Genomic DNA, 54,497 nt, shown 5'->3' with positions numbered 1-54,497 from the left:
TCACCGCCACCTCGCCGTGCCCGACGATATAGGTCTGGGTGCCGTGATAGGAGAAAGCGGACGGATTCGGCGCCAGCACGCGCCGCACCAGCGGATGCAGGTCCTGCGCCACACCGGGATTCTGATCGTCCATGCCGGCCATGTGGCATCGCGCGGCGCGGATTTGAAGTCCCATCGCAAGAAGTGTCGGGATATCTTACGAATCGCCCCTTGGTTGAGGGATCGTCAACCATCGTGTGGCAGGAGAAAATCGGGAAATTCCCTTCTGGCACGCATCCTGCTGGATTATCCGCGTTCCAATTGTTCCCGCATGATGAAGCGGCGGGGGCTGCGCTGGTGTTCCGGTCTCGCGCTGCCCCCGCCCTTCACCGCCGGATCGGCGCCGGGCATGGTGCCGCCCAGCGCAAGGGCCGTGGCCGCATCCCCCGGCAGGAACGCATCCACCACGATTTCCGCCAGCGTCACGTCGATCGGCGCGCTGAAGGTGGTCGTCGTGCCGATCAGCGAAAGGCGCCCGCCATCGCCATCGATCACCAAGGGCACCGCCACGGCCGCCGCGATCGGCCGCCTGCCCGGCGCGGGCGCCGGATAGGCATGGCATTCGGCCAGCAGGTCGATCAGCACGGGATCGTCGGTGGCGTCGATCTGCAATTCCACCCGGCGGCAGACATGCGCCTTCCATTCCGCCAGGTTCACGATCCGCGGCGCCATGCCGGCGGGGTGCAGATAGAGCCGCAGGAGGTTCACCGGCGGCGCCAGCAGTTCCGGCGAAACGCCCGCCATCAGCATTTCGAAACCGGGATTGGCGCGCAGCAGCGTCCAGTGCCGGTCGGCCGCGAAGGCGGGAAAGGGATCGACGCAGAGCAGCAGCCGCTCGATGCCCTTATGGGCCGGGGCCAGGGCCGGATCGTCCAGCGCATGTTCGGGAAAGATCGGGGCGAAGCCGGCGGCGGCCAGCAGCGCGTTGCATTCGCGGGGCAGCAGCCGCAGCCGCTGGGCCAGCCGCAGCACCAGCCGGCGGCTGGGCCGGGCGCGGCCGGTTTCCACGAAGCTCAGGTGGCGCGGCGATACGCCGACATCCTGGGCCAGGTCCCCCTGGCTCATCCGCCGATGGCCGCGCCAGTCGCGCAGCAGGTCTCCGAATGCGGGCTGTGTCGCCATGGCCTCACGCTAGTCACGCTTGGCCCCCCCGGCGATGGTTCAAAAGGTCAGTTGGCCATGCCTGTTGGGCAAGGGCGACGCCCCCACGCCGCCCGCCATGCCCTCTTGTTCAGGCCGCGCGGGCGATGCCCTTCTGGTCCAGCAGGTCGGCCAGCTCGCCGGCCTCGTACATTTCCATCATGATGTCCGAACCGCCGATGAACTCGCCCTTCACGTAAAGCTGGGGGATGGTCGGCCAGTCGGAAAATTCCTTGATGCCCTGGCGGATGCCCTGGTCCTGCAGCACGTCGACCGTGGCATATTCCACGCCCAGATGGTCGAGGATCGCCACCGCCCGGCTGGAAAAGCCGCATTGCGGGAAAAGCGGCGTGCCCTTCATGAAAAGCAGAACGTCGGCGGAATTTACAGCATCCGCGATGCGGGCCTGCACGTCATCACTCATCTCACACTCCTCGGTCGGGCGTGGCGGTGGTGAGCTGCAGCGCGTGGAGCACGCCGCCCATCCGTCCGCCCAGCGCGTCATAGACGCGCCGATGCTGCTGCGGGCGGGGCAGGCCGCGGAAGCTCTCGCTCACCACCCGCGCCGCATAATGATCGCCATCGCCGGCGAGATCGGTGATCTCGACATGCGCATCCGGGATCGCCGCCCGGATCATCGCCTCGATCTCTTCCGCCGCCATCGGCATGGCCGTTACTGCGCTTCCATGAGCTGGCGGCGCGCTTCGATCGTCTTGGCCTCCAGCGCGGTGCGGATGCGCGCCTCGTCGGTGTCCACGCCGGCCGAAACCAGATCGCCCAGCAGCTTGCGGACGACGTCCTCGTCACCGGCTTCCTCGAAATCGGCCTGCACCACCGCCTTGGCATAGGCGTCGGTCTCTTCGGGCGTCAGGCCCATCTGCTCGGCCGCCCAGGTGGCGACCAGCCGGTTGCGCCGCGCGGTCACGCGGAAGGCCATTTCCTCGTCGCGGGCGAACTTGGCTTCGAAAGCCCGTTCACGGTCGTCGAAAGTCGTCATGCCCCATCCCTTGGCTGGCGTTGTCGCTAGTGCAGATAGGCAGGCCCCGCCCCCGGCGCAACGGCGGCGGCGGGACCTGCGGTCATTCAGTTGTCGAGCGCGGCCTTCAGCCGTTCGTTGACGACGCCCGGATTGCCCTTGCCGGCCATCGCCTTCATCGTCTGGCCGACGAAGAATCCGAACAATTTATCCTTGCCGCCGCGATACTCCGCCACCTTGTCGGCATTGGCGGCCAGCACGTCCGCGATCACCGCGTCGATCGCGCCGGTGTCGGTCGTCTGCTTCAGGCCCCGCTCCTCGACGATCTTCGCCGGATCGTCGCCGGTTTCCAGCATGATCTCGAACACCTGCTTGGCGAGGCTGCCCGAAAGCGTGCCATCGGCCACCAGCCCCAGCAGCTGCCCGCCCTGCGCGGGCGAGACGGGGCTGTCGGTGATGTCCTTGCCCAGCCGGTTAAGCGCGCCGAACAGGTCGGAAATCAGCCAGTTGGACGCGGCCTTGGCCACATCCGCCTCGGGCTTGCCCTGCACCCTGGCCGTCTCCGCCAGCAGCGCCTCGAACCAGCGCGCCGTCTCCACGTCCGCCGTCAGCACGCCGGCGGCATAGGGGGTCAGCCCCAGCGGCCCTTCATAGCGCGCGCGCTTGGCGTCGGGCAGCTCGGGCAGGCTCGCGCGGCATTCGGCCAGGAAGGCGTCGTCCAGTTCCAGCGGCAGCAGATCGGGATCGGGGAAGTAACGGTAATCATGCGCATCCTCCTTGGACCGCATCGACCGCGTCACCCCCTTGTCGGGATCGAACAGGCGGGTTTCCTGCACCACCGTGCCGCCGCTCTCGATCAGGTCGACCTGGCGGTTCGCCTCATGCTCGATCGCCGCCATCACGAAGCGCACGGAATTGACGTTCTTGGTCTCGGTGCGCGTGCCGAACGGATCGCCCGGCTTGCGGACGGAAACGTTCACGTCCGCGCGCATCGATCCTTCTTCCATATTGCCGTCGCACGAGCCGACATAGCGCAGGATCGCGCGCAGCTTGCGCAGATAGGCGCCCGCTTCCGCCGGAGACCGCATGTCCGGCCGGCTGACGATCTCCATCAGCGCCACGCCGGACCGGTTGAGATCGATGTAGGAGCGCGTCGGATGCTGGTCGTGCATCAGCTTGCCGGCATCCTGCTCCACATGGATGCGCTCGATGCCGATGGTCTTGGCCTGGCCTTCCTCGGGCTCGATGCTGATCGTGCCCTCGCCCACCAGCGGGTGATAAAGCTGGCTGATCTGGTAGCCCTGCGGCAGATCCGCGTAGAAATAATTCTTCCGGTCGAAGCGGGACCATTTGTTGATCTGCGCGTCGATCGCCATGCCGGTGCGCACCGCCTGGCGGATGCACTCCCTGTTCGGCACCGGCAGCATGCCCGGCATCGCCGCGTCGACCAGCGACACGTTCGCATTGGGCTCCGCACCGAACCGGGTGGACGCGCCGGAAAAGAGCTTGGCGTTGGACGTGATCTGGGCGTGGACCTCGAGGCCGATCACGACCTCCCACTCGCCCGTCGCGCCCTGGATGCGGTAGGTGCTCTCAGTCATCTATGCTTCCGTCTGTTCGCGCGCTCGCGGGCGCGCCGTTCCAGAATTTTCTGTCTGTGGCGGGTCTGAGGTTTGGACGGCAGTCGCCGTCCGAACTTCAGACGCCTGAAACTTTCGACGAGGCCTTCCCCAATGCATTGGAGAAAGATCTCGCCGAGCCAGTTCACCACCACTTCTCCGCGCGTGCGTTGAAGCCGGCGCGCTGCTCGATCGCCAGGCCCGCATTCAGCACGCCCTGCTCGTCGAGCGGCTTGCCGATGATCTGCAGGCCCAGCGGCAGCCCTTGCGCGTCCAACCCCGCCGGCACCGACATCGCCGGCAGGCCGGCGAGCGAGGCCGGCACCGTGAACACATCGTTCAGATACATGGCCAGCGGATCGGCCGATTTCTCGCCCAGCGCGAAGGCGGCGGACGGCGCGGTCGGCGTCAGCAGCACGTCGCACTGCTGGAAGGCCTGCTCGAAATCGCGGGCGATCAGCGCGCGCACCTTCTGCGCCTTGGTGTAATAAGCGTCGTAGAAGCCGGCCGACAGCACATAGGTGCCGATCAGGATGCGCCGCTTCACCTCGGGGCCAAAGCCGGCCGCGCGGGTCGCCGCATACATTTCCTGAAGATTGGCGTGGTCGGGCAGCTCGCGCTCGCCGTAACGCACGCCGTCATAACGGGCGAGGTTGGACGAGGCCTCGGCCGGCGCAATGATGTAATAGGTCGGCAGCGCATAGCGCGTATGCGGCAGCGAAACCTCGACGATCTCGGCGCCCGCATCCCTGGCCCAGGCGATGCCCTGCTGCCAGAGCGCCTCGATCTCGGGCGGCATGCCTTCTACCCGATATTCCTTCGGGATGCCCACCTTCTTGCCGCGCAGGTCGGCGGAAAGCCCCGCCTCCCACTGCGGCACCGGCAGGTCGAGCGAGGTCGAATCCTTGGGATCGAAGCCGGACATCGCCTCCAGCAGGATCGCGCAGTCGCGCACGTCGCGCGCCATCGGCCCCGCCTGGTCGAGCGAGGAAGCGAACGCCACCACGCCCCAGCGCGAGCAGCGGCCATAAGTGGGCTTGATGCCGGAAATGCCGGTGAAGGCGGCCGGCTGGCGGATCGATCCGCCGGTATCCGTGCCCGTCGCCCCCGGCGCCATCCGCGCGGCGACCGCGGCGGAAGACCCGCCCGAGGAGCCGCCCGGCGCCAGCGCCGCATTGCCGCCGTCCTTGCGGCGCCACGGGCTGATGACGTTGCCGTAATAGCTGGTCTCGTTGGACGATCCCATGGCGAACTGGTCGAGGTTCAGCTTGCCCAGCATGCCGGCGCCCGCGCCGAACAGCTTGGCCGTGATCGTCGACTCATAGGTCGGCACGAAGCCTTCCAGGATATGGCTGGCCGCCGTCGTCTGGTATCCGGCGGTGCAGAACAGGTCCTTGATGCCCAGCGGCACGCCCGAAAGCGGGCGGAACTCGGCCGAAGCGCGGCCGCGATCGGCCTCGTCGGCGGCCGCCAGCGCATGCTCCGGCGTTTCGACCAGGAAGGCGTTCAGCGGCTTGCCGGCGGCCACGGCGGCGTTGAACGCCTCGGCCACCTCGCGCGCGGAAAAATCGCCCTTGCGGAATCCGTCGCGGATGCCGGCGACGGTCAGGTCCGTGAGATTGCTCACTATTCGATCACCTTCGGCACCGCGAAGAAGCCATGTTCGGCCTGCGGCGCATTCTTGAGAATCTGGTCGCGGATATTGCCGTCGGTGACGACATCGTCGCGCAGGCGTAGATGGTTGGGGATGACGGCGGCCAGCGGGGCGACACCATCGGTATCGACCTCGCCAAGCTGCTCGATCCAGCCCAGGATGTTGTTGAGCTCGGGCACCATCGCGTCGACCTCGGTATCGGACACGGCGATCCGGGCGAGGCTCGCGATCTTGCGGACGGTTGTGGCATCGACAGACATGTCCGCGCGGCTAGCAGCCACGGGGGTCCGCTTCAAGCGAAGAGCGACGCCGGCGGGAGATCACGGCCTTTACCCCGTCGATCCGCGCCGCCGGGAGGTGACGGTTCTATGTCCCGGCCGCCACCGCTCCGCTCATTCGAACACCGTCCCCACGGGCCGCCCGCCCACGAACACCTGCCGCCGCGTCACTTGCCGCACCTCGATCTCGCCGCGCTCCGCCGCCGCCCGTTCGGCCGTCGCCTGCGCCTTCTTCGCCTCGGCCGGCGGAGGCGGCACCGGCCACCGTTCGGCGGCCGCCTCCCATTTCCCATCGGCACCGCGAACGAAATAGGCCGCGTCGATCGCGCACGCCTCGCATCCGGCCCTCCACGAAAGCACCACGGCCTCGCCGCTCCCGCCGACATGGCGGACGATGCAGCGTCCCCGATCGTCGTTCCGGCCGCAACCGCCGCCCTCGCGCAGGATCGCATCCACCAGCGCGTCGGGCAGCGGCGCCTTCTCCGGCAGCACCGTCACCCGCCCGGCAAAGGCGGCCTTGGCATCCACGTCGCGCGTCCGCTGCGCCAGCGCCCAGCGATCCTTCTCATCGAGCGTGCGGGCCGCCGCCGTGCGGATCGCGGGCGTGCCCGATTTCGCCAGCCGCTCCACCGCCGCCTTGCCCGCCGGGCCGAAATCATAGCGCAGCGCCGCCCAGTCGAACCGTTCGGGGCTCACCTTGCCGGCCTCCAGCCGCGCCACCTGGCTCCGCGCCGAAAGGGCACCGAAGCTGACGATCGGCGTGGAAAGCAGCAGCATCACCGCGCACAGGCCGATGGCGAGCGCGATATTGGCCGGCCGCGCGGGCGTGGCCCATGCCAGCCGCCGCCGCGCCAGCGCCGCCCAATAAGCCAGCCCCACCGCGCAGGCGAAGGCGATGAAGGTCAGCGCCCATAGCCGCGCCGGGGTCAGCCCATATTGGCCGACGCGAAGCCCGGTCGAAACCGCCGCGATCGCCGCCAGCGGCAGGATCGCGAAGGCCAGCGCCAGCGCCCCCCAGCGCAGCGGCCGGTTGCGGGCCTCGTCCTCCGGGCTGTCGCCGATCACCGCATTGGCCAGGATCAGCGCGCCCGCGCAGGCGGAAAGCAGGATCGGCGTCGTATCCCGCGTCGCCGCCCATAGCGGCTCCAGCCCGGTGAACAGGGTGGCGATCAGGAAGATCAGCAGCCCCGCGCCCAGCACCGGCGCCAGCACCGAAAGCACCAGCATCGCCACCCGCTGCAGCATGGCGACCACGCGGTCATGATCGCGCAGCAGGCCGATCGCCGCGCCCATCGCCGCCCCGCTCATCATCCAGCCGAACCAGTCCTTGCGCAGCAGCTCCTGCAGCAGATCGATGCCGATCAGGTTGAACAGCGACGCCAGCAGCCAGGCGAGCAGCCACACCACGCCCACGAAGACCAGCGCCAGCAGCACCAGCACCACATTGGTCCAGCCATGATCGTGCACCGCCGGATAAGGCAGCGCCCGCAGGCCGCGTCCCTTCCCGGCCTCCAGCGCGCCGTCGCGGATCGTCTGGAACAGCGGCCCGGCGATCCCCACCGCCAGCACCGCGCAGAACAGCCGCCAGCCGTCATCGGCCTCCCAGCGGCCCGGCCCGCCATTCCAGTAGATCACGGCCGCGATCACCAGCCCGGCGACAAGCGCGAAGGCCGCGCTCCAGCCGATCCGCACCCGTTCCAGCACCACGGCGAAGGAAAGCCCGGCCACGCCCAGGAAGGTGGCGGCGGCAAGGCGCAGGGGATCGTCGGTCATCCCGTATCCGCCGGCCTTGTCGGTCAGCAGGTGGATGCCAAGCCCGATCGCGGCCCCCAGCAACGCCAGCCCCCAGGCCCGCGCCGGCCAATCCGCCTTCGTTTCCGCCACGTCCACCGATCCCCCCTCCCGATCGCCGAATATCGGGCCAACCTATCGCGATCCGGGGGAAAAGCCGGCATGGAAAATCCGGGGCGGCGATCGGCCGCGGACGCGAAGCCGGCCCCGGCCAGTCAGGCAGCCTCGGCCATCTCCACCGCCGGGGCATCGTTGATGGCGGCAGGCGCGGCGGTCTCCACGGCCATCGCCTTATCCACGCCCGCATCCGCCGCCACCCGCCGCGCCGGGAAGATCAGGCGCGACAGCAGCACCAGCACGCCCAGCGCCAGATAGGCGCCGATCGCGATCTTCGGGTTCCACAGCACCAGCGATCCCAGCGCGATGCGCAAGACGATCGGGTTAAAGCCCAGATCCTCGCCCAGCGCCTCGCAGATGCCCAGCATGGTATCGGGGCGGCGAAAGAGGGAGGGCTGGTCGGCTTGCATCGGTCGTTCCTTCGATAGGGGCGGGATGGCCCGCATTCATGCCGGAGACTTTGCAGGCGGCGTGCCAACCGTGCCGAGGCCGCGATTTTCGGGCGTTCTCGCACGGAGATATTCCAGCGCAGCCGCCTGGAAACCGGCGTTTCCGCCAGATATTAGCAAATTCCACCAAAGGCCGTGGCGGCGTCTATCAACAGCCGCCCCTTGCCCGCCCGCCGCGAACGGCTGCACAGAAGCCGGCGAGGAGGAAGGCGGCAATGACGGTGACGATCGGCCCGGAAAGCACGGCGGTGCGCACGGCCCTGTGGCGGGCGATGCACGTGCGGATCGATCCGCCGCCTTATGTGCTCGAAGACGAGATCGGCCTCACGCTGGTGGCGCCCGATCCCGGCTGGCGCGATCGGCCGGACATGGACCCTGCCTTCACCGCCCCTTTCCGCGCCTCGATGGTCGCCCGCGCCCGCTTTGTCGAGGATCTGGTCCTCGAACGGTCGGCACATGGCGTCGGGCAATATGTGATCCTGGGCGCGGGGCTGGACAGCTTCGCCCAGCGCCGGCCCGATATCGGGGCGCACATGCAGTTGTTCGAGGTCGATCGGCCGGGCCCGCAGGCCTGGAAGCGCCAGCGGCTCGAGGCGCTCGGCCTTGGCGTGCCGCCATGGCTGCACCTCGTCCCCGTGGATTTCGAAGCGGGGCAGAACTGGTGGCAGGCCCTTGCCGACAACGGATTCGACGCCACCCGCCCGGCAATCGTCGCCTCCACCGGGGTCAGCATGTATCTCACCCGCGATGCGATCGCCGCGACGCTCCGCCAGGTCGCCGCCCTCGCGCCGGGAACGACCCTGGCGATGACGTTCGTGCAGCCGCTGGACCTGATGCCGGCCGATCTGCGGCCCGGTCTCGAACAGGCGATGAAGGGCGCGGCGGCCAGCGGCACGCCCTTCATCAGCCTGTTCGCCCCGGCGGAGATGACGGCGCTCGCCCGCGAAGCCGGCTTCCGCAATGTCCGGCACGTCGCGCCCGCCGATCTGGACCGGCTTTATTTCGCCGATCGCGCCGATGGCCTGCGGCTGACGAGCGGGGAGGAGTTTCTCGTCGCCTCCACCTGATCTCCCATGCCGCACCCCGTCCGCCCGGCCGGCCCTTCCCCGTTGCGCAGGCCGCCGATTGCCGGCTACGCACGCAGCAGGTGCAATCTTTCATGTTGCACTGCACAACAGGAGCCCCGACATTGCCGGCGAGACGCTTTCTCTATGTAATCGCGGGGTTGATCGTGCTGACTTTGGCGGCCGCTTTCGGCTGGAACATCTTCCAGGATCGGCTGATGCGCACGGCCTTCGTGCCGTCGGTGCCCTTCACCGCGCCGTCCGATGCCGGCGCGCCCGATTATGCCGCCGCGTCCGCCTGGCTGGCGCGCCCCGATCTGCCGGACGATCCGTCGCGCTTCACCGTGGCCGGCATCGCCCGCGCGGCGCGGCCGGAAGTCGCGGTCTTCTACGTCCCGCCGACCAGCTACATGAAACGGGATCGCTGGAACGCCCCGCTCGACGATGCCGATGCCAATCAGCGGCTCGGCCTCTTCGCCTCCTCGCAGGCCAGCGCCTTCAACGGCATGGGCGCGGTCTGGGCGCCGCGCTACCGGCAGGCGACGCTGGGTGCCTTCCTTGCCGGCAATGCCGATGCCGCCGCCGCGATCGATTTCGCCTATCGCGATGTCGCGCGCGCCTTCGATGCCTTCCTCGCCCAGATCCCGGCCTCGCGGCCGATCCTGCTGGCCGGGCACAGCCAGGGCTCGCTCCACCTGATGCGGCTGATGGCGGAAAAGGTGGCCGGCAAGCCGGTCGCGAAGCGCATCGTCGCCGCCTATGTCATCGGCTGGCCGGTCTCGGAGACGGCCGACATCCCCGCCATGGGCCTGCCCGGCTGCACCGGCCCCGGCCAGGCCGGCTGCGTGCTTTCGTGGCAGAGCTATGCCGAGCCCGCCGACACGCACAGCGTCCAGGCCGTCTATGATGCGACGCCAGGCCTCACCGGCGCCCCGCGCAAGGGCACGCCGATGCTGTGCGTCAACCCGCTGACCGGCGCGCCCGGCACGGCGGCGCTGCCCGGCGCCAATCGCGGCGCGCTCGTTCCCGATGCCGAGCTGAAGGGCGCGGAGCTGAAGCCCGCCCTCGTCCCCGCCCGCTGCGACGCCTCCGGCTTCCTGCTGATCGGCGCGGCGCCGGAAGGCTATTCGGGCTATGTGCTGCCCGGCGGCAATTTCCACGTCTTCGATTATGCGCTGTTCTGGGCGAACATCCGCGCCGATGCCGAGGCCCGCGCCCGCACCTTCCTGGGCCGGTGACGCCCCATCCGATGATCAGCCAGAGCATCCTCGATTTCCGCGAAGCGCTGCCCGAAGGCGGCCGGCTGGCGGGGCTGGACGTCGGCACCAAGACGATCGGCGTCGCGCTCTGCGATGCGATGTGGACCATCGCCAGCCCCGCCGAGCTGATCGAACGGCGCAAGTTCACGGTCGATCTCGCCCGCCTGCGCGATTTCTGCAAGGCGCAGGGGGTGCGCGGGCTGGTGGTCGGCCTGCCGCTCAACATGGACGGCAGCGATAGCCCGCGCACCCAGTCCGTCCGCGCCTTCGTCCGCAATCTGGAGCCGCTGGGCCTGCCTGTCCTGCTGTGGGACGAACGCTGGTCCACCGCCGCCGTCACCCGCACCCTGCTGGAGGCAGACGCCAGCCGCGCCCGCCGGGCGGAGCTGGTCGACAAGATGGCGGCGGCCTACATTCTCCAGGGCGCGATTGACGCGCTGACGCGGGGCTGAAGCCTCGGGAAACCCGGCTTTGCCGGATCACGGGGCCGCCCACTCCCCACCCCGGACATCCTACGGCAGCATCCTATGGGTGGCCGGGTGGGGGAGCGGGCCGGCGCCGCGCCGAAAATGCGCCCAAGCGCATTTTCCAACTGGCACCGCCCCCGCGATCAACTCAGCTGAACCGCTGCGCCAGTTCCTCGGGCGTCTGGTCCTTGGGGTCCGGGCCGAAGCGGTTGGGGCCTTTGGTGCCGTCCAGGCAGTAGAAGACGATCAGCACGATGCTGCCGATCAGCGGCACGATGCCGATCAGCACCCACCAGCCGGACTTGTCGATATCGTGCAGCCGCCGCACCGCCACCGCGAGCGATGGGAGGAACAGCGCCAGCATCGAGATGATCGTCAGCACCCCGCCATTGGAATAGAAGCCCACCGATGCCGCGCCCGGCGCCGTATCGGCATAACGGGTCATCGATCCGCCCAGCCCCAGCGCGGTATCCAGCGCCATCGCCACGAAATAGACGATCACCAGCAGCAGCACGAACATCCAATATTCCTTCCGGCGCGCCCGGCCGGAAAACTGGGCATAACGCTTCAACGGCAGCAGCATCCATTCCATGGGAATCCTCCTGTTCGCCCGCATCCTCTGATCGTTTCCCCGCAGGCAGGCGCAGGCTAACCCAGGCTGGGATTTCCGCAAACCTTCCTCGCTCATCGGCAACGGCCGGCGGCGCGGCGGCATGGATGCGCGCGCAAGCGAAGCCCGACGGGCGAGATGGACCGTGGATCAGTTCAGGGGCACGACGGACGGCACCCGCAACGATGGAAAGCGGTCATTCGCCCCCCACCCATCAGGTGGGAAGCCATTGTATCGAGCGTTATCGGCTCAATCGCGCCAATTGTGCCCTTGGTCAGCAATGCCGGCCTGCGGCTCCCGCCTGTCCGGGCGTGCGAGCTGACATCGTGAGCGCCGTTCAATTCGTTGGCGGCCTGCGCCGATAGCCCAGCGCCTCGGCCACATGCACCCGCCCCACCCCGTCGCTGCCGGCAAGATCCGCCACGGTCCGGGCTACCCTGAGCACCCGGTGGTATCCGCGCGCGGACATCCGCATCGCCTCGGCGGCCTGCGTCAGCAGCTTGCGGCCAGCCTCGTCGGGGGTCGCCACGCGATCGAGCAGCGCGCCGTCCGCCTCGGCATTGGTGCGGACGCCATGGCCTTCGTAGCGCACCGTCTGGATCGCGCGGGCGGCGGCCACGCGCGCCGCCACCTCGGCCGATCCTTCGGCGGGCGGCGGCAGCACCAGATCGGCGGCGCTCACCGCCGCCACCTCCACATGCAGGTCGATGCGGTCGATCAGCGGCCCGGACAGCTTGGCCTGATAGTCGGCGGCGCAGCGCGGCGCGCGGGCGCAGGCGAGCGCGGCGTCGCCCAGATGCCCGCAGCGGCACGGGTTCATCGCCGCCACCAGCTGCACGCGCGCCGGAAAGGTCACATGCGCATTGGCCCGCACCACCGATACGGTGCCGGTCTCCAGGGGCTGGCGCAGCGAATCGAGCACCCCGCGCTGGAATTCCGGCAGCTCGTCGAGGAACAGCACGCCCAGATGCGCCAGGCTCACCTCGCCCGGCCGCACCCGCAGGCCGCCCCCGACCAGCGCGGCCATCGATGCGGAGTGATGCGGGTTGCGATAGGGCCGCCGCCGGACCAGCCGGCCCTCGCGCAGCTCGCCGGCCACGCTCGCCACCATCGATACCTCCAGCGCCTCGGCGGGGGTCAGCTCGGGCAATATCCCCGGCAGGCAGGCGGCCATCAGCGACTTGCCCGATCCGGGCGGGCCGCTCATCAGCAGATTATGGCCGCCGGCCGCCGCGATCTCCAGCGCGCGCTTGGCGGTTTCCTGCCCCTTCACCTGCGCAAGGTCCGGCCCGCCGGCCGGCTCCTCCATCATGCCCGGCTCCGGCGCGGCCAATGGCAGGCTGCCCTTGAAATGGTTGAGCAGCGCGATCAGGTCCGGCGCGCCCAGCACCTCGATCGTCCCCGCCCAGGCCGCCTCCGGCCCCTGCGCCGCCGGGCATATCAGCCCCAGCCCGTGCGAAGAGGCATGGATCGCCGCCAGCAGCACGCCGGGCGAAGGCGCCACCCGCCCGTCCAGCCCCAGTTCGCCCACCACCAGATAGGAAACCAGCGTCTCGGCATCGATCACCCCCATCGCGCCCAGCAGGCCCAGCGCGATCGGCAGGTCGTAATGCGATCCCTCCTTGGGCAGATCGGCCGGCGAAAGGTTCACGGTTATCCGGCGCGGCGGCAGGGCCAGCCCGATCGCGGCGAGTGCTGCGCGCACCCGTTCGCGGCTTTCGGCCACCGCCTTGTCGGGCAGCCCCACCACGACGAAGGCCGGAACGCCCGGCGCAACCTGCACCTGCACCTCCACGGCGCGCGCCTCCAGACCCAGAAACGCCACCGTCGCGACGTGCGCCACCATGCGGAAGAGCCCCCCTGCCCCGATGTTCCCCGCCTGTTCTAAGCACGCCCCGCCATGCGAGTCGAGCCGCCCGCCGCTCCCTCCCGATTCGCCGGCGGTTTGTCGGCATCTGCCGGCTTTCCGTCGATCATCGGCGTTCGCCGCCTTGTGGCCGCCATCGGCGCACCCCATCTTTTCCCCATGGATATCGTCCGCTGGTGGAAGGCGCTCGGCCGTAACGAGCATGTCCGAATCGGCCTCTTCGCGCTGGGCTGCGTGCTCGTGGCGCTGGCGCCCGTCGTCGGCCTGCTGCCGGGGCCGGGGGGCATATTGGTCTTCGCGCTGGGCCTCGGGCTGATGCTGCGCAACTCGCTCTGGGCCAAGAAGCGCTATGTCGCCTTCAAGCGGCGCTGGCCGAAACATGGCGCCTGGGCGGACTGGGGGCTGCGCCGCAAGAGCGCGCGCCGGCGCGACAAGATCGCCAAGGCGAGGGCCAAGCTCAGGGCGGCGAACGGCCCGTCCGCCGCCGATATGGATTGACTTTCCCGGCCGCCCCTTATATCCGCGCCACCGACAGCGGCCGTCCCATGGGCGGCCCTTTTGGTTTCTGATCGATAGGGAATGACCGATGAAGCGCACCTTCCAGCCGAGCCGCCTTGTGCGCAAGCGTCGTCACGGCTTCCGCTCGCGTTCGGCGACGCCGGGCGGGCGCAAGGTCCTGGCGGCGCGCCGCGCCCGCGGCCGCAAGACGCTTTCGGCCTGAACGGGCCGAAGGGCGGCGCCGGACTGACCACGCTCAGCCGGCGCGCCGATTTCCTGGCCGCGAATGGCGGCCTTCGGGCGCCCATGCCGGGTTTCGTCCTGCTGGTGCGCCCGCGCGGCGACGGATCGGAAGCGATTCGCGTCGGCTACACCGTCACCAAGAAGATCGGCGGCGCCGTCATCCGCAACCGGATGAAACGGCGCTTTCGCGCGCTTGCGGCGGAATTGCTGCCGTCGGAAGGCGTGCCGGGCGCCGATCATGTCCTGATCGGCCGGGCCGGCGGCATCGAACGCCCCTTCGCCGATCTCCGCCGCGAACTGGCCAAGGCGCTCGCCAGGGTCCGTTCGGGCGCCGCATCCCCGGCCGCGCCGCGGCCGCCGCGATCGGGCGGGCGCCGATGATCGCCCGCCTCCTCATCCTCGTGGCGCGCGCCTGGCAATGGGGGCCTTCGGCGGTGCTGCCGCCATCGTGCCGCTATCATCCGTCATGTTCGGCCTATGCTATCGAGGCCATCCAGCGCTATGGGGCGCTGAAGGGCGGCTGGCTGGCCGCCAGACGAATCCTGAGATGCCACCCCTGGGGGGGATCGGGCATCGATCCAGTACCTTGAATTCGGGAGCTTGATCCGTGGAGAATTGGCGCAACGTGGTGCTGGCATGCGTATTGTCGCTGCTGGTGCTGTTCGGCTGGCCGATCGTGGCAAATCATTTCTTCCCGCCGGCCAATCCGCCGGCGACGAAGATCGTGAAGGGCAAGTCGGTGCCGCTCCCCGCTCCGGGCGCGACGCCCGCCGCCGATGCGCCTGCCGCCATCCGCGCGCGCGAAGTGGTGCTGAAGGATAGCCCGCGCATCGCCATCGATACGCCGCGCCTCCGGGGTTCGATCAACCTCAGGGGCGCCCGCATCGACGATCTCGTGCTCGCCACCTATCGCGAGACGATCGCCAAGGATTCGCCGCCCGTCCGCCTGCTTTCGCCCAGCGGCACGGCCGATGCCTACTTCGCCGCCTTCGGCTTCGCCGGCGACGGCGTGACGACGCCCAACGACCAGACGCTGTGGCAGACGCAGGACAGCCTGCTCGCCCCCGGCAAGCCGGTCACGCTCACCTGGCGCAACGATCAGGGCCAGCTCTTCACCATCAAGCTCTCCGTGGACGAAAATTACCTGTTCACCATCGAACAGAGCGTCGCCAACCTTTCCGGCAACGCCATCTCGGTCCGGCCCTGGTCGCTGGTCAGCCGCACCGGCCACAGCAAGGACCCGTCGACCTGGACGGCGCATACCGGGCCGATCGGCACCTTCAACGGCGCCACCAACTACGACGTGAACTTTGCCAATCTCGACGGGCAGGAACCGGGCTTCTTCGCCCGCATCGGCGGCACCACCGCGAAGGCCGGCACCAACAGCTTCTCCAGCAAGGGCGGCTGGCTGGGCTTCACCGACAAATATTGGCTGACCACGATCATCCCCGATCCGGCGAAGACGATCGACGCGAACTTCCGCAAGGGCGAAGGCGATCGCTACCAGGCCGATTTCTCGGCCGCGCCGGTGATCGTGCCGCAGAACCGGGTGGCGCGTTCCACCTCGCACTTCTTCGCGGGCGCCAAGGAAGTCACCGTCCTCGATGCCTATAAGAAGAATCAGGGCTTCGCCAATTTCGATCGGGCGATCGACTGGGGCTGGTTCATCTGGTTCGAAAAGCCGATCTTCAACGTGCTGGACTGGCTGTTCAAGCTGGTCGGCAATTTCGGCGTGGCGATCATCCTGCTCACCTGCATCGTGCGCGGGCTGATGTTCCCGATCGCGCAGAAGCAGTTCGCCTCGATGGCGGCGATGCGCGCCGTCCAGCCGAAGATGAAGGAGCTTCAGGAAAAGCATAAGGACGACAAGCAGAAGCTGCAGCAGGAGCTGCTGGCCCTCTACCAGAAGGAGAAGGTCAATCCGCTCGCGGGCTGCCTGCCGATCCTGCTGCAGATCCCGATCTTCTACGCGCTCTACAAGGTGCTGATGCTGACGATCGAAATGCGGCACCAGCCCTTCGTCGCCTGGATCAAGGATCTGTCCGCGCCCGATCCGATGACGCCGCTCAACCTGTTCGGCCTGCTCGATTTCACGCCGCCGGGCTTCCTGGCGATCGGCGTGCTGCCGATCCTGCTGGGCATCACCATGTGGCTGCAGTTCAAGCTGAACCCCACCGCCACCGATCCGGTGCAGCAGCAGGTCTTCTCGATCATGCCGTGGATCTTCATGTTCATCATGGCGCCGTTCGCGGCCGGCCTGCAGCTCTACTGGACGGTCTCGAACCTGCTCACCATCGCGCAGCAGAAGTGGCTCTACAGCCGCCATCCCACGCTGCGCGCGCAGGCGGGCAAGGCATGAACGGCGCGGCCGGCCCCACGCCCGGAACCGAGGAAGCGGCCGCCCAGCTGATCGAGGATGCGCGCCGGCTCTTCGCCGGGCCGATCGCCTTCCTCAAATCGGCGCCGTCGCTCCAGTTCCTGCCGGATCCGGCGGCGCCGGAAGTGGCGTTCGCCGGCCGGTCGAACGTGGGCAAGTCCTCGCTGCTGAACGCGCTCACCAACCGCAACGGGCTGGCGCGCACGTCCAACACGCCGGGCCGCACGCAGGAACTCAACTTCTTCGACGTGGGCGAGCCGCTCCGCCTCCGCCTCGTCGACATGCCGGGCTATGGCTTCGCCAAGGCGCCCAAGGATATCGTCCGCAAGTGGCGTTTCCTGGTGAACGATTATCTGCGCGGCCGCGCGGTGCTCAAGCGCGCGCTGGTGCTGATCGACAGCCGCCACGGCATCAAGGATGTCGATCGCGAGGTGATGAAGATGCTGGACGAGGCCGCCGTCTCCTACCGCCTCGTCCTCACCAAGGCGGACAAGGTCAAGGCAACCGAGCTCACCGCCGTCACCGAACGGACGGCGGCGGAGGCCCGCACCCATGTCGCCGCCCACCCGGAAATCCTAGCCACCTCCAGTGAAACCGGGCTCGGCATCGCCGAACTGCGCGCCGCCGTGCTGGAGGCCGTTCTCTAAGGGCTTTGCGCCCTTTCCCATGAAGGCGCGCCGCGCCCGCGCGGGCGGGAAGGGCGGAAAAGCAACGCGCCGGCGCCACGCAAGCGCCCCGGCGCGATCACCCGTCGACCTGCCGGCACAACCGGCCGGCCCGCCCGCCCTTCCCTTTCGGCGCCCGATGCCGCAGGGAGGGGGCGACCTTCGCGGGAAACGACGGAATCGGAATGCTCAAGCTCTTCATCGGCAACAAGGCTTATTCCTCCTGGTCCATGCGCGGCTGGCTCGCCGTCAGGCAGTCGGGCCTGGATTTCGAGGAGATCGTCGTCCCCCTTTATGACGACGATTGGGACAAGCGCCGCGAAGGCGACGAATTCGCCCCCTCCTCCGGCAAGGTGCCGATCCTGTGGGACGGCGATGTCGTGGTGTGGGACAGCCTGGCCATCATCGAATATCTGGCGGAAAAGGTCGGCCGCGATCGTTTCTGGCCCGCGGATGACGGCGCCCGCGCCATGGCCCGGTCGATGGCGGCGGAGATGCATTCCAGCTTCGCCAGCCTGCGCCGCGAACATTCGATGAATGTCCGCAAGCGCTTCCCCCCGCGCGAGCTGAGCGAAGGCACCGTCCAGGATGTGATGCGCATCGTCCAGCTCTGGGCGGAGGCCCGCGCCCGCTACGGCGGCACCGGCCCCTTCCTGTTCGGCGAGTTCGGCGCGGTCGACATCATGTTCGCGCCGGTCATCACCCGCTTCATCACCTATTCGATCCCGGTCCCCCGCTTCGCCCACCCCTATATGGAGGCGGTGCTGGAACATCCCTTCGTCACCGCCTGGCTGGAAGGCGCCTATGCCGAACCCTGGGTGATCGAGAAGTTCGAGCTGCCGGTCCTCTGAAGCTTCGTTCGCGCGCCCGCCTTCACCAGGGGCGCCCGTCCCTGTGGCGATAGCTCTGCGTCGCACCGTCGAGGTGCAGGTCGATATCGGGATAATGGCAGTCCGTTTGCGAAGCCCGGCCGATCGCGACGAGCAGGCAGGGCGCGTCGCCCTCGTTGATCAGATGATGGCCATCGGCCTGCCCCTTGGGGAAGGCGGCGCAATCCCCGGCCCGCATCGGCGTGCGGCGCCCTTCCTCGACGAGCACCGCCTCGCCCGAAAGGATCACGACGAACTCGTCCTCCCCCTCATGCCAGTGGCGCTGGCTGGACCATGCCCCCGGATCAAGCCGGACATGGGTGACGCCGAAATCGCCCAGCCCCGCCGCGATGCCCAGCCGGCGATACCATCGCCCGGCCACGTCCCGCGCATAGGGCTCGGGATATCCGGTGCGGTTGGTGGCCGGGATGGCGGCAAGATCGATCTTCGGCATGATCGGGGGAGGATAGGCAAAGCCGTAGCTTGCCGCTAGGCGAACGATCATGATCGATCCCGTCGCCCTTGCCAGCCGCCTCATCGCCTGCCCCAGCGTCACGCCCGAGGATGCGGGCGCGATCGACGTGATCGCCGAGGCGCTGGAGGCGATCGGCTTCACCGTCCACAGCTTCTGGGCGGGCGATACGCCCGACGGGCCGGTGCGCAACCTTTTCGCCACGCGCGGCCAGGGCGGCCCGCATTTCGCCTTCGCCGGCCATAGCGACGTGGTTCCCGCCGGCCCCGGCTGGGGGACCGATCCCTTCACCCCCGTCATCCGGGGCGATCTGCTCCACGGGCGCGGCGCGGTGGACATGAAGGGCGCCGTCGCCGCCTTCATCGCCGCCGCCGCGCGCATCCCCGATCATCAGGGCACGCTGAGCCTCATCATCACCGGCGACGAGGAAGGCCCCGCAACCCACGGCACGCTGGCGCTGATGGCGTGGATGGAGGAGCGCGGCATCCGCCCCGACCTATGCCTGGTGGGTGAGCCGACATCCGCCCACCGCCTGGGCGATACCATCAAGATCGGCCGGCGCGGATCGGTGAACATGTGGATCGAGGTGCCGGGCACGCAGGGCCATGTCGCCTATCCCCATCTCGCCGATAACCCCGCCCCCCGCCTGATCCGTATCCTGAACGAGCTGGATGGCTGGACGCTCGACACCGGCAACCGCTGGTTCCAGCCCTCCAATCTGGAAATCACCGATATCGCGATCGGCAATCCGGCGACCAACATCATCCCCGGCGTCGCCCGCGCCCGCCTCAACATCCGCTTTAACGATGCGCATCGCGGCGCCGATCTGGTGGAGCATGTGCGGCAGGTCGTCGCCCGCCACGCGCCGCGCGGCACGGTGGAGGCCAGGATCTCGGGCGAGGCCTTCCTCACCGAGCCGGGCCGGCTTTCCACCCTCGTCACCGATGCGATCCACCGCGCGACGGGCCTGGAGGCGGAGCTTTCCACCAGCGGCGGCACATCCGACGCCCGCTTTCTCTCCCGCCTCTGCCCCGTGGTGGAATTCGGCCTGTGCAACGCCACCATGCACAAGCTGGACGAAGCGGTCGCCGTGGCGGACCTCCACGCGCTGACGGATATCTACGCGGACATCATCACTCACGCGCTGCAAGGTTGATCGCCGGGCACCGCCATCGCCCGTCGCATGCTCGGAATCGCAGGTATTGCCCTGATCGGCTGAACTCGCCCCCCTTTTCCGTCATTCCTGCGAAGGCGGGAATGACGAGAGGGAAAGGCCACCACCGGAAAGCCCCGGCGCCGGCCCCATCGGCGCCGATGCGAATACGGCTTTCCGCGCCGCCTAGGCCATGGCCCGGAACGGCCCGCCGTCCCGCCGCCCGGCCAGCCAGGCGAGGAAGGCGGCCTCGTCCATCGGCCGGGCGACGGCATAGCCCTGCACCGCATCGCAGCCTATGGCGCGCAGCACGTCCATCTGCCCCTGATTCTCCACGCCTTCGGCCACCGCCTGGAAACCCAGGCCGTGGACCAGCGCGACCACCGAATGCACCAGCGTCCGCGCGTCCGCCGAATCGGCGATGTCGCGGATCAGGGTGCGATCCAGCTTCACCCGGTCGATCGGCATGTCCTTCAGCCGGGCGAGGTTCGAATAGCCGGTGCCGAAATCGTCGATGGCGATCGCCACGCCGTCGGCGCGCAGATCGCGCAGGCCGGCCAGCACCGCATCGCTGCCCTGCATTGCCAGCGTCTCGGTGATCTCTATCTCCAGCCCTTCGGCCGGGGCGCCGCTTTCGGCGATCAGCGAACGTAGCCTGTCGAAAAAGCCCGGCTGCGCCATCTGGCGCGGGCTGATGTTGATGGCGATGCGCTGGCCCAGCCCGGCCCCGCGCCAGCCCGCCAGCGATTTCAGCGCCCGATCCAGCACCCAGTCGCCGATCTCGCGGATCAGCCCGCCATCCTCGGCCGCCTGGATGAAGCGGCCGGGCATCTGCAGGCCGTCCTCGGGGTGGCGCCAGCGCAGCAGCCCCTCGACCGCCACCACCTCGCCGGACATGCGCATCTGCGGCTGGAAGGCCAGCTCGAACTCGCCCCCCTCGATCGCGCGGCGCAGGTCGCGTTCCAGCCGCAGCCGTTCCTCGGCCGCGTCGTTCAGCACCATGTTGAATCGCTGCACCTGCCGGCGTCCCTGCGCCTTGGCATGATACATGGCGATATCCGCCGCCCGCATCAGGCTGACGAGATCGGTGCCGTGATCGGGGGCGATCGCCAGCCCGATCGAGGCGCCGACATCCACCGCCTGCCCGGCCACCACGAACGGTTCGGACAGCACGTGCAGCGCGCGCCGCGCCAGGCGTTCGGCATGCCCCGCGTCGCGCACCATCGGGAAAAGCAGCGTGAACTCGTCCCCCGCCAGCCGGCCGATCGCCGGTGCATCCGCACCGTGGGCATCCATGTCCTGCCTCGCCCGCGCCGCGACCTGGTGCAGGCGGCCGCCGACCATCGCCAGCACCTCGTCGCCGCAGGCATGGCCCATGCTGTCGTTCACGAACTTGAAGCGATCGAGGTCGATGAACAGCAGCGCCGCGATCTGCCCCGGCGCGCGCCGCGCGAGAAGCTGTTCGGCCATGCGCCGGAAATTCACGCGATTGGCGAGCTGGGTCACAGGATCGAACATGGCGAGCGCGTGGACGCTGTCGAAATTGGCGCGCACCTGGCCGAACAGCCGGTCCATCGCCTCGGCCAGTTCGGGCAGCGTTTCGCGCACGCGTTCCGGGGTGGGCGATATCAGGTCGCCCTCGGCCGCCGCGCGGATGCGCAGCGCCAACACGTCCACCCCTTCCGCCACGCCGGCGATGGCGCGCTCGGCCGATGCCCAGCTCATCGCCCCGCAGACGATGGCGACCAGCAGCGCGCCCACGATTTCCCGCTGGCTTACCGATCCGCTGGTTCCGGCGAACAACGCCAGGATGAAGACCACGGCACCGGCGGACAAGGCGAAGGCGACGGCCCGGCTTTTGAGCGATAGTCCCTCCATCGCGCCGATGCGTGCCCCTTCCCCCAGCGCCCGACCGCCGGGCAAAGCAGGCTTGTGGAGCAGAATCCGTTAACGAATGCTCCATGAATTGTAACGGGGCACCATATTTTACGATTTTTCTGGCGGTTGTGGCGGGGTCAGCGGCGGCGGCGCAGCACCACATAGAGCGCGCCCGCACCGCCATGGCGGGGATGCGCGGCACGGACGGCGGCGATGCGCGAGGACCAGCCCGAGGCGCCGAGCCAGTCGTCGATCGCGGCGCGGATCAGCCCCCGCCCCGGCGCGCCCGGCCGGGGCGCCCGGCCCGTCACCACCAGCAGCACCCGGGCGTCGGCGGCGATCGCACTGGCAAGCGCAGCCTCCAGGGCGGCATGGGCACCGGCCAGCGTATGGCCATGGAGGTCGATGGTGCGATCGGGCGCCACGATCCCCCGCCGCAGCCGCCTATCCCACCCGCCGTCCAGCGTGTCGGCAGGCTCGGCGGCGGCAGACGCGCGCGGGGATGGCGGTGGCGGCGGCGGGACCCTGCCCTGCCTGGATTTCGGCAGCGGCTTGGGCGGTGGGGCCGGGGGCGGCGATCCGGCGGCGGGTTCGGCCGGCGCCGGCCGCTCCGGGTGGAGCGGACGCACCGTCGCCGTCACCTTGCGCCAGAGCGCGCGCTCCTCAGCGTCGAGGCGCCGGCCCGCCATTGCCGGTCACGGTCGCGGCGTTCAGCCGGGCGACGCTCCCCTTGGGCAGCAGCAGCCAGGCATTGCCCCGGCCGGACATGCCGCCCGCGATACGGCGGGCATCCTCGCCCGCGCCCCAGAAGGTGTCGAACCGGTTGGCGCCCTTGATCGCGCCGCCCGTATCCTGCGCCACCCACAGCCCGGTCGCCTCCACCCGATCGAGCGCGAGGAACACCGGCGCTCCCAGCGGCACGAAGGCGGGGTCGGCCGCCACCGTGGTCCGCCCCGTCACCGGCAGGCCCAGCGCCCCCAGCGGGCCGGGGCCGAACAGCTCGCGGAAGAAAACGAAGCTCTTGTTTTCGTTCATGATGCTGGCGCCGCCATCGGGCATGGCGCGCAGCGTGGCCATGATCCCCTGCATGGAGGACTGGCCCGGCTGCAGCAGGCCGCGATCACGCATGAACGCGCCGATCCCGGTATATTCGCGGCCGTTCTGCGTGTCGTAGCCCACGCGCATCCGCCCGCCATCGGGCAGGTCGATGAGGCCGGAGCCCTGCACCTGGAGGAAGAAGAATTCGATCGGGTCCGCCGCCCAGGCGATCACCGGCGCCCTGCCGTCGATGGCCCCGCCCACGATCGCGGCGCGATCGGGATAGCGGATCAGCTTGCCGTCCTTGGCCTGGCCGCGAATCCGGCGGCCCTTGAGGTCGTCGGCGAACAGGCCGAGGTCGACCTCGATCAGATCGTCCGGCCGGCCATAGATCGGCACCTCATAGCCGGTGCGCCGCGTGCGCGATCCCTTGATCTCGGGCTCGTAATAGCCGGTGGCGAAGGCCTTGCCTTCGCCGACGATCGCGGTCTCGAAATAACGCGGGAAGAAATTGATCGCGTCACCATCCCGCCAGCTCGCCGCCGCGTCGCAGGCCGGCTGCCAGTCCGCTCCCCTGGTCAGCCCGCTATTGTCGGTGCGGCGGACGAGCGATCGGCAGGAGATGCGGAACGCCGCCAGCGCGGATCGCGCCTCGGCGTCGCTTATCCCGAGCGCCGTCACCGACGGACCCGGCCGGACGCCCTGCTGCTGGGCGGTGGCGCCCGCCGGCGGCGCGGCCAGCGGNGCGGGCGCGGGCGGCAGGGTCACGCGCGGCCCCCGCACGGGTCCGAGCGGCGGGCTCGAAACCGGCGCGCCGGCCGCCGGCGGGGCGGTGGGCGTGGTCGGGCGGGAAACGGGCGCGGGCGGCCCCTGCGGGCTCACGCAGCCGGCCAGCGCCAGCGCCGCGGCCAGCGCGCCCCCTAATGCGAGGCGGGTCACGCCGCCTCGTCGGTTTCGATCAGGATCCAGTTGGGATCGTCGGCCCGGACATGGCGACTGAACGTCCACACGTCATGCGTGGGCACCGCATCCGAAAGCGATCCGGCGATCACATTGCCCTCGCGGTCGTGGGTGACGGCGGCGATGTCCGCGTCGAAGCGCACCGTCACACTCGCCATCTGGCCGTCGAGGCGGGCGCGCTCGATCACGGCGCGCTCGATCGAGATCAGGCGGTTGTCCAGCACCTCGCCGGCTTCCTCGCGCTGGCGGATTGCCTCGGCGAAATCCTCGCGCACGCCATCGTCGACGAAGCGGGCCAGTTCCTCGGTATCGCCCTTCCAGAAGGCTTCGAGGATCATGCGATAGGCCGCCTGCGCGCCGTTCAGGAAGGACGTCACGTCGAAGTTCGGATCGGCGGAGACGATCGCCCGGATGCCCTCGTTGGCGCGAGGGTCGATCGCGGGTTCGGCCGATACGGGCTGCGAAGGCATGTCGCTGCTGGAACGCGCGATGGGGGCCGGCTTCGGCTGGGCTTCGACCGGCTTGGCGATCGGCTGTTCATGCCCCGTGCGGCGACCGAGGACGCTGTAGAGCCTCATCGCGACGAAGACGAACACCAACGCCAGGATAATGATCGTTTCCACCGGACCTCCGCTACGCTTGTCCGTTGCTACATAGGGATATGGCGCGCATGTTTCAAATGGCGCTTTCGGTGGCGCGGTCCCGCCATCGGTCCGCCGCGCGCGCCATTGCCCTCCCGCGCCCCGCCTGCTAGTCGCGCGGCGCATTCCACCCAATTAAAAGGCATATCCGGATGGCCGAAGAAGAAGGCATCGCGAACATGGGCGAAACGCTCGCCAACGGCGAGGACAACCTGCCCCAGGTGGCGTTGATCGCCCAATATGTGAAGGATCTGTCTTTCGAGAATCCGAACGCGCCGGCCGTGTATCAGTGGCAGGGCCAGCCGCAGATCGACGTGCAGTTCAACATCCGCGCCGATACGCTGGGCGAGGACGTGCACGAAGTGGCGCTGAAGATCGATGTCACCGCCGCCGCCGATCAGGGCGTCGCCTTCAAGGCGGATCTGCTGTTCGCCGGCCTGTTCGGCATCCGCAACGTGCCGCAGGACCAGCTCCAGGGCTTCCTGCTGGCCGAAGCGCCCCGCCTGCTCTTCCCCTTCGCCCGGCGCGTGCTGGCCGATGCGGTGCGCGACGGCAATTTCCCGCCGCTGATGCTGGAGCCGATCGATTTCGGCGCGCTCTATCTTCAGCAGCAGGCCCAGGCGCAGGCGCTGGGCACCGGCGAACCGGCCGGCCAGGCCTGATGTTCGCGGGGCCGGCGCTTCCGGCCCCGTCCCTTCCGGGCCGGCCCGCCGGCCGGCCCCGAGGCTTGCGACCATGAACAGGATCGGCTTGCGCGCATGAACCTTACCAGGGCGATCGGCACGATCGGCGGGCTGACGATGATCAGCCGCATCTTCGGCTTCGCGCGCGAAATGCTGATGTCGCGCATCATGGGGGCATCGGGCGCCGCCGATGCCTTCCTGGTCGCCTTCCGCCTGCCCAACACCTTCCGCCGCCTGTTCGGCGAAGGCGCCTTCTCGGCGGGCTTCGTGCCCCTGTTCAGCCAGCGGCTGCACGGGCAGGGCGGGATCGAGGATGCGCGCAAATTCTCGGAAGAGGTGCTGGCGGTGTTCCTGCCCACCCTCTTCCTCTTCACCCTCGTCTTCGAAATCGCGATGCCGGCCTTCGTGTGGGCGATCGCCTCGGGCTATGCGGACGAACCCGCCAAGTTCGCGCTCACCGTATCGCTGACGCGGATCACCTTCCCNTATCTGCTGCTGATCAGCCTCGTCTCGCTCTTTTCGGGCGTGCTCAATTCGCTGACGAAGTTCGCCGCCGCCGCCTTCGCGCCCGCGCTGCTCAACGTCGCGATGCTGGGCGCGCTGATCCTGGTGCCGGCGGGCGGAGTGAAGACGGCCTATGCGCTGGCGATCGGCGTCACCGTCGGCGGCGTGCTCCAGCTCGCCCTGCTGTGGAACGGCGCGCGGCGGGCGGGCATCTCGCTGCGCCTGCGCCGCCCGCGGATCACCCCCGGCGTGCGGCAATTCTTCGTGGTGGTGATCCCGGCCACGCTGGGCGCGGGCGTCTACCAGATCAGCCAGCTCATCGACACCTTCTTCGCCACCCGGCTGCCCGAAGGATCGATGTCGTTCCTCAATTATTCGGACAGGCTGAACCAGCTCCCGCTGTCGGTGATCGGCACCGCGCTCGGCACCGCCATCCTGCCCCAGATCAGCCGCTTCATCGCCAGGGGCGAGCCGGACGAGGCCGCCAAGGTCCAGGGCCAGGCGGTCGAGCTTTCGATGCTGCTATGCCTGCCGGCCGCGCTGGCGCTGGCGGTCGTGGCCGGCCCGCTCTGCGCGGCGCTGTTCCAGGGCGGCAAGTTCACCGCGCATGATGCGATGGTGACGGGCAATGTGCTCGCCATCATCGTCGCCGGCCTGCCGGCCTATGTGCTGGTCAAGGTCATCACCCCCGGCTTCTATGCGCGGGAGGATACGAAGACGCCGGTGAAGACGGCCGCGATCGTGCTGATCGCCAATATCGTCCTCAACTTCGCCCTGATCCCGCTGTTCGGCATCTACGGCCTCGCCTTCGCGATCGCCGCCTGCTCCTGGCTCAATTGCCTGATGCTCTATGCGATATTGCGCGCGCGCGGCCATTTCCGCATCGAAGGCTGGCTCTGGGGGCGCATCGCCCGCCAGATCGCCGCGGGCCTGGTGATGGCCGCCGTCCTCTGGGCCCTGCGCATGGCGTTCGCGGACTGGTTCGCCGGCTCCGTGGGCAAGCGGATGATCTCGGTCATGGCCCTCGTGGGCATCGGCGGGATCGTCTATTTCGGCGCCGCCTGGCTGTTCGGCGGCATGGACAAGGAAGCAATCCGGCTGCTCACCCGCCGCCGCAGGAAGAAGGAAGCATGATGCGCATCGTCTCGGGCATCCAGCCCACCGGCAACCTCCATCTCGGCAATTATCTGGGGGCGATCCGCAACTGGGTGCGCATGCAGGATGGCCTGGGCCAGGGCGACGAATGCCTGTTCTTCCTCGCCTCGCTGCACGCGATCACCGTGCATCATGATCCCGCCCAGCTGCGCGCCAACATCCGCGAGATGGCGGCCGCGCTGATCGCCGCCGGCATCGATCCGGCGCGCTCCACCCTGTTCAGCCAGGCGGACGTGCCCGCCCATGCCGAACTGTGCTGGCTGCTGAACGGCACGGCGCGGATCGGCTGGCTGAACCGGATGACCCAGTTCAAGGAGAAATCGGGCAAGAATCGCGAGGGCGCCTCGGTCGGCCTTTATGCCTATCCGGTGCTCCAGGCGGCGGACGTGCTGCTCTACCAGGCCACCCACGTCCCCGTGGGCGAGGACCAGAAGCAGCATCTGGAGCTGGCGCGCGACGTCGCGACCAAGTTCAACACCGATTTCGAGGTGGAGCTGTTCACCCTCCCCGAACCGATCATCCCGCCGGCGGCCGCCCGCATCATGTCCTTGCGCGACGGCACGGCGAAGATGTCCAAGTCCGATCCTTCGGACATGAGCCGCATCAACCTGACCGACGATGCCGACCTGATCGTGCAGAAGATCCGCAAGGCCAAGACCGACCCGGAACCCCTGCCCGCCTCGGCGGAGGAGCTGGCCGGCCGGCCGGAGGCCCGCAACCTGGTGGGCATCTACGCCGCGCTTTCGGATGAGAGCGTGGAGCAGGTGCTCGCCCGCTTCGCCGGCCAGGGCTTCGGCGCGTTCAAGCCCGCGCTGGCGGAGCTTGTGGCCGAGTCGCTGCGCCCGGTGAAGGCCCGGCTCGATGCGCTGCGCGCCGATCCTGCCGAGCTCGATCGGCTGCTCGGCCTCGGCGCCGCCCGCGCCCGGGAGGCGGCCGCCTCCACGCTCGACGCCACCTACCGCGCGATGGGCCTGCGCTGGTAGGATCGAAATAGGCATTTTCCGCCAAGGCGGAGGCGGAACGACTCCGTCATAAGGATCGGAAGGCACGGGCATTATCCCCCTGAGAGCGCCCAGCCCCCCCGTTGGGCGCGATGGCCGTGCCTTCCACCCGATTGCGCCTTCGGATCATTGCCGATTTTTCATTTCGCATCCGTCGATGTTCAACGCATGTTCAGCCCTACTATGCGATACATCGGCGTTGTTATATTCCGGGGTTACAACCCTTTGCCCTGCGAGGTCGCCAGCCATGTCCTTATCTAGACGGATATTCACCCTCGCCGTGCCGGCAGCGGCGCTGCTGGCGCTTTCGGGCTGCGCCACCCCGTTCAAGGCGGATGTCGCCCGCTTCCAGGCGATGCCGGCCCCGCAGGGCCAGAGCTTCACGATCCGGCCGGCCGATCCCCGCAACGAAGGCGGCCTGGAATTCGGCCAATATGCCGATCTCGTCGCCCAGCAGCTCGTTTCCCAGGGCTATGTGCCCGCGCGCGAGGGGGCGAATGCCACCCTTACCGTCACGCTCGATTACGGCGTCGACAACGGCCAGCAGAAGGTCGTCACCCGTCCTGGCTTCGGCGCCGGCTATGGCGGCTGGGGCCGGCCCTATGGCCGCTGGGGCTACCGCTCTTCCTTCTATTATGGCTGGAACGATCCCTTCTGGTATGATCCCTGGGCCTATCCGGACGTGTCGAGCTACACCTTCTATACCAGCTATCTCGACATGACGATCAGCGGCCAGAACGGCCAGCGGCTGTTCGAGGGCAAGGCCAAGGCGCGCTCGACCACCGATAGCCTGCCCACGCTGGTGCCGAATCTGGTGCAGGCGATGTTCACCAACTTCCCGGGCCGCTCGGGCGAGGAGGTGCGCATCACCATCCCGCCGCCCAAGAAGGACTGATCCGGCCACAGACCATGAAAAAGGCCCCGTCCGATCCATCGGCGGGGCCTTTTTCATGGTCTTGAGCTTGGGCCCGGTGCCTTGCGGAAGGATCAGCCTTCCAGCTGGCGCATCAGCAGGCGCACGTCGGCGTCCAGCNCGGCATCGGTCTGGCGCAATTTCTCGATCTGCTTCACCGCGTGGATCACGGTCGTATGGTCCCGCCCGCCGAAGCGGCGGCCGATCTCGGGCAGCGAGCGCGGCGTGAGCTGCTTGGCCAGATACATGGCGATCTGCCGGGGGCGGGCCACCTCGCGCGCGCGGCGGGATGACGCCATTTCGGATTGCTTGATGCGATAATGCTCGCACACCCGGCGCTGGATCTCGTCGATGGTGATCCGCCGCTGGGTGGCGCGCAGCATGTCCGCCAGCGTCTCCTGCGTGAACTCCATGTCGATCGGCCGGCCCGACAGCAGCGAATAGGCGACGACGCGGTTGAGCGCGCCTTCCAGCTCGCGGACGTTGGTGCTGATGCGCCGCGCCAGGAACAGCACGACATCCTCGGGCACCTTGGCCTGGGGCATCGCCTCCAGCTTCTTGACGATGATGTTCAGCCGCAGCTCGAAATCGGCGGGGTTCACGTCCGCCACCAACCCCCAGGACAGGCGGGAAAGGATGCGGCTTTCGATCCCTTCCAGGTCCTGCGGGCTGCGATCGGCGGTGATGACGAGCCGCCGGCCGGCCGAGATGATCTCGTTCATCGTGTGGAAGAATTCTTCCTGGGTCGATTCCTTGCCGGCGATGAACTGCACGTCGTCGATCATCAGCACGTCGGCCGCGCGCAGGCGGGCCTTGAAGCTGTGCGTGTCCTTGGCGCGCATCGCGGCCACGAACTCGTACATGAACTTCTCGGCGGACATGTAGATGATCCGCGCGCCCGGCTGGCGGGCCAGGAATTCCTGGCCGATCGCATGCATCAGGTGCGTCTTGCCGAGGCCGGTGCCGCCATGGAGGAAGAGCGGGTTGAAACCCAGCACCCCGCCCTCGGCCACCGTGCGGGCGGCGTTGTAGGCGACCTCGTTGGCCTTGCCGACCACGAACGAATCGAAGCTGTAACGCGCCTCGAAGCCGTGCTCCACCGGCGCCTGCGCCACGGGCGCGGCCACGGGCGGCTCGGCCCCGGGCTGGGCCGCGGCCTCCGCCTCGTCGCCGGGAATCGTGAACAGCGCCGGCCGGCCGCCATCGGCGCTGATCGCTACCTTGGAAACCTGCGGCAGCATCGCCCGCCAGGCCTGCAGCAGCTGCTCGGCGAAATGCGTCTCGACCCAATTGGCCATGAAATCGGAAGGCGCCGCCAGACGCACGGTGGCCTCGTCCGAATCGAACTCGACGAGCGTCACCGGCTTCAGCCACCCGTCGAAGGTGCGGGCGCCGCAGGATTTGCGCAGGCTTGCGCGAATCGCCTCCCACGCGGCCTCGAAGGGCGAAGGGGCCTGATCGATGGCCCCGGCGCCTGATTCGTCCGGCGTGGAAAGAAACGAAGCGGCTGATGTCACGTCGGTCCCTTCAGTTGGCCTCCCCACGGGCGCGCCGGGACACGAGAGACAAAACGCCCCCTCTGCGCAATCGCCCCCGCGATCACCGCATGTTCCCGTCGTTACCGCAATCCGCACAGGCCGGAGATTCGCCGGCGCGGACCGTCTTTGTGAAAGGCGATCGGCCTCGGATCAAGGCCCCCGGATGCAACAAAAAAGAAATAATGGCGCTTGACAGCAAAAGCCGGGCTTTTGCGTGCCCGCCGCGCAAACCGCTGAATTTAGGTCATAAAAATGCAATTCCCGAAAACGTCACACAGGACGAATCGTGGAGATTCCTAGAATTCGCGATTGTCATGGAAAAGAAACGAAAAGGCCCGCCGGGGCATCATCCCCGGCGGGCCTTTAACGTGGCAGTAACGATCGGTCAGCCGAGCGCGGCGACCCGCTTCGTCAGGCGCGCGAACTTGCGCGACGCGGTATTCTTGTGGAGCACGCCCTTGGAGACGCCACGGGCCAGCTCCGGCTGGGCGGCGGCGAGCGCGGCGCTCGCGGCAGCCTTGTCGCCCGTCGAGAGCGCAAGCTCCACCTTCTTGATGAAGGTGCGGATGCGGCTCACGCGCGCGCCGTTGATCTCGGCCCGGCGTTCGTTCCGGCGGATGCGCTTCTTTGCCTGCGGCGTGTTCGCCATGTCGTCCTCAACAGATCAAAAAGGGATGCGGCGCAAGGAGCGATCCCGCGCCGGGAAGGCCGGCTTCATACACGTCTGGCGGCATTCGTCAACCTTCACGCCTGGCAGGCCGGGCAGAAGAAGGTGGATCGGCCGCCATCCACGCGCCGCGCGATGGTGGCGCCGCAGGTGCAGGCCTCGCCCTCGCGGCCATAGACGCGCCACTGGCTGGCAAAATAGCCCAGTTCGCCATTGGGCTGCACATAATCCTTGAGCGAGGAGCCTCCCGCCTCGATCGCCGCCGTCAGCACGGCGCGAATCGCCTCCACCAGCCACCCCAGCCTCGCCCGCGTGATTCGCCCCGCCGGCGTGGCGGGCGCGATCCCGGCGATGTGGAGCGCCTCGCACACATAGATGTTGCCCAGCCCCGCCACGATCCGCTGGTCCAGCAGCAGCGCCTTCACCGGCGCGATCCGCCCGTCGAAGGCGTCGCGCAGATGGGTGGCGGTCAGCCCCGGCCCCAGCGGCTCCGGCCCCAGCGCCAGGAAGGCGGGGAAATCGCCCACCGCCTCCGTCGCCACCAGATCGAGCGAACCGAAGCGGCGCGGATCGTTCAGCGTCAGCCTGCGCCCGGCTTCCGTCTCGATCACCAGATGATCGTGCTTGCCGATCGCATCCGGGTCGATCCGCCAGCTTCCCGACATGCCGAGGTGGAAGATCAGCGTGTCGCCGCGATCCGTCTCGATCAGCCCGTATTTCGCGCGCCGGCCCAGCCCGGTGACGGTGGCGCCGGTCAGCCGCTGGCGCAGGTCCGGCGGGATCGGGCGGCGCAGGTCGGGCCGGCGCGGCTCCACGGTCACCAGCCTGTGGCCCTCCAGCGGGCCACGAAGGCCGCGGACGGTGGTTTCGACTTCGGGAAGCTCGGGCATGATATTGTTGCGATATGGCCCGTGACCTCGCGGGGCAACCCTTGTAGAGGCCGGGTCCATGGAAACCGTATCCTTCGGCTATTCGGACGTCAGCCCCGAGGAGAAGACCGAGCGCGTCGGCGCCGTCTTCCGCAACGTCGCCTCGCGTTACGATCTGATGAACGACGCGATGTCGGGCGGCATGCATCGCCTGTGGAAGGACCGCTTCGTCCGCCGGGTGAAGCCGCGTGCGGGCGAGGCGATCCTCGACATGGCCGGCGGCACCGGCGACATCGCCTTCCGCCATGCCCGCTCCGGCGCGCAGGTCACGGTGGCCGATATCAACCCCGCCATGCTGGAAGTGGGGATGGAGCGCGCGAAGAAGCGCGGCATCCACGGCCTGATCTGGGCGGAACAGAATGCCGAGACGCTGAGCTTCGGCGATCGCGAGTTCGATGCCTATACCATCGCCTTCGGCATCCGGAACGTCACCGATATCCCGGCCGCGCTCCGCGAGGCGCATCGCGTGCTGAAGCGCGGCGGCCGCTTTTTCTGCCTCGAATTCTCGACCAACCAGTGGCCGGGCTTCGCCGAAGCCTATGATGCCTATTCGCATCGCCTGGTGCCGAAGCTGGGCAAGCTGCTGGCCAATGACGAGGACAGCTATCGCTACCTGATCGAATCGATCCGCCGCTTCCCGGACATGCCCAGCTTCGAGCGGATGATCGCCGAGGCGGGCTTCGTCCGCACGAATGTCGAGCCGATTCTCGGCGGCCTCGTCGCCATCCACAGCGGCTGGAAGATTTGACCCACTTCATTGTCCATACTGCCCGCCTGCTGAAGTGGGGCCGAACCCTTGCGCGTCACGGCGCCTTGCTGGGCATAGAGCGCGATCCGCTTACGCCGCCGCCAGCACGTCGGATCGCTCGCATCCTGCGCATCGGCGCGCGCCTGCCCAAGGTGCCCGCTTATGCCGATGCCTTCCAGGCGATCGGCCCGGCGGCGATCAAGCTGGGCCAGAGCCTCGCCACCCGCCCCGATCTGGTGGGGGAGGAAGCCGCCAACGATCTGCTGCGCCTGCAGGATGCGCTGCCGCCCTTGCCCTTCGATCAGATCCGCGATCAGATCGAACAATCCTTCCACGGCCCGATCGACCAGCTTTTCGCGTCGATCGATCCGGTGCCGGTGGGCGCCGCCTCGATCGCGCAGGTTCATCGCGCCGTCACCACCGAGGGGCGCGAAGTCGCCGTCAAGGTGCTCCGGCCCGGCGTGGAGCGCGAATTCGCCAAGGCCATCGATACCTATGAATGGGCCGCCGCCCAGGCCGAGGCGATGGGCGGCGAGCTGGCCCGGCTGCGTCCCCGCCTGGTCATCGCGACCTTCAAGCGCTGGACCGCGCGCGAGCTCGATCTCCGGCGCGAGGCGGCATCCGCCTCCGAGCTGGCCGAAGGCATGGAGGCGGAACCCGCCTTCGTCGTCCCCGCGATCGATTGGCAGCGCACGTCGGGCAAGGTCCTCACGCTCGAATGGGTCGACGGGCTCAAGCTTTCCGATCGCGATGCGCTGGTCGCCGCCGGCCATGATCCGGGCGTGATCGCCGGCAACCTCGTCCGCGCCTTCCTCCGCCAGGCGATCGCCGAGGGCTTCTTCCACGCCGATCTCCACCAGGGCAATCTGTTCGTGCTGCCGGACGGGCGGATCGCGGCGATCGATTTCGGCATCATGGGCCGGATCGACCGGCGCGCGCGGCTGTGGCTGGCGGAGATCATCTACGGCCTCATCACCGGAAATTACCGGCGCGTGGCGGAGATTCATTTCGAGGCGCAATATGTGCCCGCCCACCACAATGTCGCCGAATTCGCCACCGCGCTGCGCGCCGTGGGCGAGCCGATGCGCGGCCGGCCGGTGAAGGAGCTGTCCGTCGGCCAGATGCTGGACGGGCTGTTCGCCATCACCCGCGATTTCGACATGCAGACCCAGCCGCACCTGCTGCTGCTGCAAAAGACGATGGTGATGGTCGAAGGCGTCGCCACCGCGCTCGATCCCGATATCAACATGTGGGAAACGGCCGCTCCCTTCGTAAGGGAATGGCTGCGGTCCGAACTCGGCCCCGAGGCCGCGATCGCCGATCGAATCGGCGCGGACGTCCGCACCCTCGCCCGCATCCCGGATCTGATCCGCCGAATCGAGGCACGCTTCCCGGCGGAAGGCGGCGCCCCGCCCTTGCCCCCGCTGGCCGAGGTGGAGGTGGTCCGCATCAGCCCGCCCTGGCGCTACCTTTTTGTTATTGCAGCCGGATTTGCGGCGGGCTTTGCCGCTCACCTGCTGCTGGGCTGAAATCCGCGATACCCGGATGGGACAATCGGGCGCCCCTTATCTGCATTGACAAAAGGTTAACTTTTCGTTCATATTTTGCAGTGCAGCGGAGCAGCCGGAAAGTGCTGTTGCCGGGTCCGCAGCCGCATAACAGGTCGCATTGTTGTTCTGTCGTTTGGCTCAGACACAGGGGATTTACCATGCGTAAAGTCCTGACCGCCGCTACGTTGCTTACCGGTACCATCATCAGCAGCGCCGCCTTCGCTGCTGTCCCCGTCACCACCGATCTCGATACCTGGAAGTCGCTCGCCGGCCCCTGGCTGGAGGACACGGAATATGGCGCCACCGGCACCAGCCTTTCCTCCGTCACGCTGGATGGCGGCGTCACGCTCAACTTCAACCATGCCGTCTCGGTCGCCGCGATCGGCAATGGCTGGGCCACCTGGTCCGGCGGCTATACCGGCGATGTCCTGCGTAATCTGGGCACCAGCTCGGTCACGGCCACGCTGGCCGATGCGGTCGACGGCTTCGGCTTCTTCCTGGAACCGAACGTCTTTTCCAACTTCCTCTTCACCATCACCACCAGCGACGGCACGGTCGTGAACCAGCTCATCCAGGGCAATTCCGGCGCCAAATTCTTCGGCTGGAACGGCCCCGGTATCACCAACTTCACCATCTCCGTCGCATCCGGCGCGGGCGGCTTCGCCTTCGGCGATTTCTTCCTCTACCGCCGCGATATCACCAACGTCCCGATCGTGCCCGAACCGGCCAGCTGGGCACTCATGATCGCCGGCTTCGGCCTGATGGGCGCCGCCCTTCGCCGTGCCCGTGCGGAGCGCGTAACCTACGCGCTGGGCTGAACGGGGGAGCCTGAAGTCCGGCCGGTCTTGCTGCATCGCGGCATATCCGCCGGTCAGGCTCCCCATTCGCCTCCTTGCGGCTCTCACGGCCGCAAGCCCGGTGCTGTTCGGCACCGCCTTTGACACAGTCTCTTGATACAGCCCCTGTCCTACGCGCGGCCGGCACGGCATAATCCACTGATGCCAGGCCCTTCCTCCCCCGCCCATCCAGCGATCCGCGCAACCGTCCGCCCTCGCCGGCCGGGCGGCTCCCGTCTCTCGACTTCGCGTCCGATCGGCTTCATGGATGCAGCGATGGCAATCCTCAACTTCCTCAACTTCGCTCCCGCAGCCGGGGATTTTCGCGCGTGACGGGGCATCGGATTCTCCTCATCGTCGGCGGGGGGATCGCGGCCTACAAGGCGTGCGAGCTGATCCGGCTGATTCGCAAGGCGGGCATGTCGGTGCGCTGCGTGCTCACGGCGGCGGGCGAGCAGTTCGTGACGCCGATGACGCTGGCGGCGCTTTCCGAACAGCCCGTGCATACCAGCCTGTGGGATCTGAAGGACGAGGCCGAGATGGGCCATATCCAGCTCAGCCGCGAGGCCGATCTGGTGGTGGTCGCCCCGGCCACGGCCAATCTGCTCGCCCGGATGAATGCCGGCATCGCCGACGATCTCGCCACCACCCTGCTGCTCGCCACCGACAAGCCCGTGCTGGCCGCCCCGGCGATGAACGTCCGCATGTGGCAGCACGCCGCCACGCGCCGCAACGTCGCCCAGCTCCGCGCCGATGGCGTGACGGTGATAGAACCGGACGAGGGCGCCATGGCCTGCGGGGAATATGGCCCCGGCCGCCTGCCCGATCCCGAAGCCATTCTCGCCGCGATCACCGCCCAGCTCGCGCCGGTGAAGCGCCTGCCGGCGAACGCGCGCCCGCTCGCCGGCCGGCACGTCATCGTCACCGCCGGCCCGACGCATGAGCCGATCGATCCGGTGCGCTACATCGCCAATCGCTCCTCCGGCCGGCAGGGTTTCGCCATTGCCGGCGCGCTGGCCGCGCTCGGCGCGCGCATCACGCTGGTGGCCGGGCCTGTCGTCCTGCCAACGCCCGCCGGCGTCGATCGGGTGGACGTGGAGACCGCGCGCGAGATGGCGGCCGCCGTCGATGCCGCGCTTCCCGCCGATGCGGCGGTGATGGTCGCCGCCGTGGCCGACTGGCACGTCGCCGCCGCCGATCAGAAGATCAAGAAGCAGCCCGGCGGCGCCCCGCCCGCGCTCGCGCTCGCCGAAAATCCCGATATCCTCGCCACGCTCGCCGCCAGCCCGCGCCGGCCGGCGCTGGTGGTGGGCTTCGCGGCCGAGACGGAGCAGGTGCTCGCCCACGCCACCGCCAAGCGCGCCCGCAAGGGGGCGGACTGGATCGTCGCCAACGACGTTTCCGGCGGGAAAGGCGAAAGCGTGATGGGCGGCGCGCGCAACAGCGTCCACATCGTCACCGCCGACGGCGTGGAAAGCTGGCCCGATCTTCCCAAGGAAGCGGTGGCGACCCGTCTGGCCGATCGGATCGCCGCGGCCCTCACCGCCTGAATCCCATGCGCATCCTGTTCGTGCTGACCTCGCATGCCGGCGATCGCCCGACCGGCCTGTGGATCGAGGAATTCACCGCCCCCTATTTCCTGTTCCGCGATGCCGGGGCGGCGATCACGCTCGCCTCGCCGCTGGGCGGCCCCGTGCCCACCGATCCCACCGGCGATGCCGTGGAGCCCGTGCCGCCCTCGGTCGCGCGCTTCCGCGCCGATGCCGCCGCGCAATCCGCCCTGGCCGCAACCCGGCCCCTCGCCGCGATCGCCCCCCATGGCTTCCCCCAGGGCTTCGACGCGATCTTCTATCCCGGCGGGCTCGGCCCGATGTGGGATCTCGCCCCCGATCCCCATTCCCGCGCCCTGATCGAAACCGCCTTCACGGCCGCCACGCCCATCGCCTTCGTCTGCCACGGCCAGGCCGCTCTCGCCGCCTGCCGGGCTCCCGATGGCCGTCCGCTCGTCGCCGGCCGCCGCCTCACCGCCTTCAGCCACGCGGAGGACGAGGCGGCCGGCCTCGTCACCCTCGCCCCCTTCGTGCTGGAGGATCGACTGCGCGCGCTGGGCGCGGATTTCCGCCACGGCCCGCCGGACGCGCCCTTCGTCGTCCGCGACGGGCATCTCCTCACCGGCCAGAACCCCGCATCGTCGCTGCCGCTGGCCGAAGCGCTGCTGGCTCTTCTCACGCTTGAACCGAGGTCGCCCGCGCCCTAACCCGGCAACCTCACCGCTCAGGAAAGCCCGCTCCATGTCCTTCGATCCGCGCCCCACCATCGAACTCAAGATCGTGGACCCGCGCCTCGCCGAATGGGGGCTGCCGCAATATCAGACGGATCTTTCCGCCGGCATCGATCTCCACGCCTGCATCGACGCGCCGATCGCGGTGGAGGCGCAGGCCCCCGCCATCCTCATCCCCTCGGGCATCGCGGTGCTGATGAACGATCCCAACATGGTCGCCTTCCTGCTCGCCCGTTCGGGGCTGGGCCACAAGAAGGGGCTGGTGCTGGGCCAGGCGGTCGGAACCATCGACGCCGATTATGCCAACCAGATCTTCATCAGCACCTGGAACCGCAATCCGCCCGGCAGCGATCCCATCCTGATCGAGCCGGGCGATCGCATTGCCCAGCTCGTCTTCCTCCCGATCCTGCGCCCGCAATTCGCCGTGGTCGATGAATTCAGCGCCACCACCGGCCGGGGCCTGGGCGGCTTCGGCTCCACCGGGGTCGCGCGCGGATGACGCTGAGCGACGCCCAGCTCGATCGCTATGCCCGCCATATCGTGCTGCACGAGATCGGCGGCGCGGGCCAGCTCAGGCTGCTTTCCGCCCGGGTCGCGGTGATCGGCGCGGGCGGCATCGGTTCCCCCGCTCTCCAATATCTCGCTGCGGCCGGCATCGGCCACATCACCCTGTTCGACGATGATGTCGTCGCCCTCTCGAACCTCCAGCGGCAGACCTTGTTCGGCACGGCGGATGAGGGACGCCGCAAGGTGGATGTCGCCGCCGAACGGGTGGCCGCGCTCAACCCCGACGTGCAGCTCGAAACCCATGCCGAACGGGTGACGGCGGAAAATGCGGCGCAGTTCCTCGCCGGGCACGATGTCGTCCTCGACGGGTGCGACAATTTCCGAACGCGGCTGGCGGTGGCCGATGCCGCGCTTGCCCTGCGCATCCCGCTGATATCCGCCGCTGTCGGCCAGTTCGAAGGCCAGCTCGCCACCTATCGCGGGTGGGAGGCGGACAAGCCCTGCTATCGCTGCTTCGTCGGCAACGATCCCGATCGCCCCGATGTAAGCTGCGCCGATCAGGGCGTGCTCGGCGCGCTCACCGGCGTCCTCGGCAGCCTCGCCGCGATGGAGGCGATTCGCACCCTCACCGGCTTCGGCGAGGACGCCGCCGGCCGCCTGCTGCTGATCGACGCCCTCGCCTTCCGCTTCCGCACGCTGTCCCTGCCCAAGGATCCCGCCTGCGGCTGCCGCCACGCCGCCGGATAACCGCCGGCCATGACATCGCCGCCCGCCGCCGCGCCGACCGGCCTCACCATCGTCGTCGCCACCGCGGACGGCGAACGCTTCCGCACCGCGCTGATGATGGCGCTGGCCCAGACCGCCCTCGGCGGCACCGCCCGGCTGTTCCTGCAGGAAGGCGCCGTGGCCCTGCTTCTGCCCGATGAGGTTGCGGAGGACGCCGCCCGCTATGCGGCCGCCGGGCTCCCCACCCGCGCCGCCATATTCGCCGATGCCTTGGATGCCGGCGTCGCGATCACCGCCTGCCAGAGCGGCCTCGCCCTGATCGGCGCCACCGCCGGCCGGTTCGATCCCCGCATAGAATGGGGCGGCATGATCGGGCTGCTGCAGTCTCTCGGCCAGGATCGGCTCGTCGTCATCTGATCCGGCAGGCCGCTGGGTCTGATCCGGCGGACTGCTCCTAAAGCCGGCGGACTGCTCCGAAAGTAAGCCGGCGGAGCAACCTGCTCCGCCCCCAATCATCCCGGCGCAGGAAAACCCCACATGCAAAAAGGGGCGATCCCGCAGGACCGCCCCTCTTTCACATTCGACGCCTTGGCGCGGCTGCTTACCAGCTGCCGTAAGCCTCGTTGCCGACGAAGCCCATCTTCTCGACCTGGGCCCGCTTGGTGACGGCGAGAACCTCGTCCACCACTTCGTAGCGCGCCTGGGGGTCCGGCTGCAGGTGCAGCTCAGGAACCGGGTTCATCGTCTGCGTCTGGTCCAGATACTGGCGCAGCACGGTGAGGCTCACCGGGCTGCCGTTCCAGAACACCTGGCCGGCGGGATCGATGGTCACCTTGTTCTTGACCGGATCGATCGGCGGCGGGGTCTTCTGGCTGGGATCATCAACCGGCAGATCCAGCTTCACGGCGTGGGTCTGGATCGGAATGGTGATGATGAACATGATGAGGAGCACCAGCATGACGTCGATCAACGGCGTCGTGTTGATGTCCATCATCGGCTCACCATCGGTGGTGCTTGCTGCCATTGCCATGATGGATACTCCTGATCAGAGACGCGGGCTGGTGGTGCCGGCCGGCGGCTGGGAGATGAACCCGACCCGCGCGAAGCCTGCCCGCTGCATGGTGAAGATGGCGCCGCCGATGCAACGGTAAGGCGTCTTCACGTCACCACGAATATGCGCTTCCGGCAGTTCGATGCCAGGCGCGGTCGGGCCGCCCTGCTTGTCGATCTCGGCCTTCAGCTTGACGACCGCCCTGTCGAGCAGTTCCTGCGGCGTCACCAGGGTCTGGCCCCAATAGACTTCGCACTTGCCATCGACCGAGCGCACCGAAAGCGAGACGTTCTCGGGCTTCGTCGTCGTCGGCTCGAACACGACCTTCGGCAGTTCGACTGGCACCGTCTGGACAACGACGGGAACGGTAATGAGGAAGATGATAAGCAGCACCAGCATGACGTCCACGAGTGGCGTCGTGTTGATGTCGGACATCGGCGCGTCGCTGCCCTCCGCGGGGCCGGCACTCATGGCCATAAGGTGTGATCCTGTCCTACTTCAAATTTCGCCGGCGCGTGGCCGACGGAACGACCCGGCATTCCGGCGCGGCCCCGATATCGGAGGCCGCGCCGGGCCGATTATCAAGCCTTGGTGGCGGTCGCGGCCGGCTTGGCGGCGGCCGGAGCAGCCGGCTTGGCCGAGAGGAGCGCCGGCTTCACGGCACCGTTCGAAACCATGTAGCCATGGACGTCGGTGGAGAAGGCGGCGATCTGTTCGGCGACAACCTTGTTGCGGCGGATCAGCCAGTTGTAGCCGAGCACGGCCGGAACGGCCACGGCGAGGCCGAGCGCGGTCATGATCAGAGCTTCACCGACCGGGCCGGCGACGGCGTCGATCGAGGCCTGGCCAGCCGCGCCGATCTTGATGAGCGCGCGGTAGATGCCGATCACGGTGCCGAACAGACCGATGAACGGCGCGGTCGAACCGACGGTGGCGAGCACGGCGAGGCCGTTGCCGAGCTTCGAGTTGATCGCCTGCTGGCTGCGGCCGAGCGAGCCGAGCAGCCAGTCATGCTGGTCGATCGGGTCGATCAGCTTGGTGTGCTCGTCCTGCGCGCGGAGGCCGTCGTCGACGATCTGGCGATAGGCCGAGTTCTTCTCGAGCTTGGCGGCGCCGTCCTTCAGGCTCGGCGAACCCCAGAAGGAGGTGCGCACGCGCTTGGCCTGGTTCAGGATCTTCTGCTGCTCGAGCAGCTTGGTGAACATGATGTACCAGGAGGCAGCCGACATCACCACCAGGATGATGAAGACGGCCCAGGCGATCGTTCCGCCCTGCTCCAGGGCGGCCATCAGGCCGTAGGGGTTTTCGCCGCCATGGGGCGCTGCAGCGGGGGTAGCCATTTCGGTGTTCTTCCTCTTCGTCGAATTTGGTTGGATCGGCTGGCCGGATCGCTTCAGCCGATCCGGCTCTCGCCACTATCAATCTTTGGGCATCTGCCAGCGAACGCGGCGGGTATAGCCGCTCGAAGCGATGGGATTGCCTGCCGCATCCTGCGCGGGCTTGTAACGGCCACGGCGCGTGATGTTCTTGCAGGCCGCATCATCGAGATCGGGCGATCCGCTCGACGAAGTCACGCGGCAGTTCACCACGCGTCCCTGCTCGTCGACGTCCCACGCGACACCGGTGGTGCCTTCGCGTTCCTCACGGAGCGCACGCGACGGATAGTCGTCGGTGGTGACCCAAAGGCTCGAATTGCCACGCTCGGTCGCCTTGGCAGCCTGCGAAGGCGGCGGTGGCGGCGGCGGTGCCGGCGGCGCGGTGGGCGTGATGACCACGGGCGGCGCTTCCCGAACCGTCGTCACCGGCGGCGGCGTGGGATTGGGCACGCTCACAATCGGGGGCGGGGCAAGAACGGGCGGCGGTTCCACCGGTTGATCCGGCGGCGGCGGCGGCGGCACTTCCTCCGGGGGTGGTGGCTCCTCTTCGACGTCGAAGGTCTTCAGATCCTGGGCGACCTTCTTGACGACGTTGTATGCCAGGCCAGTCACGAACGCATAGCCGATCACTGCGTGAAGCAGCGCGACAATGGCGATCGCCACGACCCGGCGGGAGCTCATCGATTGATCAGCGTAAGCCATTAAGGAACGACACTCCCTCCAATCCACAAGCTTCACGGGCTACGGGCTGCCCGTGGGGCGGGCCCGACATAATCCAGCGGGTACCGTCTTCGTTCAGTAATTATTGACGGGATGTGTGTCCTTATCGCGACACTTTCGGCGACGCAATTCCTTTGTCCAACGCTTGAACGTCCCGCATGCCCCGTGCGAAACCCGCCGGAGAGGCCGTTTCCGAATGGCTGCGGAGATTTGACACTAAGGAGTGGACATGCGGCGGAGCACCTTGGCCCTGGCTTTTCTGGCGGCGCTTTCCGCGAATCCGGCGGTAGCGCAACCAGATATGCGAATCGTCGGAAATCCGGCCTTCACCTATGCGGATCTGGTCGGATTGGCGGAATCATCGGACGCTGTCGCCGACGTCGAGGTGACGGCGGCGACCAAGCTAAAAGGCCCGGCCGCGGCAAATGTTCCGGCCGGGCACCAGCGCTTCTATCTTGAAGGGAATCTGAACGCGCTTCTCGGCGGGAAGAAGGGATTGCCGGGCCAGATCTCCTGGCTGGCGGACGTGCCGCTCGACGCCGCGAATCGGGCGCCCAAGCTCAAGAAGGCCCGGCTGCTGCTGTTCGTGGATGCCGTGGCGGGCCGGCCGGGCGAGGTAAGGCTGGCCGCGCCTTTCGGCCAGATCGCCTGGTCGCAGGAGGAGGATGCGCGCGTGCGCGGCGTGCTGCGGGACCTGAACGCCACGGACGCGCCGCCGCACATCACCCGCGTCGGCAACGCCTTCCACGTGCCGGGCTCGCTGCCGGGCGAGAGCGAGACGCAGATATTCCTGGGGACGGACGACGGGCGGCCGGTCTCCCTCAGCGTTCTGCGCCGGCCGGGCGAGGCGCCGCGCTGGGCGGTGGCGCTGGGCGAAATGGTGGACGACAGCGCCGCCCCGCCCGCTCCCGACAGCCTCCTCTGGTATCGGCTGGCCTGCACGCTGCCGCCCGAACTGCCGGAAAATTCCACCGCCGATCTTGGCGCCCGGCAGGCGGATGCGGCGCGGGCCGATTATCGCGTGGTGATCGAGGGGCTCCAACCCTGCGAGCGGAATTTTCCCGCTCGCTGAACCACTTATATTGCGCTCACCGCAATGATACCGCGCGGCCAACGCACTGGCAGGCAACCCGAAAGGCCACTGCCTAAAAAGAGGACAATTCCACGCCGACGGCCGCGCAATCGGCATAGATATCGGGCTTGCGCGTGGAAACCCGAAGGCCCGTGACCCCGGCGCGCGCCGCGATCAGATCGTAGATGGCGCGCGCCAGCGTCTCCTGCAGGTTGAACCGCCGGCTGTTCGCCAGCCGGCCGATCTCGGTGCGCAGGAAATCGTAATTCCACGCGGCGGACACATTGTCCTCGGCCGCGAAGCTCGCCTCGTCGATCCACACTTCCACCGTCACCAGCAGGCGCTGCGGATTGCCGACCTCGAAATCGTGGAAGCCGATGTCGACCGGCAGGTCGAAATCCTCAAGGAAGATGCGCCGTTTCTTCGGCGCGAGGGATGCCGGAACGAGTCCGTCGAGGATCGGTGCGGTGGTCATGTGGGAAATCTCGCTTGGTTCGGGGACGCGGTAGCCGCTGCCTGAAAATCGGGCAAGTCGGGCACGGGCAAGGCGGGGCTTGCCAGTCCCGTCACCCTCACAGGCTTATCCACAACCCTTTCCACGAACGCTGTGGAAAAGGCGTCCGGCGCGAATCGCCTCCATCCTCCCCAAGTCGATTCGCGCTTTCCTTTCGCGGCGGAACCACTAAGGGCGCGCGCAATCGAAACCTGAAGCATGGAAAGCTCCCCCCAGGATTGATCACGCTCGCTCCGATCGCCGCCGCCGCGCCCGCCGCCATCGAACAATTGCTGGATGCCGCCTTCGGCACCGATCGGCATGGCCGCACCGCCTATCGGCTGCGAAGCGGGACGGAGCAGATTCCGGCCCTGTCGCTGGCGGCTTTCGAATCGGGCGAGCTGGTCGGCACGATCCAGTGCTGGCCGGTCGAGCTGGCGGCGGAGGATGGCCGCATCGTGCCGATGGTGCTGGTGGGGCCTGTCGCCGTGCGGCCCGATCGGCAGAAGGACGGTATCGGCCGCATGCTGATGGAAGCGATGCTCGCGGCCGCCGATGCCGGCCATGCCGATGCGCTCGTCCTGATCGGCGACCCCGAATATTATGAGCGCTTCTTCGGCTTTTCCGCCGACCGGACCGGCGGCTGGGACGTGCCCGGCCCGGTGGAGCGCCACCGCCTGCTCGCGCGGCTGCGCGGCCCCGCCCCTCTTCCCGAGCGCGGAACGCTCCGGCCGCGGCAGGAGGCGGCGGCGGCGGCTTTGCGCTGAAGGCGAGGATGGCCTAATCGGGTCGCCATGCCCGAAACGAGCCCCCCGCCCGAGGACCTGACCGGCCTTTCGCTCGCCGAGATCGCCCGCCTCGCGGCCGAGCGGAAGCTGCCGCCGGTCGAGAAATGGAATCCGGCGCATTGCGGGCACAGCGACATGCGCATCGCCCGCGACGGCACCTGGTTCCACCAGGGATCGCCGATCGGGCGGGAGGCGATGGTGCGCCTGTTCGCCAGCATCCTCCGGCGCGAGCCCGATGGCCGGCACGTCCTCGTCACCCCGGTCGAGAAGCTCGACATCGATGTCGAGGATGCGGCCTTCCTCGCCGTGGAGCTGAAGACCGAGGGCACCGGGCGCGATCGCAGCCTCGCCTTCCGCCTCAACACCGGCGACATCGTCGTCGCCGGCGAAGGCCATCCGCTGCGCTTCGAGGACAAGGGCGATGGGCCCCACCCCTATCTCGCCGTGCGCGGCGGGCTGGAGGCGCTGGTGGCGCGCCCGGTCTATTATGAGCTCGCCGCCATCGCGATCGAGGAGGCGGGCGAGCCGCTCGGCCTCTGGAGCAATGGCCGCTTCTTCCCGCTGGAGTCCGAATGATGACCTTGAGCGAACGGCTCCGCGCCGCATTGCGGGACGGGCAGGCCCTGGCGCCGGTGCTGCTTGAGCATGACGACGGCGATTTCGCCCTGCGGGCGGGCGAGCCGATCGTGCCCGCCGCCGTGCTGGTGCCCTTCGTCGATCGGCCCGAGCCGACGATATTGATGATCCTGCGCCCCGAAACGATGCGCCGCCATGCAGGCCAGATCGCCTTTCCCGGCGGCCGGGTCGATCCGGGGGACGACGGCGTCGTCGGCGCGGCGCTGCGCGAGGCGGAGGAGGAGATCGGCATGCCCCGCGCGCGGGTGGACGTGGTGGGCACGGCCGATCGCTATCGCACCATCACCGGCTATGAAGTGACGCCGGTGATCGGCGTCGTGCCGCCCGATCTGCCGCTCGTCCCCCAGCCCGCCGAGGTCGCCGACATCTTCGAGGTGCCGCTGGCCTATCTGCTCGAGCCGTCCAACCATATCGAGCAGGCCGTGGAGTGGCAGGGGCGCGAGCGCCGCTATTTCGAGATCACCTGGCAGGACCGCCGCATCTGGGGCGCCACCGCCGCGATGCTCGTCAATCTCGGCCGCCGGCTCGCTTATCCGCTATGACGACGCTGCTGCCGGATGCGGCCTGGCGCCACGGCGCCGGCCTCGTCGATCTGCTTGCCGCGCTGGGCGCGGACGAAGGCGCCATCCGCTATGTCGGCGGCGCAGTGCGCGATACGCTGCTGGGGCTTGCCGTATCCGACGTCGATTGCGCGACGCGGCTGCTGCCGGACGAGGTGATCGCCCGCGTCCGCAAGGCGGGCTTCAAGGCCGTGCCCACCGGCATCGCCCACGGCACTGTCACCGCCGTCCTGCCGGGGTCCACGATCGAGGTGACGACGCTCCGGCGCGACGTTTCCACCGACGGCCGCCGCGCCACCGTCGCCTTCACCGATGATTGGCGCGAGGATGCCGCCCGCCGCGATTTCACGATCAACGCGCTGTTCGCCGATCCGTCATCCGGCGAGGTGATCGATTATTTCGGCGGCGTCGGGGATCTGGCCGAAGGCCATGTGCGCTTCATCGGCGATCCCCTGGTGCGAATCGCCGAGGATCATCTGCGCATCCTGCGTTTCTTCCGCTTCCATGCCCGCTTCGGGCGCGGCGCCCCGGACGGCCCCGGTCTCGCCGCCTGCGCGGATCGCGCGAACGACCTGATGGCGCTTTCGCGCGAGCGCATCGCCGACGAGCTTCTGAAGCTGCTCGCGCTTCCCGATCCCGCGCCCACGGTGGCGCTGATGCACGCCCATGGCATCTTCCGGCCGGTGCTGCCCGAAATCGGGGAGGAAGGCGTCGCCCGGCTTACGCGGCTGATCGACAGGGAAACGCGATCGGGGGCCCGGCCCGATCCCGTGCGCCGCCTGGCCGCGCTGCTGCCGCGCGATCCGGCCCTCGCCGCGCAGGTGGCATCGCGGCTGCGCCTGTCCAACGCGATGCGCGCGCGGATCGAGCTGCTCGCCGCCCCGCCCGCCCCGGAAACGGCGCCGATCCCGCTCGCCTATCGCCATCCCGACGCGGCGGTCGATCTGCTGCTGCTTTCGGACATGAGCGATGCCGAGCTGGCGGCCGCGCTCGCCGCGCTCGACGGCTGGCATCGGCCGACATTCCCGCTCAGGGGCGGCGATCTCGTCAAGCTCGGCCTGCGCCCCGGCCCGCAGGTGGCGGCGGCATTGCAGGCGATCGAGCGCGATTGGATGGCGGCGGGTTTTCCCGATGGCGAGTGGGCCGCCCGCGCGGCGCAGGCCGCGGTCGATCAGGCGTTGCGCGAACGCCAGTAAGCCAGCGCCTCATCGGCGGCGAGCGGGCGGGCGAAATAGAAGCCCTGGCCGCAGCTGCATCCCAGCGCCGCCAGCGTCTGCGCCAGCTCGAACGTCTCCACCCCCTCGGCGGTGGTATCCATGCCCAGCGCATCGGCCAGGCCCAGCACCGCACGCACGATCGCCACCGAATCGCGGTCGCCAAGCATCCCCGTCACGAAGCTGCGGTCGATCTTCAATATGTCGATCGGCAGGCGCTGGAGATAAGCGAGCGAGGAATAGCCGGTGCCGAAATCGTCCATGGCGATCTTGGCATCCAGTTCCTTCAAACCCTGCAAGGTGCGCGTCGCCCGTTCCGGGTCCTGCACGATCGAGCTTTCGGTCAGCTCCAGCGTCAGCCGCTCGCCGGTGATCCCGGCGCGGCGGAGCGCCCCTTCCACCGCGCTCGAAACATCGTCGCGGGCAAGCTGGATGGCGGATACGTTGACGCCGATATGGATCGGCACGGCCTCGCCCTGCGTGGCATCCCATTGCGCGAGCGTGCTCAAGGCCGTTTCGAACGCCCAGCGCCCCAGCGGCACGATCAGCCCCGATTCTTCCGCGACCGGGATGAACTCGGTCGGCGATATCAGCCCCAGCGCCTCATGCTCCCAGCGGGCCAGCGCCTCGAAACCGGCGACGCGATTGGTCTGCAGGTTGATCAGCGGCTGGAAGGCCAGGGTCAGCGAATCGCTGTCGATCGCGCGGCGCAGCTCGGTCTCCAGGCTGAAGCGGTGCCGCGCCTTGCTCACCTCGCCAGGCTGATACACCTCCACCCGGCCCGATGCCTTGGCCCGTTTCAGCGCGAACTGGGCGTTGCGCACCAGATCCTCCGCGCCCGCCGCCCGGTCGCTCACCAGCGCGCAGCCGATCGCGCAGTCGATCCGTATCTCCAGGTCCGAAATGCGGAACGGCGCGGTCATCGTCGCCTGGATGCGCCGCGCGGCGTGCAGGGCATCCCCCGGCCCGTCCGTCAGCGTCAGCAGGATGGCGAATTCGTCGCCGCCGATCCGCGCCAGCATGTCGCCCGCCCGCAACGATGCGACCATCCGCCGCGCGACGGTGATGATCAGCTCGTCCCCGGCGATCGATCCCATGCTCTCGTTGATGCGGCTGAACCGGGTGAGATCGACGATCAGCACGGCGTGGCCCACCGGATCGTCGCAGGCCAGCACCGCGTCCAGCGCCTCGCCGAACGCGACCCGGTTGGGCAGCCCGGTCAGGCTGTCATGGGTCATCTCGGCGCGCAGGCTGCGTTCGTTCTCCACCTCGGCGGTGCGATCGATCAGCGAAAGCACGCAGCGCCGCGTGCCGTCGTCATAAGCGGAAAGCCGGCCCAGCCGGACGACGAAATGGCGCCCGCCCACGCCGTCGCCATCCTGCCAGCCGAATTCGTGGCCACGCTTGTCGCCGGCCAGGAAGGTCTGGAGCGCACGCTTCAGCGGCTCGCGCTCGATCAGGGGGGCGGCCGCGCCGGGGCGGATCGGGATGATGCCGGAAAGCGAATCCAGCATCTCGAACCGCTCGTTGGCGAGCAGCTCGATCGCGCCGTCGGGCTTCTGGGTGACGATCGCCGCCGCGATCGGCAGGGCGTTCAGATAATCGACCCGCGCGCGCCGGATCAGCTCGATCGCGGCCCGCTCGCCGACTGGGTCTACGCCTGACATGTCACGCAACAGGGCAAGCTCCATCGCTCCGTCCGTGAAGACGGCCAATTCGCTGCGAGACGGCTCGACCTGCATATTCTCCCGCGATAGAGCGAGACGGTTAATTTCTGCTTTAGGCCGCAACGCTTCCTATCGCGCGATTTCCGTGACTTGTATCAACTTCCGAAGCGATTGTCGCGCGGGAAGCCGATCGGCGGCATCCGCCCGCCCGCGCCCCGCGCGGTGCGCCAGGGGGTCATGTCGCTTTCCGTCCGCGTCCGCCCGGTCTCGCCGCCCATGGCCCAGCTCAGGCCCTCCTCGAAGCGGAAGGCCAGCGCGTCGGAAAGGCCACCGTCGCGATAACGCTGCAATTGCACGCCCGCCCCGCGCGCCATTTCCGGCATCTCGCGGATGGGGAACACCACCAGCTTCCGGTTCTCGCCGATCACGGCCATATAGTCCGCGTCCGCCGGCACCGCGCGGACGACGCGCAGCTTCGCGCCGGGGCGCAGGTTCATCACCTGCTTGCCCTTGCGGGTCTCGGCCACGATGTCCGCCGTGATGCCCAGGAAGCCGCGCCCGTCGGACGACGCCAGCAGCAGGCGCGCGCCCGCGCTCGCCGGCAGCAGCGCCACGGGCGGCGCCTCGCTCTCCAGGTCCACCATCAGCCGCACCGGCTCGCCGAAGCCGCGCCCGCCGGGCAGCTTGTCGGCGGCCAGCGTGTAGAAACGGCCGGTCTCGGTCGCCAGCAGCAGCTTGTCCGTCGTCTGGGCGTGGAAGGCGAAGAGCGGGCCGTCCCCTTCCTTGAATTTCAGCGCGTCGGCCGATCCCAGGTCGCTATGCCCCTTCATCGCGCGGATCCAGCCGCGCTGGGAAAGGATCACGGTGATCGGCTCGCGCTCGATCATCGCCTCAAGCGGAATCTCGCGCGCGGGCGCCGCTTCCTCGATCAGCGTGCGGCGGCGGCCGATATCGGTTTCCGGGCCGTAGCGCTCGCGCAGCTTCGCCAGGTCCTTCTTCATCCGCGTGCGCTGGCGCGCCGGGCTGTCGATCAGCGCGGCCAAGCCCTTGCGCTCCTCGTCCAGCGCGTCGCGCTCGCGCTTCAGCTCCATCTCCTCCAGCTTGCGCAGAGACCTGAGCCGCATGTTGAGGATCGCCTCGGCCTGCCGGTCCGAAAGCTCGAACTCCGCCATCAGCACGGGCTTCGGCTCGTCCTCCTCGCGGATGATCTGGATCACGCGATCGAGGTTCAGATAGGTGATCAGATAACCGTCGAGCAGCTCGATCCGGTCGTCGATCTTGGCCAGCCGATGCCGTGATCGGCGGACGAGCACCTCGAACTGATGCTCCAGCCAGGCGGCCAGCACCTGCTTCAGGCTCATCACCCGCGGCGTGCGCTGGGCATCGAGGACGTTGAGGTTCAGCGACACCCGCGATTCGAGCGCGGTCAGCCGGAACAGGCTGTCCATCAGCACCTGCGGATCGACGGTGCGGGCGCGCGGCTCCAGCACGATGCGCACGACCTCGTCCGATTCGTCGCGGACGTCGGCCAGGATCGGCAGCTTCTTGTCGTTGATGAGGGCCGCGATCTCTTCGATCAGCTTGGCCTTGGGCGTCTGGTAGGGGATTTCGTGGATCACCGCCGTCCAGGTGCCGCGCCCCTGATCCTCGATCGACCAGCGCGCCCGCACGCGGAAGCTGCCCCGCCCGGTCAGATAGGCCTCGGCGATCGTCGCCGGCCCGTCCACGATCACGCCGCCGGTCGGGAAATCCGGCCCCTTCACGAACTGCATCAGCTCGCTGTCCGGCGCGTCGGGCTGGTCGATCAGCAGGGTCGCGGCGTCGATCAGCTCGGCCACGTTATGCGAAGGGATCGATGTCGCCATGCCCACCGCGATGCCGCTCGCGCCATTGGCCAGCAGGTTGGGGAACAGGCCGGGGAAGACCTCCGGCTCCTCCTCCTCGCCATTATAGGTGGCGCGGAAATCGACGGTGCCTTCGTCCAGCCCGGCCATCAGGTCGATGGCGGGCGGCGCCAGCCGGGCCTCGGTATAGCGGTAGGCGGCGGCGTTATCGCCGTCGATATTGCCGAAATTGCCCTGCCCATCGACCAGCGGGTAACGCAGCGAGAAATCCTGCGCCAGCCGCACCATCGCGTCATAGACGGACTGGTCGCCATGCGGATGATATTTGCCGATCGTGTCGCCGACGACGCGGGCGCATTTCTTGTAGGCGGCCTGCGGATCGAGCCTGAGCAGCCGCATCGCCCACAGCAGCCGGCGATGGACCGGCTTCAGCCCGTCGCGGACGTCGGGAAGCGAACGGGCCGTGATCGTGGACAGCGCATAGACGAGATATCGGTCGGAAAGGGCGCTGTCGAACGGGGCTTCGATGATCTGGTCGAGCGGCTCGGCGGATGCGGTCATGGCGCAGGGATAGCAGCGCCGATCCGCTCATGCGAGGGCGCATTTCACCCCGGCGCGATCCGGCCGGGCATGGCCCATGGATAAGCTGTCCTTATGGAAACCGCCGCTGTTCTGATTGGTCTTTCCTCAAGCGAAACCCCATCTTCAGGATGCCTTCGACCAGCAAAGGATCATAAGATGTCCGGTGACTGCACCCAGCCGCTCCGCTCGCGCGCCCACGCCGGCCTCACCGCGCGGCTTGCCGCCATTCTCGATCAGGCGGCCTCCCCCTTCGAGCCGCTCCAGCGCGCCCGGTTCGACGCGCCGTGGCTGAAGGAGGGCGGCGCACCGTGCTGCGATCGCCGCCCCTGATCGATCGGAAACGCCCGCCCCGTCAGCCGCACTGGGCGCGGTGGAGCAGCTTCTGGTCGGCCAGCACGAGCGCCACCATCGCTTCCACCACCGGCGCCGCGCGGATACCGACGCAGGGGTCGTGGCGGCCCTTGGTGCGGATGTCCGCCGCCTGCCCGTCCCGCCCGATCGTCTCCACCGGCGTCAGGATCGAGGATGTGGGCTTCAGCGCCACGCGCAGCACCAGCGGCTGGCCGGTGGAAATGCCGCCCGCCACGCCGCCGGCATGGTTGGCGAGGAAAATGGGCTTGCCGTCCGGGCCGGGGCGCATCGGATCGGCATTGGTCTCCCCGGTCAGCCGCGCGGCATCGAAGCCGTCGCCGATCTCCACGCCCTTCACGGCATTGATCGACATGCAGGCCGCCGCCAGCTCGCTATCCAGCTTGGCGTAGAGCGGCGCGCCCCAGCCCGCCGGCAATCCATCCGCCACGCATTCGACGATCGCACCCACGGACGATCCCGCCTTGCGCGCGCCGTCGACGATCTCCTCCCAGCGCGCCGCCGCGGCGGTATCGGGGCAGAAGAAGGGATTGCGATCGATCTCGGCATCGTCGAACGCCGCGCGATCGATGGCGTCGCCGCCCAGCTCGACCAGATAGGCGCGGATGCGGACCTCGGGGATCACTGCCCGCGCCACCGCGCCCGCCGCCACCCGCGCGGCGGTTTCCCGCGCGGAGGAACGGCCGCCGCCGCGATAGTCGCGGAAGCCGTATTTGGCATCATAGGCATAATCGGCATGGCCCGGCCGATAGGCGAGCGCGACCTCGGAATAATCCTTCGACCGCTGGTCCACATTCTCGATCATCAGGCTGATCGGCGTGCCGGTGGTGCGGCCTTCGAACACGCCGGACAGGATGCGGACCCGATCGGGCTCCTGCCGCTGCGTGGTGAAGCGCGAGGTGCCCGGCCGGCGTTTGTCGAGCCAGGGCTGGATATCGGCTTCGTCGAGCGACAGCCCCGGCGGGCAGCCGTCCACCACCGCGCCCAGCGCCGGCCCGTGGGATTCCCCCCAGGTGGTGAAACGGAAAACGCGGCCGAAGCTGTTGAACGACATCTGCAAAAGCCCTCTCCCCTCCGGGGGGAGGGTTGGGAGAGGGGAAGTCCGCCCGCTGTTGGAACGGAAGATGGGCCACCCCGCCGGCCCCCTCCCCGGCCCCCTCCCCGAAGGGAGAGGGCTGCACTTCACGAAAGCGCGATGTCCGGCGCGTCCTCGGCCTTCATGCCGATCACGTTGTAACCGGCATCGACATGGTGGATTTCGCCGGTCACGCCGCTCGCGAGGTCGGACAGCATGTAGAGGCCGGCGCCGCCCACATCCTCGATCGTCACGTTGCGGCGCAGCGGCGAATTCAGCTCGTTCCACTTCAGGATGTAGCGGAAATCGCCGATGCCGGAGGCCGCCAGCGTCTTGATCGGCCCGGCGGAGATGGCGTTGACGCGGATATTCTCCGGCCCCAGATCCATCGCCAGATATTTCACCGACGTTTCCAGCGCCGCCTTGGCCACGCCCATGACGTTATAATGGGGAACCACCTTCTCGGCGCCGTAATAGCTGAGCGTCAGGATCGATCCGCCGTTCGGCATCATCGGCCGCGCCCGCTTGGTGACGGCGACGAGGCTGAAGGCCGATATGTTCATCGTCAGCAGGAAATTATCGAGGCTGGTGTCGACATATTTGCCGCGCAGCTCGTTCTTGTCCGAAAAGCCGATGGCATGGACGACGAAATCGATCGTCGGCCAGCGCGCCGCCAGCGTTTCGAATGCGGTGTCGAGCGCGGCCATGTCGCCCACATCGCAATCGATCAGGAAATCCGATCCCAATTCTTCCGCCAGCGGGCGCACGCGGCGCTCCAGCGCCTCGCCCTGATAGCTGAAGGCCAGCTCGGCGCCCTGCGCGCGCAGCGCCTTGGCGATGCCCCAGGCGAGCGACCGATCGTTGGCGAGGCCCATGATGAGCCCCCTCTTTCCTTCCATCAGGCCTGTCATTCTAACTCCATCAGCCTTGTGACGCAGGCCCCTTTACCGCCGGTTCGGGCGTTTCCGCCAGTGCTGCGTTGATGTTCGCGCCGATTACCAGCCCGAATCCCACCAGCCAGAAGAACAAGAGGGTGATGATCGTGCCCGCCAGGCCGCCATAAGTCAGGTCATATCCGCCCAGCAGGCCCAGCACGCGGGGCAGCGCCATCGTCACCCCGATCCACCAGAGCGTGACGAACAGCGCGCCCGGCCATTTCGGGCAGGGCGCGAAGCGATATTTGGACGGGGTGAGCGAATAGATCAGCCAGTAGAGCGCCAGCGCCATCAGCACGAGCGGGGCGATGCGCGAGATGCCGATCCACAGCATCGCCTTGTCCGCGAAGGGCAGCAGCCGGCCGACGAACTCCTCGGCCGCCGTCAGCAGCACCTGCATGGAAAAGGCGACCAGCGTGGCAATCACTGAAACGATGATGATCCCGATCGATCCCAGCCGGTAATGCCAGAAGGCCTTGGAATAAGGCGTGCCATAGGCCCGGCGCAGGATATCGCGAATCGTCTCGATGAAGCTGCCCACCGTCCACAGGCCGACGATCGCGCCCAGCCAGAGGAGCGATCCGGTGCCGCGCGCCACCAGCACGTCGGTGATCGGCTTGCGCAGCAGATTTTCCACCGTGGGCGGCAGCGTGCTCAGGAAGGTGGCGACGGCCGCCTGCACGTCGGGCTCGCGCCCCAGCATCTGGGCCAGCGCGGCGAGGATGATGAAGAAGGGGAACAGCGCCAACAGCGACAGATAGGCCAGGTTGCCGGCGTGGATGAACCCGTCCGAATAGACGCCCACGATCACCCGGCGAGCGATCTCGAAAGGGCGGGTGCCGGGTCGGACGCGATCGAGCTGCCTTTCCCATGCCGGCCGCAGCGCGCGGGCTTCCGGCGACTCTGGAGAGGCATCCTGCAAGTTTCCGCCCTTTCGCTATTCGGCTTTATCGGGGGTCAAACCCCCAAGGCCAGTCGCGGGTTGCGTCCCTTCCCCTTCCAACCCTCGATAAAGGCTTCCAGATCCGGATCGCCCAGCGGCAGATCGACCAGCAGGGTGACGAGCTGGTTGCCGCGCGATCCATCCTTGCGGGTGAAGCCCTTGCCGCCCAGCCGCAGCACCTTGCCCGATGTCGATCCCTTGGGGATGTTCATCATCACCGGCCCGTCGACGGTGGGCACGCGCACCTTGCCGCCCAGCACCGCCTCGTCGATGGTGATCGGCAGGTCCAGCCGCACGTCGTCGCCCTCGCGGGTGAAGAAGCGGTGGGGCTTGATCTCCACGGTCACGATCGCGTCGCCCGCGCCGCCGGGGCCGGCCTCGCCCTTGCCGGCCAGCCGCATCTGCGTGCCGTTCTCCACGCCCGCCGGCAGCTTGACGTCGATCGTCTTGCCGTCCGCCAGCGTCACCCGCTGGGGCTTCAGCGCGGCCGCGTCCTCGAACGGCACGGCCAGGCGATAGGCGATGTTGGCGCCCTTGGCCGGCTGGCGCCGCGCGCCGCCGAAACCGCCGAAACCGCCGCCGCCCCTGCCCCGCTGGCCGCCGAACAGGCCTTCGAAGATATCGCCGAAATCCGCGCCCTCGCCGGCAAAGCCGCCAAAGCCGCCGCCATGGCCGCCGCCCGTGCCGGCGCCGCCGAAACCGCCGCCGTAGAAGCCGCGCGGATTGCCCTGCTCGTCTATCTCGCCGCGATCATATTGGGCGCGCTTGTCCTTGTCGGAAAGCAGGTCGTAGGCGGCCGTCACCTCCGCGAACCTGTCGGCCGCGTCGGGCTTGTCCTTGTTGCGGTCGGGATGCAGTTCCTTGGCCAGCTTGCGATAGGCCTTCTTGATCTCGGCCTCGCTTGCACCACGGGCCACGCCCAGCTTCGAATATAGGTCCGCCATGTCCACTCGTTACGCCGGCCGCGCGCCGGCACCAACTGTTGCTGAAATGCAACATAGGAGATGTGC

General features: G+C 68.4%; 60 protein-coding genes (1 of these 60 running past the window's edge). 29 read left to right on the top strand and 31 right to left on the bottom strand.

Going from position 1 to position 54,497, the window contains the following annotated elements:
• From BHE75_RS06000 to BHE75_RS05955, 10 genes are all read right to left on the bottom strand, one after another.
• Positions 1-142, bottom strand: partial view of an MBL fold metallo-hydrolase gene (locus BHE75_RS06000; protein WP_070933080.1) — the 5' portion only. It extends 728 nt beyond the left edge of the window; only the first 142 of its 870 coding nucleotides appear in the window; its start codon is at positions 140-142; its stop codon lies off the left edge, out of view.
• 143 nt (positions 143-285) lie between these two features.
• Positions 286-1,161, bottom strand: coding sequence for a helix-turn-helix domain-containing protein (locus BHE75_RS05995; protein WP_070933078.1), 876 nt, complete (start codon positions 1,159-1,161; stop codon positions 286-288).
• Between the two features lie 109 nt (positions 1,162-1,270).
• Positions 1,271-1,603 (bottom strand): Grx4 family monothiol glutaredoxin, encoded by a 333-nt coding sequence (grxD, locus tag BHE75_RS05990; RefSeq protein ID WP_015459784.1) that lies wholly within the window; start codon positions 1,601-1,603, stop codon positions 1,271-1,273.
• Position 1,604: 1 nt separating this feature from the next.
• Entirely contained in the window at positions 1,605-1,847 is a 243-nt protein-coding gene (locus BHE75_RS05985; protein WP_015459783.1) for a BolA family protein, read from the bottom strand.
• 5 nt (positions 1,848-1,852) lie between these two features.
• Complete coding sequence (locus tag BHE75_RS05980; RefSeq protein ID WP_015459782.1) at positions 1,853-2,176, bottom strand: DUF1476 domain-containing protein; 324 nt, start codon at positions 2,174-2,176, stop codon at positions 1,853-1,855.
• Between the two features lie 86 nt (positions 2,177-2,262).
• Positions 2,263-3,756, bottom strand: coding sequence for an Asp-tRNA(Asn)/Glu-tRNA(Gln) amidotransferase subunit GatB (gene gatB / locus BHE75_RS05975; RefSeq protein WP_015459781.1), 1,494 nt, complete (start codon positions 3,754-3,756; stop codon positions 2,263-2,265).
• A 163-nt stretch (positions 3,757-3,919) separates the two neighbouring features.
• Positions 3,920-5,401, bottom strand: a complete 1,482-nt coding sequence (gatA, locus tag BHE75_RS05970; protein ID WP_070933076.1) for an Asp-tRNA(Asn)/Glu-tRNA(Gln) amidotransferase subunit GatA — start codon at positions 5,399-5,401, stop codon at positions 3,920-3,922.
• The gene (gatC, locus tag BHE75_RS05965) at positions 5,401-5,688 is read right to left on the bottom strand and encodes an Asp-tRNA(Asn)/Glu-tRNA(Gln) amidotransferase subunit GatC (protein WP_015459779.1); all 288 of its coding nucleotides are present in this window, start codon (positions 5,686-5,688) and stop codon (positions 5,401-5,403) included. Before gatC ends, gatA begins: the two co-directional genes overlap by 1 nt.
• 132 nt (positions 5,689-5,820) lie before the next feature.
• Positions 5,821-7,590 carry a DUF4153 domain-containing protein gene (locus tag BHE75_RS05960; protein WP_254684369.1) on the bottom strand — a complete coding sequence of 590 codons (1,770 nt, stop codon included), beginning with the start codon at positions 7,588-7,590 and terminating at the stop codon, positions 5,821-5,823.
• Between the two features lie 122 nt (positions 7,591-7,712).
• Positions 7,713-8,024 (bottom strand): hypothetical protein, encoded by a 312-nt coding sequence (locus BHE75_RS05955; RefSeq protein ID WP_070933072.1) that lies wholly within the window; start codon positions 8,022-8,024, stop codon positions 7,713-7,715.
• Between the two features lie 254 nt (positions 8,025-8,278).
• Between BHE75_RS05955 and BHE75_RS05950 the strand changes: the two genes are divergently transcribed.
• From BHE75_RS05950 to ruvX, 3 genes are all read left to right on the top strand, one after another.
• The gene (locus BHE75_RS05950; protein ID WP_070933070.1) at positions 8,279-9,130 is read left to right on the top strand and encodes a class I SAM-dependent methyltransferase; all 852 of its coding nucleotides are present in this window, start codon (positions 8,279-8,281) and stop codon (positions 9,128-9,130) included.
• A gap of 92 nt (positions 9,131-9,222) precedes the next feature.
• On the top strand, positions 9,223-10,365 hold the full coding sequence (locus BHE75_RS05945; protein WP_191225152.1) for a DUF3089 domain-containing protein: 1,143 nt from the start codon (positions 9,223-9,225) through the stop codon (positions 10,363-10,365).
• Between the two features lie 11 nt (positions 10,366-10,376).
• Complete coding sequence (ruvX, locus tag BHE75_RS05940) at positions 10,377-10,838, top strand: Holliday junction resolvase RuvX (protein ID WP_015459774.1); 462 nt, start codon at positions 10,377-10,379, stop codon at positions 10,836-10,838.
• A 163-nt stretch (positions 10,839-11,001) separates the two neighbouring features.
• On the opposite strand, the gene BHE75_RS05935 is transcribed toward ruvX, so the two are convergent.
• Both BHE75_RS05935 and BHE75_RS05930 read right to left on the bottom strand, forming a co-directional pair.
• Positions 11,002-11,445, bottom strand: coding sequence for a DUF805 domain-containing protein (locus tag BHE75_RS05935; protein ID WP_015459773.1), 444 nt, complete (start codon positions 11,443-11,445; stop codon positions 11,002-11,004).
• A gap of 355 nt (positions 11,446-11,800) precedes the next feature.
• On the bottom strand, positions 11,801-13,309 hold the full coding sequence (locus BHE75_RS05930; protein ID WP_070933066.1) for a YifB family Mg chelatase-like AAA ATPase: 1,509 nt from the start codon (positions 13,307-13,309) through the stop codon (positions 11,801-11,803).
• Positions 13,310-13,408: 99 nt separating this feature from the next.
• Here BHE75_RS05930 and BHE75_RS05925 point away from each other — a divergent pair, with 99 nt between their 5' ends.
• The 7 genes from BHE75_RS05925 to BHE75_RS05900 all read left to right on the top strand — a co-directional run bounded on the left by BHE75_RS05925 (position 13,409) and on the right by BHE75_RS05900 (position 17,964).
• Complete coding sequence (locus tag BHE75_RS05925) at positions 13,409-13,828, top strand: hypothetical protein (RefSeq protein WP_254684368.1); 420 nt, start codon at positions 13,409-13,411, stop codon at positions 13,826-13,828.
• An 88-nt stretch (positions 13,829-13,916) separates the two neighbouring features.
• Positions 13,917-14,051 (top strand): 50S ribosomal protein L34, encoded by a 135-nt coding sequence (gene rpmH, locus BHE75_RS05920; RefSeq protein ID WP_015459770.1) that lies wholly within the window; start codon positions 13,917-13,919, stop codon positions 14,049-14,051.
• On the top strand, positions 14,048-14,452 hold the full coding sequence (gene rnpA, locus BHE75_RS05915) for a ribonuclease P protein component (protein ID WP_051128848.1): 405 nt from the start codon (positions 14,048-14,050) through the stop codon (positions 14,450-14,452). The genes rpmH and rnpA overlap by 4 nt, the downstream gene beginning before the upstream one ends.
• Positions 14,449-14,661, top strand: coding sequence for a membrane protein insertion efficiency factor YidD (yidD, locus tag BHE75_RS23095; protein WP_015459768.1), 213 nt, complete (start codon positions 14,449-14,451; stop codon positions 14,659-14,661). The genes rnpA and yidD overlap by 4 nt, the downstream gene beginning before the upstream one ends.
• 17 nt (positions 14,662-14,678) lie before the next feature.
• The gene (gene yidC, locus BHE75_RS05910; RefSeq protein ID WP_070933064.1) at positions 14,679-16,430 is read left to right on the top strand and encodes a membrane protein insertase YidC; all 1,752 of its coding nucleotides are present in this window, start codon (positions 14,679-14,681) and stop codon (positions 16,428-16,430) included.
• Positions 16,427-17,095, top strand: coding sequence for a ribosome biogenesis GTP-binding protein YihA/YsxC (gene yihA / locus BHE75_RS05905; RefSeq protein ID WP_070933062.1), 669 nt, complete (start codon positions 16,427-16,429; stop codon positions 17,093-17,095). The genes yidC and yihA overlap by 4 nt, the downstream gene beginning before the upstream one ends.
• A gap of 203 nt (positions 17,096-17,298) precedes the next feature.
• Complete coding sequence (locus BHE75_RS05900; protein WP_015459765.1) at positions 17,299-17,964, top strand: glutathione S-transferase family protein; 666 nt, start codon at positions 17,299-17,301, stop codon at positions 17,962-17,964.
• A gap of 22 nt (positions 17,965-17,986) precedes the next feature.
• Here the strand turns inward: BHE75_RS05900 and BHE75_RS05895 are convergent, their stop codons facing one another.
• Positions 17,987-18,436: a cupin domain-containing protein gene (locus BHE75_RS05895; protein WP_070935539.1), complete on the bottom strand. Its 450-nt coding sequence runs from the start codon at positions 18,434-18,436 to the stop codon at positions 17,987-17,989.
• 49 nt (positions 18,437-18,485) lie between these two features.
• Here BHE75_RS05895 and dapE point away from each other — a divergent pair, with 49 nt between their 5' ends.
• A complete protein-coding gene (dapE, locus tag BHE75_RS05890; RefSeq protein WP_070933060.1) occupies positions 18,486-19,610 on the top strand; it encodes a succinyl-diaminopimelate desuccinylase in 1,125 nt (374 codons plus the stop codon).
• Between the two features lie 183 nt (positions 19,611-19,793).
• On the opposite strand, the gene BHE75_RS05885 is transcribed toward dapE, so the two are convergent.
• The 4 genes from BHE75_RS05885 to BHE75_RS05870 form a co-directional block, all read right to left on the bottom strand.
• On the bottom strand, positions 19,794-21,485 hold the full coding sequence (locus BHE75_RS05885) for a putative bifunctional diguanylate cyclase/phosphodiesterase (protein WP_070933058.1): 1,692 nt from the start codon (positions 21,483-21,485) through the stop codon (positions 19,794-19,796).
• Positions 21,486-21,622: 137 nt separating this feature from the next.
• Positions 21,623-22,174 (bottom strand): Smr/MutS family protein, encoded by a 552-nt coding sequence (locus BHE75_RS05880; protein WP_070933056.1) that lies wholly within the window; start codon positions 22,172-22,174, stop codon positions 21,623-21,625.
• Positions 22,149-23,462 (bottom strand): murein transglycosylase A, encoded by a 1,314-nt coding sequence (mltA, locus tag BHE75_RS05875; protein ID WP_070933054.1) that lies wholly within the window; start codon positions 23,460-23,462, stop codon positions 22,149-22,151. Before mltA ends, BHE75_RS05880 begins: the two co-directional genes overlap by 26 nt.
• A complete protein-coding gene (locus BHE75_RS05870; protein ID WP_015459759.1) occupies positions 23,459-24,106 on the bottom strand; it encodes a Tim44/TimA family putative adaptor protein in 648 nt (215 codons plus the stop codon). Before BHE75_RS05870 ends, mltA begins: the two co-directional genes overlap by 4 nt.
• A gap of 170 nt (positions 24,107-24,276) precedes the next feature.
• On the opposite strand from BHE75_RS05870, the gene secB reads away from it, so the two are divergent.
• From secB to BHE75_RS05850, 4 genes are all read left to right on the top strand, one after another.
• The gene (secB, locus tag BHE75_RS05865; protein WP_015459758.1) at positions 24,277-24,786 is read left to right on the top strand and encodes a protein-export chaperone SecB; all 510 of its coding nucleotides are present in this window, start codon (positions 24,277-24,279) and stop codon (positions 24,784-24,786) included.
• A 96-nt stretch (positions 24,787-24,882) separates the two neighbouring features.
• Positions 24,883-26,445, top strand: coding sequence for a murein biosynthesis integral membrane protein MurJ (gene murJ, locus BHE75_RS05860; protein WP_015459757.1), 1,563 nt, complete (start codon positions 24,883-24,885; stop codon positions 26,443-26,445).
• Complete coding sequence (gene trpS, locus BHE75_RS05855) at positions 26,445-27,449, top strand: tryptophan--tRNA ligase (RefSeq protein WP_015459756.1); 1,005 nt, start codon at positions 26,445-26,447, stop codon at positions 27,447-27,449. Before murJ ends, trpS begins: the two co-directional genes overlap by 1 nt.
• Before the next feature lie 265 nt (positions 27,450-27,714).
• Positions 27,715-28,362: a DUF4136 domain-containing protein gene (locus BHE75_RS05850; protein WP_041864954.1), complete on the top strand. Its 648-nt coding sequence runs from the start codon at positions 27,715-27,717 to the stop codon at positions 28,360-28,362.
• Positions 28,363-28,454: 92 nt separating this feature from the next.
• Here the strand turns inward: BHE75_RS05850 and dnaA are convergent, their stop codons facing one another.
• The 3 genes from dnaA to mutM form a co-directional block, all read right to left on the bottom strand.
• Positions 28,455-29,843 (bottom strand): chromosomal replication initiator protein DnaA, encoded by a 1,389-nt coding sequence (dnaA, locus tag BHE75_RS05845; RefSeq protein ID WP_070935537.1) that lies wholly within the window; start codon positions 29,841-29,843, stop codon positions 28,455-28,457.
• Between the two features lie 460 nt (positions 29,844-30,303).
• The gene (gene rpsT / locus BHE75_RS05840; RefSeq protein WP_015459753.1) at positions 30,304-30,567 is read right to left on the bottom strand and encodes a 30S ribosomal protein S20; all 264 of its coding nucleotides are present in this window, start codon (positions 30,565-30,567) and stop codon (positions 30,304-30,306) included.
• A gap of 95 nt (positions 30,568-30,662) precedes the next feature.
• Complete coding sequence (gene mutM / locus BHE75_RS05835) at positions 30,663-31,475, bottom strand: bifunctional DNA-formamidopyrimidine glycosylase/DNA-(apurinic or apyrimidinic site) lyase (RefSeq protein ID WP_070933052.1); 813 nt, start codon at positions 31,473-31,475, stop codon at positions 30,663-30,665.
• 58 nt (positions 31,476-31,533) lie between these two features.
• Between mutM and BHE75_RS05830 the strand changes: the two genes are divergently transcribed.
• The 8 genes from BHE75_RS05830 (at position 31,534) to BHE75_RS05795 (ending at position 38,579) form a co-directional block, all read left to right on the top strand.
• A complete protein-coding gene (locus tag BHE75_RS05830; RefSeq protein WP_015459751.1) occupies positions 31,534-32,262 on the top strand; it encodes a class I SAM-dependent methyltransferase in 729 nt (242 codons plus the stop codon).
• Positions 32,259-33,791, top strand: coding sequence for a 2-polyprenylphenol 6-hydroxylase (gene ubiB / locus BHE75_RS05825; protein WP_015459750.1), 1,533 nt, complete (start codon positions 32,259-32,261; stop codon positions 33,789-33,791). The genes BHE75_RS05830 and ubiB overlap by 4 nt, the downstream gene beginning before the upstream one ends.
• Before the next feature lie 179 nt (positions 33,792-33,970).
• Positions 33,971-34,630: a PEPxxWA-CTERM sorting domain-containing protein gene (locus tag BHE75_RS05820; RefSeq protein ID WP_015459749.1), complete on the top strand. Its 660-nt coding sequence runs from the start codon at positions 33,971-33,973 to the stop codon at positions 34,628-34,630.
• A 347-nt stretch (positions 34,631-34,977) separates the two neighbouring features.
• A complete protein-coding gene (coaBC, locus tag BHE75_RS05815) occupies positions 34,978-36,198 on the top strand; it encodes a bifunctional phosphopantothenoylcysteine decarboxylase/phosphopantothenate--cysteine ligase CoaBC (protein WP_070933050.1) in 1,221 nt (406 codons plus the stop codon).
• A 5-nt stretch (positions 36,199-36,203) separates the two neighbouring features.
• Positions 36,204-36,905: a type 1 glutamine amidotransferase domain-containing protein gene (locus BHE75_RS05810; protein WP_070933048.1), complete on the top strand. Its 702-nt coding sequence runs from the start codon at positions 36,204-36,206 to the stop codon at positions 36,903-36,905.
• Positions 36,906-36,939: 34 nt separating this feature from the next.
• Positions 36,940-37,428, top strand: a complete 489-nt coding sequence (gene dut, locus BHE75_RS05805) for a dUTP diphosphatase (protein ID WP_015459746.1) — start codon at positions 36,940-36,942, stop codon at positions 37,426-37,428.
• A complete protein-coding gene (locus tag BHE75_RS05800) occupies positions 37,425-38,183 on the top strand; it encodes a HesA/MoeB/ThiF family protein (RefSeq protein WP_070933046.1) in 759 nt (252 codons plus the stop codon). The genes dut and BHE75_RS05800 overlap by 4 nt, the downstream gene beginning before the upstream one ends.
• 9 nt (positions 38,184-38,192) lie before the next feature.
• A complete protein-coding gene (locus BHE75_RS05795) occupies positions 38,193-38,579 on the top strand; it encodes a DsrE family protein (protein WP_070933044.1) in 387 nt (128 codons plus the stop codon).
• A gap of 184 nt (positions 38,580-38,763) precedes the next feature.
• On the opposite strand, the gene BHE75_RS05790 is transcribed toward BHE75_RS05795, so the two are convergent.
• The 4 genes from BHE75_RS05790 to BHE75_RS05775 form a co-directional block, all read right to left on the bottom strand.
• A complete protein-coding gene (locus BHE75_RS05790) occupies positions 38,764-39,192 on the bottom strand; it encodes an ExbD/TolR family protein (protein ID WP_015459743.1) in 429 nt (142 codons plus the stop codon).
• 15 nt (positions 39,193-39,207) lie between these two features.
• A complete protein-coding gene (locus tag BHE75_RS05785) occupies positions 39,208-39,690 on the bottom strand; it encodes an ExbD/TolR family protein (RefSeq protein WP_015459742.1) in 483 nt (160 codons plus the stop codon).
• 104 nt (positions 39,691-39,794) lie between these two features.
• Positions 39,795-40,553 (bottom strand): MotA/TolQ/ExbB proton channel family protein, encoded by a 759-nt coding sequence (locus BHE75_RS05780; RefSeq protein ID WP_015459741.1) that lies wholly within the window; start codon positions 40,551-40,553, stop codon positions 39,795-39,797.
• Between the two features lie 78 nt (positions 40,554-40,631).
• The gene (locus tag BHE75_RS05775) at positions 40,632-41,291 is read right to left on the bottom strand and encodes an energy transducer TonB (protein WP_041864952.1); all 660 of its coding nucleotides are present in this window, start codon (positions 41,289-41,291) and stop codon (positions 40,632-40,634) included.
• Between the two features lie 319 nt (positions 41,292-41,610).
• Between BHE75_RS05775 and BHE75_RS05770 the strand changes: the two genes are divergently transcribed.
• Positions 41,611-42,381 (top strand): hypothetical protein, encoded by a 771-nt coding sequence (locus BHE75_RS05770; RefSeq protein ID WP_070933042.1) that lies wholly within the window; start codon positions 41,611-41,613, stop codon positions 42,379-42,381.
• A 73-nt stretch (positions 42,382-42,454) separates the two neighbouring features.
• On the opposite strand, the gene BHE75_RS05765 is transcribed toward BHE75_RS05770, so the two are convergent.
• Complete coding sequence (locus BHE75_RS05765) at positions 42,455-42,856, bottom strand: dihydroneopterin aldolase (RefSeq protein ID WP_015459738.1); 402 nt, start codon at positions 42,854-42,856, stop codon at positions 42,455-42,457.
• A gap of 257 nt (positions 42,857-43,113) precedes the next feature.
• On the opposite strand from BHE75_RS05765, the gene BHE75_RS05760 reads away from it, so the two are divergent.
• The 4 genes from BHE75_RS05760 to BHE75_RS05745 are packed head-to-tail and all read left to right on the top strand — an operon-like array spanning position 43,114 to position 46,054.
• Positions 43,114-43,641: a GNAT family N-acetyltransferase gene (locus tag BHE75_RS05760; protein ID WP_070933040.1), complete on the top strand. Its 528-nt coding sequence runs from the start codon at positions 43,114-43,116 to the stop codon at positions 43,639-43,641.
• A 27-nt stretch (positions 43,642-43,668) separates the two neighbouring features.
• Positions 43,669-44,238 carry a DUF1285 domain-containing protein gene (locus BHE75_RS05755; RefSeq protein ID WP_070933037.1) on the top strand — a complete coding sequence of 190 codons (570 nt, stop codon included), beginning with the start codon at positions 43,669-43,671 and terminating at the stop codon, positions 44,236-44,238.
• The gene (locus BHE75_RS05750) at positions 44,238-44,840 is read left to right on the top strand and encodes a CoA pyrophosphatase (protein WP_015459735.1); all 603 of its coding nucleotides are present in this window, start codon (positions 44,238-44,240) and stop codon (positions 44,838-44,840) included. The genes BHE75_RS05755 and BHE75_RS05750 overlap by 1 nt, the downstream gene beginning before the upstream one ends.
• Positions 44,837-46,054: a CCA tRNA nucleotidyltransferase gene (locus BHE75_RS05745; RefSeq protein ID WP_070933035.1), complete on the top strand. Its 1,218-nt coding sequence runs from the start codon at positions 44,837-44,839 to the stop codon at positions 46,052-46,054. The genes BHE75_RS05750 and BHE75_RS05745 overlap by 4 nt, the downstream gene beginning before the upstream one ends.
• On the opposite strand, the gene BHE75_RS05740 is transcribed toward BHE75_RS05745, so the two are convergent.
• The gene (locus tag BHE75_RS05740) at positions 46,030-47,814 is read right to left on the bottom strand and encodes a putative bifunctional diguanylate cyclase/phosphodiesterase (protein ID WP_084652956.1); all 1,785 of its coding nucleotides are present in this window, start codon (positions 47,812-47,814) and stop codon (positions 46,030-46,032) included. The two genes, BHE75_RS05745 and BHE75_RS05740, sit on opposite strands and share 25 nt — an antisense overlap.
• A gap of 80 nt (positions 47,815-47,894) precedes the next feature.
• A complete protein-coding gene (gene parC / locus BHE75_RS05735) occupies positions 47,895-50,144 on the bottom strand; it encodes a DNA topoisomerase IV subunit A (RefSeq protein ID WP_070933033.1) in 2,250 nt (749 codons plus the stop codon).
• A 177-nt stretch (positions 50,145-50,321) separates the two neighbouring features.
• On the opposite strand from parC, the gene BHE75_RS24390 reads away from it, so the two are divergent.
• On the top strand, positions 50,322-50,495 hold the full coding sequence (locus BHE75_RS24390) for a hypothetical protein (protein WP_191225150.1): 174 nt from the start codon (positions 50,322-50,324) through the stop codon (positions 50,493-50,495).
• Positions 50,496-50,517: 22 nt separating this feature from the next.
• On the opposite strand, the gene aroC is transcribed toward BHE75_RS24390, so the two are convergent.
• The 4 genes from aroC to BHE75_RS05715 form a co-directional block, all read right to left on the bottom strand.
• A complete protein-coding gene (gene aroC / locus BHE75_RS05730; RefSeq protein WP_070933031.1) occupies positions 50,518-51,588 on the bottom strand; it encodes a chorismate synthase in 1,071 nt (356 codons plus the stop codon).
• A 128-nt stretch (positions 51,589-51,716) separates the two neighbouring features.
• Positions 51,717-52,520: an enoyl-ACP reductase FabI gene (gene fabI, locus BHE75_RS05725; protein WP_015459730.1), complete on the bottom strand. Its 804-nt coding sequence runs from the start codon at positions 52,518-52,520 to the stop codon at positions 51,717-51,719.
• A 10-nt stretch (positions 52,521-52,530) separates the two neighbouring features.
• Entirely contained in the window at positions 52,531-53,466 is a 936-nt protein-coding gene (locus BHE75_RS05720; protein WP_015459729.1) for a YihY/virulence factor BrkB family protein, read from the bottom strand.
• Between the two features lie 35 nt (positions 53,467-53,501).
• Positions 53,502-54,431, bottom strand: a complete 930-nt coding sequence (locus BHE75_RS05715; RefSeq protein WP_015459728.1) for a DnaJ C-terminal domain-containing protein — start codon at positions 54,429-54,431, stop codon at positions 53,502-53,504.
• Between the last annotated feature and the right edge of the window lie 66 nt (positions 54,432-54,497).

The sequence above is a fragment of the Edaphosphingomonas haloaromaticamans genome (assembly GCF_001853345.1).
GTDB lineage: Bacteria > Pseudomonadota > Alphaproteobacteria > Sphingomonadales > Sphingomonadaceae > Sphingomonas_E > Sphingomonas_E fennica.
The sequence above is the reverse complement of the archived record's forward strand: the minus strand, read 5'-3'. Positions and strand labels throughout refer to the sequence as shown.

Excerpts from the sequence above, each read along its gene's own strand:
- BHE75_RS05995 (WP_070933078.1), bottom strand. The coding sequence starts at position 1,161 with ATGGCGACACAGCCCGCATTCGGAGACCTGCTGCGCGACTGGCGCGGC.
- grxD (WP_015459784.1), bottom strand. The coding sequence starts at position 1,603 with ATGAGTGATGACGTGCAGGCCCGCATCGCGGATGCTGTAAATTCCGCC.
- BHE75_RS05985 (WP_015459783.1), bottom strand. The coding sequence starts at position 1,847 with ATGCCGATGGCGGCGGAAGAGATCGAGGCGATGATCCGGGCGGCGATC.
- BHE75_RS05980 (WP_015459782.1), bottom strand. The coding sequence starts at position 2,176 with ATGACGACTTTCGACGACCGTGAACGGGCTTTCGAAGCCAAGTTCGCC.
- gatB (WP_015459781.1), bottom strand. The coding sequence starts at position 3,756 with ATGACTGAGAGCACCTACCGCATCCAGGGCGCGACGGGCGAGTGGGAG.
- gatC (WP_015459779.1), bottom strand. The coding sequence starts at position 5,688 with ATGTCTGTCGATGCCACAACCGTCCGCAAGATCGCGAGCCTCGCCCGG.
- BHE75_RS05955 (WP_070933072.1), bottom strand. The coding sequence starts at position 8,024 with ATGCAAGCCGACCAGCCCTCCCTCTTTCGCCGCCCCGATACCATGCTG.
- BHE75_RS05950 (WP_070933070.1), top strand. The coding sequence starts at position 8,279 with ATGACGGTGACGATCGGCCCGGAAAGCACGGCGGTGCGCACGGCCCTG.
- BHE75_RS05945 (WP_191225152.1), top strand. The coding sequence starts at position 9,223 with ATGTTGCACTGCACAACAGGAGCCCCGACATTGCCGGCGAGACGCTTT.
- ruvX (WP_015459774.1), top strand. The coding sequence starts at position 10,377 with ATGATCAGCCAGAGCATCCTCGATTTCCGCGAAGCGCTGCCCGAAGGC.
- BHE75_RS05935 (WP_015459773.1), bottom strand. The coding sequence starts at position 11,445 with ATGGAATGGATGCTGCTGCCGTTGAAGCGTTATGCCCAGTTTTCCGGC.
- BHE75_RS05930 (WP_070933066.1), bottom strand. The coding sequence starts at position 13,309 with ATGGTGGCGCACGTCGCGACGGTGGCGTTTCTGGGTCTGGAGGCGCGC.
- rpmH (WP_015459770.1), top strand. The coding sequence starts at position 13,917 with ATGAAGCGCACCTTCCAGCCGAGCCGCCTTGTGCGCAAGCGTCGTCAC.
- yidD (WP_015459768.1), top strand. The coding sequence starts at position 14,449 with ATGATCGCCCGCCTCCTCATCCTCGTGGCGCGCGCCTGGCAATGGGGG.
- yihA (WP_070933062.1), top strand. The coding sequence starts at position 16,427 with ATGAACGGCGCGGCCGGCCCCACGCCCGGAACCGAGGAAGCGGCCGCC.
- BHE75_RS05900 (WP_015459765.1), top strand. The coding sequence starts at position 17,299 with ATGCTCAAGCTCTTCATCGGCAACAAGGCTTATTCCTCCTGGTCCATG.
- BHE75_RS05895 (WP_070935539.1), bottom strand. The coding sequence starts at position 18,436 with ATGCCGAAGATCGATCTTGCCGCCATCCCGGCCACCAACCGCACCGGA.
- dapE (WP_070933060.1), top strand. The coding sequence starts at position 18,486 with ATGATCGATCCCGTCGCCCTTGCCAGCCGCCTCATCGCCTGCCCCAGC.
- BHE75_RS05885 (WP_070933058.1), bottom strand. The coding sequence starts at position 21,485 with ATGGAGGGACTATCGCTCAAAAGCCGGGCCGTCGCCTTCGCCTTGTCC.
- BHE75_RS05880 (WP_070933056.1), bottom strand. The coding sequence starts at position 22,174 with ATGGCGGGCCGGCGCCTCGACGCTGAGGAGCGCGCGCTCTGGCGCAAG.
- secB (WP_015459758.1), top strand. The coding sequence starts at position 24,277 with ATGGCCGAAGAAGAAGGCATCGCGAACATGGGCGAAACGCTCGCCAAC.
- trpS (WP_015459756.1), top strand. The coding sequence starts at position 26,445 with ATGCGCATCGTCTCGGGCATCCAGCCCACCGGCAACCTCCATCTCGGC.
- BHE75_RS05850 (WP_041864954.1), top strand. The coding sequence starts at position 27,715 with ATGTCCTTATCTAGACGGATATTCACCCTCGCCGTGCCGGCAGCGGCG.
- rpsT (WP_015459753.1), bottom strand. The coding sequence starts at position 30,567 with ATGGCGAACACGCCGCAGGCAAAGAAGCGCATCCGCCGGAACGAACGC.
- mutM (WP_070933052.1), bottom strand. The coding sequence starts at position 31,475 with ATGCCCGAGCTTCCCGAAGTCGAAACCACCGTCCGCGGCCTTCGTGGC.
- BHE75_RS05830 (WP_015459751.1), top strand. The coding sequence starts at position 31,534 with ATGGAAACCGTATCCTTCGGCTATTCGGACGTCAGCCCCGAGGAGAAG.
- BHE75_RS05820 (WP_015459749.1), top strand. The coding sequence starts at position 33,971 with ATGCGTAAAGTCCTGACCGCCGCTACGTTGCTTACCGGTACCATCATC.
- BHE75_RS05810 (WP_070933048.1), top strand. The coding sequence starts at position 36,204 with ATGCGCATCCTGTTCGTGCTGACCTCGCATGCCGGCGATCGCCCGACC.
- dut (WP_015459746.1), top strand. The coding sequence starts at position 36,940 with ATGTCCTTCGATCCGCGCCCCACCATCGAACTCAAGATCGTGGACCCG.
- BHE75_RS05800 (WP_070933046.1), top strand. The coding sequence starts at position 37,425 with ATGACGCTGAGCGACGCCCAGCTCGATCGCTATGCCCGCCATATCGTG.
- BHE75_RS05795 (WP_070933044.1), top strand. The coding sequence starts at position 38,193 with ATGACATCGCCGCCCGCCGCCGCGCCGACCGGCCTCACCATCGTCGTC.
- BHE75_RS05790 (WP_015459743.1), bottom strand. The coding sequence starts at position 39,192 with ATGGCAATGGCAGCAAGCACCACCGATGGTGAGCCGATGATGGACATC.
- BHE75_RS05785 (WP_015459742.1), bottom strand. The coding sequence starts at position 39,690 with ATGGCCATGAGTGCCGGCCCCGCGGAGGGCAGCGACGCGCCGATGTCC.
- BHE75_RS05780 (WP_015459741.1), bottom strand. The coding sequence starts at position 40,553 with ATGGCTACCCCCGCTGCAGCGCCCCATGGCGGCGAAAACCCCTACGGC.
- BHE75_RS05775 (WP_041864952.1), bottom strand. The coding sequence starts at position 41,291 with ATGGCTTACGCTGATCAATCGATGAGCTCCCGCCGGGTCGTGGCGATC.
- BHE75_RS05770 (WP_070933042.1), top strand. The coding sequence starts at position 41,611 with ATGCGAATCGTCGGAAATCCGGCCTTCACCTATGCGGATCTGGTCGGA.
- BHE75_RS05765 (WP_015459738.1), bottom strand. The coding sequence starts at position 42,856 with ATGACCACCGCACCGATCCTCGACGGACTCGTTCCGGCATCCCTCGCG.
- BHE75_RS05755 (WP_070933037.1), top strand. The coding sequence starts at position 43,669 with ATGCCCGAAACGAGCCCCCCGCCCGAGGACCTGACCGGCCTTTCGCTC.
- BHE75_RS05750 (WP_015459735.1), top strand. The coding sequence starts at position 44,238 with ATGACCTTGAGCGAACGGCTCCGCGCCGCATTGCGGGACGGGCAGGCC.
- BHE75_RS05745 (WP_070933035.1), top strand. The coding sequence starts at position 44,837 with ATGACGACGCTGCTGCCGGATGCGGCCTGGCGCCACGGCGCCGGCCTC.
- BHE75_RS05740 (WP_084652956.1), bottom strand. The coding sequence starts at position 47,814 with ATGCAGGTCGAGCCGTCTCGCAGCGAATTGGCCGTCTTCACGGACGGA.
- parC (WP_070933033.1), bottom strand. The coding sequence starts at position 50,144 with ATGACCGCATCCGCCGAGCCGCTCGACCAGATCATCGAAGCCCCGTTC.
- BHE75_RS24390 (WP_191225150.1), top strand. The coding sequence starts at position 50,322 with ATGTCCGGTGACTGCACCCAGCCGCTCCGCTCGCGCGCCCACGCCGGC.
- aroC (WP_070933031.1), bottom strand. The coding sequence starts at position 51,588 with ATGTCGTTCAACAGCTTCGGCCGCGTTTTCCGTTTCACCACCTGGGGG.
- fabI (WP_015459730.1), bottom strand. The coding sequence starts at position 52,520 with ATGACAGGCCTGATGGAAGGAAAGAGGGGGCTCATCATGGGCCTCGCC.
- BHE75_RS05715 (WP_015459728.1), bottom strand. The coding sequence starts at position 54,431 with ATGGCGGACCTATATTCGAAGCTGGGCGTGGCCCGTGGTGCAAGCGAG.